Origin of the sequence: Paenibacillus arenosi, from assembly GCF_014841135.1 — a bacterium.
GTDB lineage: Bacteria > Bacillota > Bacilli > Paenibacillales > Paenibacillaceae > Paenibacillus_B > Paenibacillus_B arenosi.
This window is the reverse complement of sequence record NZ_JACYTN010000014.1, coordinates 57,672-115,342: the sequence shown is the minus strand read 5'-3', so window position 1 is coordinate 115,342 and position 57,671 is coordinate 57,672. Positions and strand designations below refer to the sequence as shown.

Annotated in this window: 52 protein-coding genes and 1 pseudogene (2 of these 53 cut by a window edge); 45 read left to right on the top strand and 8 right to left on the bottom strand. The window is 41.6% G+C overall.

Annotated features, from left to right (window positions below):
* Together IFO66_RS15945 and IFO66_RS15940 are read left to right on the top strand one after the other, a co-directional pair.
* On the top strand, positions 1-228 hold the final stretch of the coding sequence (locus tag IFO66_RS15945) for an RNA polymerase sigma factor (protein ID WP_420488675.1). It extends 381 nt beyond the left edge of the window; only the last 228 of its 609 coding nucleotides appear in the window; the start codon falls outside the window, past its left edge; its stop codon occupies positions 226-228.
* Positions 194-1,399 carry a DUF4179 domain-containing protein gene (locus IFO66_RS15940; RefSeq protein ID WP_192026112.1) on the top strand — a complete coding sequence of 402 codons (1,206 nt, stop codon included), beginning with the start codon at positions 194-196 and terminating at the stop codon, positions 1,397-1,399. The genes IFO66_RS15945 and IFO66_RS15940 overlap by 35 nt, the downstream gene beginning before the upstream one ends.
* Positions 1,400-1,528: 129 nt before the next feature.
* Here IFO66_RS15940 and IFO66_RS15935 read toward each other — a convergent pair whose 3' ends face one another.
* Entirely contained in the window at positions 1,529-1,867 is a 339-nt protein-coding gene (locus IFO66_RS15935; RefSeq protein ID WP_192026119.1) for a VOC family protein, read from the bottom strand.
* A 165-nt stretch (positions 1,868-2,032) separates the two neighbouring features.
* The gene (locus tag IFO66_RS15930; protein ID WP_192026111.1) at positions 2,033-2,611 is read right to left on the bottom strand and encodes a DUF3238 domain-containing protein; all 579 of its coding nucleotides are present in this window, start codon (positions 2,609-2,611) and stop codon (positions 2,033-2,035) included.
* Positions 2,612-2,762: 151 nt separating this feature from the next.
* Between IFO66_RS15930 and IFO66_RS15925 the strand changes: the two genes are divergently transcribed.
* Complete coding sequence (locus IFO66_RS15925) at positions 2,763-3,236, top strand: MarR family winged helix-turn-helix transcriptional regulator (RefSeq protein ID WP_192026110.1); 474 nt, start codon at positions 2,763-2,765, stop codon at positions 3,234-3,236.
* A 97-nt stretch (positions 3,237-3,333) separates the two neighbouring features.
* Here IFO66_RS15925 and IFO66_RS15920 read toward each other — a convergent pair whose 3' ends face one another.
* Positions 3,334-3,939: a TetR/AcrR family transcriptional regulator gene (locus IFO66_RS15920; protein WP_192026109.1), complete on the bottom strand. Its 606-nt coding sequence runs from the start codon at positions 3,937-3,939 to the stop codon at positions 3,334-3,336.
* A gap of 207 nt (positions 3,940-4,146) precedes the next feature.
* Between IFO66_RS15920 and IFO66_RS15915 the strand changes: the two genes are divergently transcribed.
* Positions 4,147-6,801: a phosphoenolpyruvate synthase gene (locus IFO66_RS15915; RefSeq protein ID WP_192026108.1), complete on the top strand. Its 2,655-nt coding sequence runs from the start codon at positions 4,147-4,149 to the stop codon at positions 6,799-6,801.
* Positions 6,802-7,015: 214 nt separating this feature from the next.
* A complete protein-coding gene (locus tag IFO66_RS15910) occupies positions 7,016-8,116 on the top strand; it encodes a C45 family autoproteolytic acyltransferase/hydrolase (RefSeq protein ID WP_192026107.1) in 1,101 nt (366 codons plus the stop codon).
* A 126-nt stretch (positions 8,117-8,242) separates the two neighbouring features.
* On the opposite strand, the gene IFO66_RS15905 is transcribed toward IFO66_RS15910, so the two are convergent.
* Positions 8,243-9,493, bottom strand: coding sequence for an MFS transporter (locus IFO66_RS15905; protein ID WP_225445811.1), 1,251 nt, complete (start codon positions 9,491-9,493; stop codon positions 8,243-8,245).
* Between the two features lie 251 nt (positions 9,494-9,744).
* On the opposite strand from IFO66_RS15905, the gene IFO66_RS15900 reads away from it, so the two are divergent.
* The 13 genes from IFO66_RS15900 (at position 9,745) to IFO66_RS15840 (ending at position 24,856) form a co-directional block, all read left to right on the top strand.
* The gene (locus IFO66_RS15900) at positions 9,745-11,226 is read left to right on the top strand and encodes an amidohydrolase family protein (protein WP_192026105.1); all 1,482 of its coding nucleotides are present in this window, start codon (positions 9,745-9,747) and stop codon (positions 11,224-11,226) included.
* A 128-nt stretch (positions 11,227-11,354) separates the two neighbouring features.
* Positions 11,355-12,845, top strand: a complete 1,491-nt coding sequence (locus IFO66_RS15895) for an amidohydrolase family protein (protein ID WP_192026104.1) — start codon at positions 11,355-11,357, stop codon at positions 12,843-12,845.
* Between the two features lie 79 nt (positions 12,846-12,924).
* The gene (locus tag IFO66_RS15890) at positions 12,925-13,593 is read left to right on the top strand and encodes a TetR/AcrR family transcriptional regulator (protein ID WP_192026103.1); all 669 of its coding nucleotides are present in this window, start codon (positions 12,925-12,927) and stop codon (positions 13,591-13,593) included.
* A 92-nt stretch (positions 13,594-13,685) separates the two neighbouring features.
* Positions 13,686-14,123 (top strand): response regulator transcription factor, encoded by a 438-nt coding sequence (locus IFO66_RS24120; protein WP_273015516.1) that lies wholly within the window; start codon positions 13,686-13,688, stop codon positions 14,121-14,123.
* Positions 14,095-14,319, top strand: coding sequence for a hypothetical protein (locus tag IFO66_RS15880; RefSeq protein WP_192026102.1), 225 nt, complete (start codon positions 14,095-14,097; stop codon positions 14,317-14,319). The genes IFO66_RS24120 and IFO66_RS15880 overlap by 29 nt, the downstream gene beginning before the upstream one ends.
* A gap of 110 nt (positions 14,320-14,429) precedes the next feature.
* Positions 14,430-15,974: a serine hydrolase domain-containing protein gene (locus IFO66_RS15875; RefSeq protein WP_225445810.1), complete on the top strand. Its 1,545-nt coding sequence runs from the start codon at positions 14,430-14,432 to the stop codon at positions 15,972-15,974.
* A 131-nt stretch (positions 15,975-16,105) separates the two neighbouring features.
* Complete coding sequence (locus IFO66_RS15870; RefSeq protein ID WP_192026101.1) at positions 16,106-17,128, top strand: amidohydrolase family protein; 1,023 nt, start codon at positions 16,106-16,108, stop codon at positions 17,126-17,128.
* A gap of 433 nt (positions 17,129-17,561) precedes the next feature.
* On the top strand, positions 17,562-19,232 hold the full coding sequence (locus IFO66_RS15865) for a ribonuclease J (RefSeq protein ID WP_192026100.1): 1,671 nt from the start codon (positions 17,562-17,564) through the stop codon (positions 19,230-19,232).
* 205 nt (positions 19,233-19,437) lie between these two features.
* Positions 19,438-20,877, top strand: coding sequence for a SulP family inorganic anion transporter (locus IFO66_RS15860; RefSeq protein ID WP_192026099.1), 1,440 nt, complete (start codon positions 19,438-19,440; stop codon positions 20,875-20,877).
* Between the two features lie 153 nt (positions 20,878-21,030).
* Complete coding sequence (locus tag IFO66_RS15855) at positions 21,031-21,456, top strand: MarR family winged helix-turn-helix transcriptional regulator (RefSeq protein ID WP_192026098.1); 426 nt, start codon at positions 21,031-21,033, stop codon at positions 21,454-21,456.
* A gap of 91 nt (positions 21,457-21,547) precedes the next feature.
* Positions 21,548-22,972 carry an MFS transporter gene (locus IFO66_RS15850; protein ID WP_192026097.1) on the top strand — a complete coding sequence of 475 codons (1,425 nt, stop codon included), beginning with the start codon at positions 21,548-21,550 and terminating at the stop codon, positions 22,970-22,972.
* Between the two features lie 105 nt (positions 22,973-23,077).
* A complete protein-coding gene (locus tag IFO66_RS15845) occupies positions 23,078-24,289 on the top strand; it encodes a macrolide family glycosyltransferase (RefSeq protein WP_192026096.1) in 1,212 nt (403 codons plus the stop codon).
* Between the two features lie 258 nt (positions 24,290-24,547).
* Entirely contained in the window at positions 24,548-24,856 is a 309-nt protein-coding gene (locus IFO66_RS15840) for a hypothetical protein (protein WP_192026117.1), read from the top strand.
* Between the two features lie 136 nt (positions 24,857-24,992).
* Here IFO66_RS15840 and IFO66_RS15835 read toward each other — a convergent pair whose 3' ends face one another.
* Entirely contained in the window at positions 24,993-25,421 is a 429-nt protein-coding gene (locus IFO66_RS15835; RefSeq protein ID WP_192026095.1) for a VOC family protein, read from the bottom strand.
* A gap of 280 nt (positions 25,422-25,701) precedes the next feature.
* Here IFO66_RS15835 and IFO66_RS15830 point away from each other — a divergent pair, with 280 nt between their 5' ends.
* From IFO66_RS15830 to IFO66_RS15815, 4 genes are all read left to right on the top strand, one after another.
* Positions 25,702-26,313, top strand: a complete 612-nt coding sequence (locus tag IFO66_RS15830; protein ID WP_225445809.1) for an ArsR/SmtB family transcription factor — start codon at positions 25,702-25,704, stop codon at positions 26,311-26,313.
* Between the two features lie 25 nt (positions 26,314-26,338).
* Positions 26,339-27,148, top strand: coding sequence for an MBL fold metallo-hydrolase (locus IFO66_RS15825; protein ID WP_192026094.1), 810 nt, complete (start codon positions 26,339-26,341; stop codon positions 27,146-27,148).
* Positions 27,149-27,451: 303 nt separating this feature from the next.
* Entirely contained in the window at positions 27,452-28,681 is a 1,230-nt protein-coding gene (locus tag IFO66_RS15820) for a serine hydrolase domain-containing protein (RefSeq protein ID WP_192026093.1), read from the top strand.
* An 81-nt stretch (positions 28,682-28,762) separates the two neighbouring features.
* Positions 28,763-29,992, top strand: coding sequence for a serine hydrolase domain-containing protein (locus IFO66_RS15815; protein WP_225445808.1), 1,230 nt, complete (start codon positions 28,763-28,765; stop codon positions 29,990-29,992).
* A gap of 308 nt (positions 29,993-30,300) precedes the next feature.
* Here the strand turns inward: IFO66_RS15815 and IFO66_RS15810 are convergent, their stop codons facing one another.
* The gene (locus IFO66_RS15810; RefSeq protein ID WP_192026092.1) at positions 30,301-30,891 is read right to left on the bottom strand and encodes a TetR/AcrR family transcriptional regulator; all 591 of its coding nucleotides are present in this window, start codon (positions 30,889-30,891) and stop codon (positions 30,301-30,303) included.
* Positions 30,892-31,123: 232 nt separating this feature from the next.
* Between IFO66_RS15810 and IFO66_RS15805 the strand changes: the two genes are divergently transcribed.
* The 13 genes from IFO66_RS15805 to IFO66_RS15745 all read left to right on the top strand — a co-directional run bounded on the left by IFO66_RS15805 (position 31,124) and on the right by IFO66_RS15745 (position 45,795).
* Positions 31,124-32,308 (top strand): DUF418 domain-containing protein, encoded by a 1,185-nt coding sequence (locus IFO66_RS15805; protein WP_192026091.1) that lies wholly within the window; start codon positions 31,124-31,126, stop codon positions 32,306-32,308.
* 134 nt (positions 32,309-32,442) lie between these two features.
* Positions 32,443-32,697 carry a glycine zipper domain-containing protein gene (locus IFO66_RS15800; protein ID WP_192026090.1) on the top strand — a complete coding sequence of 85 codons (255 nt, stop codon included), beginning with the start codon at positions 32,443-32,445 and terminating at the stop codon, positions 32,695-32,697.
* 153 nt (positions 32,698-32,850) lie between these two features.
* Positions 32,851-33,849, top strand: coding sequence for an alpha/beta fold hydrolase (locus IFO66_RS15795; RefSeq protein WP_192026089.1), 999 nt, complete (start codon positions 32,851-32,853; stop codon positions 33,847-33,849).
* Positions 33,850-34,041: 192 nt separating this feature from the next.
* On the top strand, positions 34,042-35,241 hold the full coding sequence (locus tag IFO66_RS15790) for an MFS transporter (RefSeq protein WP_225445816.1): 1,200 nt from the start codon (positions 34,042-34,044) through the stop codon (positions 35,239-35,241).
* Positions 35,242-35,819: 578 nt separating this feature from the next.
* On the top strand, positions 35,820-36,965 hold the full coding sequence (locus IFO66_RS15785; protein WP_192026087.1) for a sensor histidine kinase: 1,146 nt from the start codon (positions 35,820-35,822) through the stop codon (positions 36,963-36,965).
* The gene (locus IFO66_RS15780; protein WP_192026086.1) at positions 36,962-37,597 is read left to right on the top strand and encodes a response regulator; all 636 of its coding nucleotides are present in this window, start codon (positions 36,962-36,964) and stop codon (positions 37,595-37,597) included. The genes IFO66_RS15785 and IFO66_RS15780 overlap by 4 nt, the downstream gene beginning before the upstream one ends.
* Before the next feature lie 136 nt (positions 37,598-37,733).
* Complete coding sequence (locus tag IFO66_RS15775; protein WP_192026085.1) at positions 37,734-38,666, top strand: ATP-binding cassette domain-containing protein; 933 nt, start codon at positions 37,734-37,736, stop codon at positions 38,664-38,666.
* A 12-nt stretch (positions 38,667-38,678) separates the two neighbouring features.
* Positions 38,679-39,956 (top strand): ABC transporter permease, encoded by a 1,278-nt coding sequence (locus IFO66_RS15770; protein ID WP_192026084.1) that lies wholly within the window; start codon positions 38,679-38,681, stop codon positions 39,954-39,956.
* Complete coding sequence (locus IFO66_RS15765) at positions 39,957-41,060, top strand: ABC transporter permease (RefSeq protein ID WP_192026083.1); 1,104 nt, start codon at positions 39,957-39,959, stop codon at positions 41,058-41,060.
* Positions 41,061-41,327: 267 nt separating this feature from the next.
* Entirely contained in the window at positions 41,328-42,737 is a 1,410-nt protein-coding gene (locus IFO66_RS15760) for a serine hydrolase domain-containing protein (RefSeq protein ID WP_225445807.1), read from the top strand.
* A 244-nt stretch (positions 42,738-42,981) separates the two neighbouring features.
* Complete coding sequence (locus IFO66_RS15755; RefSeq protein ID WP_192026081.1) at positions 42,982-43,611, top strand: TetR/AcrR family transcriptional regulator; 630 nt, start codon at positions 42,982-42,984, stop codon at positions 43,609-43,611.
* Positions 43,612-43,964: 353 nt separating this feature from the next.
* On the top strand, positions 43,965-44,561 hold the full coding sequence (locus IFO66_RS15750) for a TetR/AcrR family transcriptional regulator (RefSeq protein WP_192026080.1): 597 nt from the start codon (positions 43,965-43,967) through the stop codon (positions 44,559-44,561).
* A gap of 64 nt (positions 44,562-44,625) precedes the next feature.
* On the top strand, positions 44,626-45,795 hold the full coding sequence (locus IFO66_RS15745; RefSeq protein ID WP_192026114.1) for an MFS transporter: 1,170 nt from the start codon (positions 44,626-44,628) through the stop codon (positions 45,793-45,795).
* Between the two features lie 193 nt (positions 45,796-45,988).
* On the opposite strand, the gene IFO66_RS15740 is transcribed toward IFO66_RS15745, so the two are convergent.
* A protein-coding gene (locus tag IFO66_RS15740; protein WP_192026079.1) for an IS3 family transposase occupies positions 45,989-47,106 on the bottom strand; the annotation gives its coding sequence in 2 pieces (ribosomal slippage) (positions 45,989-46,860 and positions 46,860-47,106; 1,119 coding nt in all).
* A 79-nt stretch (positions 47,107-47,185) separates the two neighbouring features.
* Between IFO66_RS15740 and IFO66_RS15735 the strand changes: the two are divergent.
* The 10 genes and pseudogenes from IFO66_RS15735 to IFO66_RS15690 form a co-directional block, all read left to right on the top strand.
* A pseudogene (locus tag IFO66_RS15735) lies at positions 47,186-48,399 on the top strand (tyrosine-type recombinase/integrase); the annotation flags it as partial.
* Positions 48,392-48,772 (top strand): DUF6262 family protein, encoded by a 381-nt coding sequence (locus tag IFO66_RS15730; RefSeq protein ID WP_192026078.1) that lies wholly within the window; start codon positions 48,392-48,394, stop codon positions 48,770-48,772. The pseudogene IFO66_RS15735 and the gene IFO66_RS15730, both read left to right, overlap by 8 nt.
* A 281-nt stretch (positions 48,773-49,053) precedes the next feature.
* On the top strand, positions 49,054-49,818 hold the full coding sequence (locus IFO66_RS15725; protein WP_192026077.1) for an MBL fold metallo-hydrolase: 765 nt from the start codon (positions 49,054-49,056) through the stop codon (positions 49,816-49,818).
* Between the two features lie 233 nt (positions 49,819-50,051).
* Entirely contained in the window at positions 50,052-50,600 is a 549-nt protein-coding gene (locus IFO66_RS15720; protein ID WP_192026076.1) for a pentapeptide repeat-containing protein, read from the top strand.
* Between the two features lie 490 nt (positions 50,601-51,090).
* Positions 51,091-51,498 carry a helix-turn-helix domain-containing protein gene (locus tag IFO66_RS15715; protein WP_192026075.1) on the top strand — a complete coding sequence of 136 codons (408 nt, stop codon included), beginning with the start codon at positions 51,091-51,093 and terminating at the stop codon, positions 51,496-51,498.
* On the top strand, positions 51,470-51,937 hold the full coding sequence (locus IFO66_RS15710) for an IS3 family transposase (protein WP_192026074.1): 468 nt from the start codon (positions 51,470-51,472) through the stop codon (positions 51,935-51,937). The genes IFO66_RS15715 and IFO66_RS15710 overlap by 29 nt, the downstream gene beginning before the upstream one ends.
* 42 nt (positions 51,938-51,979) lie before the next feature.
* Positions 51,980-53,299 (top strand): hypothetical protein, encoded by a 1,320-nt coding sequence (locus IFO66_RS15705; protein WP_192026073.1) that lies wholly within the window; start codon positions 51,980-51,982, stop codon positions 53,297-53,299.
* A gap of 109 nt (positions 53,300-53,408) precedes the next feature.
* On the top strand, positions 53,409-54,860 hold the full coding sequence (cls, locus tag IFO66_RS15700) for a cardiolipin synthase (RefSeq protein WP_192026072.1): 1,452 nt from the start codon (positions 53,409-53,411) through the stop codon (positions 54,858-54,860).
* Between the two features lie 174 nt (positions 54,861-55,034).
* Positions 55,035-55,811, top strand: coding sequence for a hypothetical protein (locus IFO66_RS15695; RefSeq protein ID WP_192026071.1), 777 nt, complete (start codon positions 55,035-55,037; stop codon positions 55,809-55,811).
* Between the two features lie 195 nt (positions 55,812-56,006).
* Complete coding sequence (locus IFO66_RS15690) at positions 56,007-57,251, top strand: MFS transporter (protein ID WP_192026070.1); 1,245 nt, start codon at positions 56,007-56,009, stop codon at positions 57,249-57,251.
* A gap of 144 nt (positions 57,252-57,395) precedes the next feature.
* Here IFO66_RS15690 and IFO66_RS15685 read toward each other — a convergent pair whose 3' ends face one another.
* On the bottom strand, positions 57,396-57,671 hold the 3' portion of the coding sequence (locus IFO66_RS15685) for a LacI family DNA-binding transcriptional regulator (RefSeq protein WP_192026069.1). 675 nt of this gene lie beyond the right edge of the window; the window shows 276 of its 951 coding nt (coding positions 676-951); the start codon falls outside the window, past its right edge; it ends in the stop codon at positions 57,396-57,398.

Genomic DNA, 57,671 nt, shown 5'->3' with positions numbered 1-57,671 from the left:
CCCGTAATCCATGAGCTGCTTACACATCTAACTTCTGAAGAGCGTCACATTTTACTATTGAAAAGTGTCGAAAAGTATACCTTTGAGGAAATAAGTGAAATTTTGGGACTTAAGCCCGCTACCGTACGAAAAAAATATGAGCGGCTCCGTCACAAGCTGATCGAGCGTAGCAGTAAGAAAGGAGAGGTGATACATGGTACATTTACGACGACAAACGGAATGCAGTGAGATGGATGCGATTGAAAAAATGATAGACGATTCGCAATTGCCTAACGAACAGCTTCGTGATCAGATTATGAGCAAAATTGAGGAGCGATCAATTCCACAACGCTCAAGAAGTCGCTCCAAATCGAGACCTAGTTTGCTCAAACGAACCGTAATAGCGCTATCAGCTGCCAGTATACTTGGTATTGGCGTCATTTTCTCAGGCTATGTATCTCCGGTTATGGCTGATACCTTGAAAAATATTCCCGTTATCGGGGTACTTTTCCACGGTACTAGCGAAAAAGCGGTGCAAGCTGCTATTGATCAAGGCATTGTATCTCAGCCAAACTTACCTGTAACCCATGATGGCATTACACTAAAATTGACGAATTTGCTCTATGATGGAACACGCTTATCCTTCTTCGTAGAACGTGAGGGAGAGAATTTGCCTTCTAGTACTGTCTCTCCATATGATGATGAAGATACGAAGATTGTTTATGCTGCTAGCAAGGAGTATGAAAATGCCAACATTGTACCGGAAAACGAGAAGCTTAAGGGCTATATTGAGAAGCCGATTTTACTTGTTAACGGTCAAGAATTGCAATTCAGTACAGGGGGGTATGGGGATTATCCTTTAAATGGGAAATCTGCATTTTCCGTTGAGTACACTCGTCTCACACATTTGCCTGACGAATTTGAACTCACCATTCAACTGAAAGTTACGCGTGTGAAAGAAATCTTTGAATTTAAAATCCCTGTAAAGGTAGAAAACAAGTCACTTGTTTTCAAGCCTAACGTCTCTCAATCGAACGGAACGTTCAGTTATACAGTGAAGGAGCTTACTCTGTCACCTGTGTCTACACGTCTTGTATTGGACAGCCATGGTCCAGTTCCACAATCACCAGAACAAACAGGGAAGTATCATGCAAGTAAGGTGTATTACGAGCTTGTGGACGACAAAGGCAAAGTTGTGGAACAAAGTATGTTTGGATACTTCCACCGCTTACCTGAATTACAATATCAAAATGATGATTTGTATAGTCCATTTGAAGGCACACCGAAATCAATTACGATCAGACCATTTACATTAACGGTGAAGACAGTAGACTGGAGTGTCATGGATCTGGATAAGAATGGCGAACAAGATAGAACTTATCTGAAAGATTTGGAGCTAACCATTCCAATTGCGAAATAACGAAGAAGTGCTAGTAAAAATCCACGTTACTGCGACGTGGATTTTTATTTTCTATCACATCAACATTGCTTGAATAACTATGTGGAGAAATAGTATCGAAAGGCTGAGATAATTGTTAATGGAGGTTCCTCAGCATAAAACTTCAATCGTAAATCCACCAGGCGCTTCGACATAAAAGGTCCAGCCATGCGATCTTTGCGGAGGCATTACATCAAACCCATCATTTTTCATACGCTCATTAATCTCGTTTACCTTGTCTTCGCTGTCTTGAATAAATCCGATATGAAAAGTACTAGGATAATTCACTTTTGTACCTTTCATCAAGGTGAGTACGAAGCCATCGTTGTCCAAAAGAACAGCAAAACCATTGCCACGTGTATGCTCTGTTTGGAGGTTAAAATATTTCTCTAAAAATTCCCTCGCTGCCTTTACATCAGTAACTGTGAGATTAAGGTGATTGACTTTCACAGACGACACTTCCTTTCCCGTATCTTCATCGTTCGCATTACTCGTCTTGATCATATCAAGTTCATGCAAGTGCTAAAGTTTCGGTCCTAAAGGTTCAGTAATATGTCGCCAAACATTGGACATTAAGTTGAAGCTTTTATGGTAACATAAGTGTAACGATGTCTATTAGCTATAGTACCTAAACTTATACTCCATGTCACCAGCTAGAGAAGCTGGTGTATCTCCCGTTTTTCTATAGTCATGCGTATAGATTGTCTCGAATAGACCGAAATTGATCTGTTGATAAAATTCAAAACATGGGAAACCATCATGTGCGCCTGCAATCGTTACCGTGCCATAATTAGTTACTTTTACGGCTAGTAAGTAGTCGACTGGGGGGGCCTTATCGTTCAAAGGATTGCTAGCACTTGCGCTCATTTTAAAGCTAACATCTTCAGAGCTCCATACAATATCGGTACATTGGATACCGTCTGTGCTAGCCTTGCCTTGTCGTAACTGAATCGAACCATTTGGGCTCGTAATACGTTCTGTTGTAATGCCCGTATTTTTGTAACAAAATACTTCGTTCTTATCAAAATCTACAGTAACTTCTTGTTCGACTCTAGAGCGCATTGTGTTTACAGCGTAGGGAGTGAATTCACGTGAATCCCCTTCGAACTGTTTGATGTTTCCAGTCTCCATATCCTGTTCGGGATAAGTCCAAGATAGCGGAATAAACACACTTGCTCTAATTTTGATAATCATATAGAACCTCCAGAGTTGTTTTGATCTGGTTGAATAACGTGAATAGTAATTAAAATTTGAAATGTCAACTTGATTGACTATGTATCAGACTGTACAATAACAATTAGATAAAGTCAACTTGATTGACTACATTGGAGGGAGATATTGTAATATGTATGAGCAAATAGATTCAGACTCCGATCTTACTGTGTTACTGGCTGCGAGTATTAACTTAATGATCCAGGAACTTCATGAACACTTACATGAATTAGGATATGAACATATAAGACCCGCACATGGCTTTTTGTTTAAACGTATTACGCCTAACGGTGCAACGGGGATGGAGATAGCTGAATACTTAGGCATTACGAAGCAGGCTGTCAGCAAAATGATTGATCATCTCGAAGAAAATGGATATGTGAAGCGTGACAATCATCCCACGGATATGAGAGGGAAATTGGTCGTACTTACTGAACGCGGCAAGTTAGCCATACAAGCAAAGGAAAAAATAGTTGCACAAATCGAGGAGCGCTGGGCAGATCGCATTGGTGCAGAAAGAATGAATTTGCTTAAGATGGATTTGACAACGTTAGTTAGTGAATCTACTGGAGGACAAGTCCCTTTTAGAGTAAAGCCTGTGTGGTAAATGAAGCTCGACCCTCTAACTCATCAGCAATCGATGGGCTAGAGGGTTTTTGATGTTATTTATAGAGTAAACCGTGCGCAGGGCTATGTTTCAATCCTCAGTATTTTCTTTTTTCTTCGATACTTCGTGCTGCCTCAAACTCATAAATCGATATTAACTGCTTCGCCATATCTTCAGGAGAAAGTGGTGGATCTTGATCAAGCCAGTATTTTAAAATACCCATAAAAGAAAATAGTCCATAATGAATAATGAGGTCTTTGTTAATAGGGATAGTCGCATTAGAGCTCCGCTTCATGTCTTCAATGCTTTGTTCGAAATGATTCTTTAACAGCTCTATAAATCGAGTATGAAAATAGGTGTTCGTGCCATCCTCAAACATCAATTTATAGAAATCACGATATTTTTGAAAATGAGCGAAGGATTGGACGATGCGTGGTTCCATGCATGCATTTGCGGTTTGACTCATCGCATAATCAAGGGGAACGGAAGCAATTAGCTCCGCAAGTATATCATCGACTCTTCGTTCGAATAGATCGTATTTATCTAAAAAGTGCAAATAAAAGGTTCCACGATTAATATCAGCTCGATCCGCAATATCTTGTACCGTAATGGCTTCGAATCCTTTCTCCTTCAACAATTCGCTAAATGCCCGCTTTATATTTTTCTTCGTTCTTACAACTCGCCGATCGGTTGTGTTGACCATTATCCTTCACCTTCTTATCAACGAATAATAACACGCTAATCAACAATGTATATGATTCTGTCTGATAACGAACGAAACATAACAAGCTGCATATTGAACAGGTTCCAGCAGTTGGTAAAATAATAAGCATCCAATTGGAGATTTATCGATTATTCAACAATGAATTGGTAATAACAGATGTTTAACGATGATAAGGAGTTGAAGTCCATGTTGCCTTACGTTTTGCATTTGGAAAAAGTAAGCCAAGCTAATAGGGATCAAGTAGGGGGAAAAGGCTCTAATTTGGGAGAGCTGCTGCAAGCTGGCTTTCCTGTTCCTCCGGGATACTGCGTTACCACTTCTGCTTATGAGAAGCTCGTAGGACAATCTACCTTGTTGACTTCTTTTTACAAACGACTTGACCATTTGAATGTATCTGATAGTGAAGAGATTCGTCGTGTAAGTAAGGAAATAAGAACACATATTTCCGAGTTGCCTGTTCCAGATGATATACATGAAGCCATCTTAAGCAAATGGCGTGAATTCGGTCCAGAATATCGATATGCCGTTCGTTCCAGCGCAACAGCAGAGGATTTACCGACAGCCTCTTTTGCTGGGCAACAAGATTCTTTCTTAAATGTAAAAGGGGAGCAGCAGCTTTTAGTTGCGATCCGTCAGTGTTGGGCATCTCTGTTCACTGAACGTGCTATCGTATACCGGATTAAGCATGGGTACGCCCATCAAGCTGTACAATTGGCGGTTGTTATTCAGCGTATGCTTGAACCAGATGTATCTGGAGTGATGTTTACAGCTGATCCTGTTACAGGCAATCGAACGATTACTTCGATAGATGCGAGCTTTGGATTGGGCGAAGCACTCGTGTCGGGCATCGTCAATCCTGATTTGTATCAAGTCAAAAAGAGTGAGATTGTCAAGAAACAAATATCAACGAAGCTAAAGGCTGTGCGTCCGCTTGTTGAGGGCGGTACCGTTATTGAAGCCATTGCGTCTGAAAAGCAAAATGAACAAGTTTTATCAGATGAAGAAGTGATTGCTTTGGCTCAAATGGGAGAGCACATTCAAGCTCATTATGGCACCGAGCAGGACATTGAATGGTGTTTAGTCAACCGACAATTTTATATTCTACAGGCTAGACCGATTACTTCATTATACCCCGTACCAGAAGCGCCTGATGACGAGCTGCATGTGTACATTTCTAACGGCCATATGCAGATGATGACAGATGCGATGACACCTGCTGGTATTTCAATATGGAAGCATCTTACACCAGCTGATCAGGGTGCAAATATAGACTCGCAAATTGAAGTTGGCGGTAGAATGTACGCCGATATAACACACGTACTGCAGTCTAATATGGCGAGAAAAGTATTTCTGTTTCTGATCGATAAATTTGAGCCATTAATAAGTAGTGCGGCCCGACAAGTTCTGCCCCGTTTTCCTACAAAAGAAGGTCCTTTACCAGGCATGGAGCAGTTCAATCAGCTGATTCCCTTCCTTGCAACAAAGGTGATGAAAGACATTCTGGAAGGTGATGGTGAGACAGCTTATGAAGAAGTGAAAGCATATGCGAGTCAAAGCTTACAAATATGCCGACAGGCTCTGAATAGCTGCAGCGGTGCCGATAGAATCTCTTATATCCAGAAAAATTGCGGCTCTCTCATGCAGGGTTTAATGGCTATAGATATGCATTATATGGCAGCAGCTTCTGTTGCGAAGGAATCGCTTACCTTGCTCTCAAAGTGGTGGACCTTCGATGAAGGTGATCTGCTAACTTTAAATAAATCATTACCTTATAATGTCACGGGCGAAATGGGATTGCAACTAGGCGACTTGGCAGATCTTGTTCGTAAGCATCCAGAGTTAGTTGTTTATTTTAGAAATGCAGCTGAGGATGGGTTTATGGAAGGTCTGAATTCCATACGTGGAGGTAGCGAATTTAAAGCTGCATTCGAACGCTGGTTGGATCAGTATGGTGCTCGCTGTCCAGGCGAGATTGATGTGGCCAGAACTCGCTGGTCGGAACGTCCGTATATGCTTATATCATCTATTGTGGGACACTTGGACAGTGTTAAGCAGGGAGAGCATCGTGAACGGTTCCGCCAAGGAGAGCTTGAGGCGGGAACAGCAGCTGAGCGCATATTATCACAAGTTCGTACAGCAGATGATGGGGAATTTAAGGAGAAGGTAGTGTCACGCCTAATAACCGTTTATCGCAGCTTTATGGGTCTGCGTGAGCATCACAAATTTGTGCTAGTGCGTCATTTCGCGCTTTATAAGCAAGCGATGTTGGAAGAAGCTGATGACTTGGTTGCTAAAGGCATCCTCTGCGAACGTAACGATGTTTACTTCTTGAACTTGCCTGAGCTGCTTGATGTCGTAAATGGGTCATTTGAACAGGATGTGCAACAGTTAATTGCTTTTAGGAAAGTGGACTTTGAGTACTTCAAGCGTTTAACGCCACCAAGGGTAATGACGAGCGAAGGGGAAATTATTGAAGGAACTTTATATGGAGGCGATGCGCCAGATGGTACGTTAGTTGGTACGCCAGTTTCTCCTGGAGTTATTGAGGGGATAGCTAAAATTGTAATTGATCCAACGACAGCTTCTTTAAAAGAAGGCGAAATTCTCGTTGCACCATATACCGATCCAGGTTGGACCCCATTATTTCAGCAAGCAAAGGGACTTATAACGGAAATGGGCGGGTTAATGACACATGGCGCGGTCGTCGCGCGTGAGTACGGGCTCCCTGCTGTTGTTGGGATTGAGCATGCAACGAAAATGATTAGAGACGGCGATCTGATTCGACTTGACGGTAGCAAAGGATATGTAGTGATACTGAAGGAAGCAAGCTTTGTAGAGTAACCTTTTTCTTAATGATGACCATTATGTTATTAGGTGCTTGCAATTTGTAAGTTTCAGCGACCAGTTGTCGAAATTCAATCGACGACGGGTTGTTTTTTCGTTTGCCGTGGATGAAACGATTTAGCAGTAAACTCTCCAGTTACTGGAGACTGTATGCTGTGTACAGTAAGACGATATGCGTCTTGCTATACACCTACAGAATGGGGAGCTTGGAATGAACATGTATACAGGAAAATTCGCTTATCTGATTGGAAGTTCATATGAGCTGGGGGAACAACAAGCTTTAGAGTACGCTGAACATGCACATGTTAAGGAGATATTTTTTACAGAACAATCGGTTTCTAACAGCACCTATCTAGAAAAGAGATCGCAATTCGCAAAGTATTGTCCTGGCTTAAATGAAGAGTTAGAGGGCTTTGCGAAAGGGTTTGGTCGTGATCCACAGCAATTAAAGTTTTATAACGATGGGTGGTTAATACCTGGGGGATGTAGTATAGGTGCTATTTTGCCTCGTAAAATGGTAGACGGGAAAACATACGTAATACGAAACTATGACCTGTCTCCTGACATTTCGGATATGCGCCTTTGTACAACAAAGGTAAATGGAAAATACACACATACAGGTTTCTCTGTGTCTACCTTCGGTCGAAGTGAAGGGTTGAATGAGAAAGGTCTTTGTGCAGCCTTTGCTTCGTGCGGTATGCCAATCGGTCATTATCCAGGGATGAGAGCGCCAGCAACTGCTGGATTGCAGTTTATGGTGATAGTAAGAGCCGTACTAGAGAGGTGCAAAAATGTTGAAGAAGCCGTCTATGCAGTTATGAATATGCCTGTGGGGACGAATATGAATTTACTATTAGCGGATTCAAATGGGGATGCAGCTTTAGTTGGAACCTATGATGGGGTGAAAGTAGTTAAAAAGGCAGAACAAGACTATTTACTTGCAACCAATCATGGACTATTTTCTGAAATTGAAGCTCTTGAACTAGGCAAGTTAGAACAATCTCAACTACGATATGATATTTTGGAAAATAAATGTAGTAACAGTGGGAAGAGAGCAGTAGGTGAAATAAAAGAACTTCTATCTACGGAGTATCCGAAGGGGTTGACCGTTCATAATTATAACGAGAAGTTTGGAACGGTTCATTCCATATTGTTTAATGTTACGGATGGCCAACTTGAGTTTTCGTTTGGATCTCCCTTGCAAAATACATCCTATACATTACAAGTCGGTGAACATTTTGCAAAGACGGAAATTCCAGTTGAATTATCTAACAAGAACTATGGAGCGGGCTTTTGGAGAATCATAAGATAATAAATGTAAAATTGTAGTGAGTGATTAAAGTGAGATCCTATATATTCTCATTTCATTAATAGAATGTTCATACACAGCTAGAGAACGGGTCAACAAATCAAAACTAGACTTGTTGACCCTAAAAATTTATCGTTCTTTGATGTAAATAGGATGGAGATTCTCCATATGATCACTATACTTCATATATGTGAGCACATATAGAGCAGGCAGTACCAACACGAACGCTCCGAAGGCTAATGCGACCGTACTGGATGTGTATTGTGAAATCACTCCTGATAAAAACGTAGCTAACATGGCACAAATGCCGCCAATCACATAGGTTGAACTTTTCACCCGTGACATTACTTCATCAGGTGTTATAGCTTGGTGAACAGAGGATTGGACAACGAACGCCATCGACAAAGCCCCGTCGAATAACAGGACACCTAAGCAAGCTATCCAAAATACATCTGTGGACATTATTAATAATACACCCGCCCCAGAAGCGAAAAGCAGCGTACATAAGAACGGCAGCCAGTTTGGGTTTCGAATCCATTTGAACAGCAAAACACCAATGATATTACCAATACCCGCGCAAGACAATAAAATTCCTATTCGATCGGCTCCAAGATGTAAGGTTGTATTTGCGTGAATCAATAGCGTCAACACGATGAAAACGGTAGAGAAGCTTAAGACACAAAGTGTGATCGTACTGACAATTTGTGCGGGAATGGAATACAAGTAAACGAATCCTTGTGATGCTTGTGTGAAAAAGCTAGATTGCTGATGCTCATCCAATCGTTTAGCTGTAGGAATGACCTCGTGTTCACGATTATATTTAACAACATACATAAAAATGGTTGACAATAGTGCGAAAATTCCGCAGATGATCATCGCCGTGAGGGGGCTAGTCTTGGCAAGCAGCCAGCCTCCTAATAGGGGGCCAATTAAGGTAGCGATTGCATCGGCGCCCTCTAAGCTCGAATGAGCTTGAATTAAATTCTTCCTACCAGCAATAATCGGGATGAGTACGTTACATGCAGTGTTGCTTATTAGTCCTAATATTCCCAGAAAAAATAAAATAAGCGGAATGAACAAACTATCAAATTTATCAATAAAAATAAAATAGGCAAGGATAAAAATACAAATGGAGATAAGACTTCGTGTAATTGTTCCAACTATTACTTTATTTTTATCCTCTATCCAAGTGCCAACAGGAATTGAGAACAAGATAGTACCGAATTGCTGAGATAAGGCTACAAGCCCAGCTGCTAACGGTGAATTTGTCATTTCTAACACGAGTAGAGGGATGACGAGCTCTCGCAATCGGTTCCCTAAAATGGACATCACATTGGACAACCACAGGTTTGAGAAATTTCTATTTATGAGGATGCGCATGGATACACCGTATAACCTTTCTATAAATTTGAAGGAAATATATAGAATTAAATTATAACTATTTTCATATTGTTGTAAAGATATTGCAAGTAAAAGTTCAGCTATAAACAGAGGTGAATGATCGGTAGGTAATGTTTGACAAATGGTTGGAACTGGTATATTCTAAATGCGACCAAGTGGTCATATTTTGATTTGGCTGAGTGATTCTTTGTTTAAAGATGTACCATTTCATGAAGAGGAGTTGATTGGTAATGCAGATTACGGCTTGTCGGAAAAACATTACATGGTTGTTAGTAATCGTATTCATGATCGGATGGTTGGGGAATGCAGGTATGTCTCATGCCAGTCTGGAACCGTCAACAAAGAACAAACAAACGCTAGTTGTTCAACATGCAACTGTAGTAGACGTACGAAGCGGGGAACTAATTCAGGATCAGACCATCATTGTCACTGGCAATAAAATTAGCTATATCGGTCATGATAAAGATGTTACATTGCCTAAACATGCGAAAGTCAGGGATGCGACTGGCCAATATGTGATCCCGGGCTTATGGGATATGCATGTGCATATGATGAACGATTATAAGCATGCATTCCCGTTATTTCTCGGTCATGGAGTCACTGGAATAAGGGATCTAGGTACAGATATGACGCATATCCATTCATGGAAGAAGGCTATCCAGAACGGTACGCCAGCGCCAAGGACTGTGTACACAGGGGCTATTTTGAATCAAGGGGCACATGTACCGTTTCATTTTCATTTGAAAACGGAGCAGGAAGCACGTAAAGCAGTGCGCAGCATTGTAGAAAAAGGAGGTGACTTCGTAAAAGTATATTCCGGTCTGCCACGTTCTATCTATAATGCGGTCATAGATGAAGCGCGTAAGTACAGACTTCCAGTTGCGGGACATTTGCCTGTCTACGTTCGAGCCATTGATGGGGTTCGAATGGGACAAAGAAGTATGGAGCATCTAAATGGCTTATTTATAGCTACTTCAAGCATGGAAGCGGAGCTGCTAAAGAAACCGGATCTTCTTAAACGATATTTTGAATATGAAATGATAGCTAATAAGCATTATGACCCACAGGTTGCAACGAAGTTATTTAAGACGTTTGCCCAAAATGAAGTATGGCAAGTTCCTACTTTAATTACTCCCCAAAACATGTCGAAACTAGAGATTGATCCGCGTGCCAAATATGTGCCGCCTGCCATCCAAAAACAATGGATAACGTATATGAAAACAATGAAAAATACAGAAGAATTCAAACAAAGTGCAGAATACGCCAAAATGATGGGTGGACTGGTCGAGAAAATGAACGATGCGGGTGTTCCGATCATGGCAGGTACAGATTCTGCGTCGTTAATTCCCAATTCTATATTTGGTAGCTCCTTGCATGACGAGCTTAAGCTGTTAGTGGAGAGTGGATTAAGCCCGCTGCAAGCGCTGCAGTCGGCAACCATTAATCCGGCACGCTATTTGGAAAGAGTACATGAGCTAGGAACAGTTGAAGAAGGTATGCTCGCAGATCTAGTACTTTTGGAAGCGAATCCGCTTAAGGATATTCAGAACACAACTCGTATCTCCGCTGTTATTTTTAACGGGAAACTAATGGAGAAGAAGGAACTAGCTAAAGCAATCAAGACGTATGATCTCGTTAAAATGGAAGACGTAAAAGTAGACCCAAAATCCGTGCAATCAAAATCGCATCAACATGGATTGCATCAGCATTAGGCGTTATGTGATATAGGTTACAGGTCTTTTTTTGGACTAATTATGACCAATTGGTCGCATTTGAAGTGTAAGTGTAGGTCTGTATGAATATATTTAGATCATCTATTTCATATTAGGGAGGATTTACAGTGACGATTAAAGCTTTTCATAAAAAACTGACATTGATAATCGCTTTTGTACTATGTGCAGGTTTGTTTGGAGCAGTAGGAATGACTCATGCAAGCATTGAGCCGACAGCAACGAACAAAGTGCCGTTAGTGCTTCAAGATGCAACAGTTGTAGATGTACGCACCGGGGAATTAATAGAGGATCAGACGATTATCGTAACAGGAAATAGAATTAGCTATATCGGTGACAACGATGAAGTTACTTTACCTAAACATGCACAAGTACGAAATGCATCTGGTCAATATGTAATCCCAGGATTGTGGGATATGCACGTACATCTGGATCATGATCATGAGCACGCGTTTCCATTACTTTTGGGCAATGGAGTCACAGGGGTAAGGGATATGGGAGCGCCGTTGAACGATATTGATAAGTGGAAGAATGTTATTAAAAAAGGAATGTCAGCACCACGGATTATATATGCAGGTTCGACCATATTCCAATTTAAGGGAAATCTTGAGGCGCCTCATGTAATTAACGTGAAGTCAGAAAAAGAAGCACGTGAAGCTGTACGTACCAACGCAAGTAAAGGAGCGGATTTTCTTAAAGTATACTCGTATAAGACTCCAGCTATTTACGCAGCAATTGTTGATGAGGCGAAGAAATATAGACTTCCCATTGCCGGACATTTGCCAATGCCCGTCCGCGCGATTGATGCTGTCCGAGCTGGACAAAAGAGTATAGAGCATATGTACGGATTATTTATAGCCACCTCAAGTAAGGAAGCTGAGTTTCTTGGGAAGGCTGACTATGAAGATCGTTATTATGAGTATGAAATTTTAGCGGAGAAGCATTACGATCCTAAGCGTGCTGAAAGACTGTTTAATATTTTTGTGCAGAATGAAGTATATCAAGTACCGATGCTAATAACTGAAAAGAACGAGCTAAAGTCAAAAATTGATTCGCGTGCGATATATGTACCGACTGCTTTTCAGAAAGCGTGGATCAAGATGATAAAAGGTGCAGAGCCAGATAAAATGACTGCCGATTATGTAAAAATAAAAGATGGTATGGTTAAAAAAATGAATGATGCAGGTGTTCCTATACTGGCAGGGACGGATTCGGATTTTGAATTAACCAATTTAATATATGGCGTTTCCTTGCACGACGAACTTCAATTACTAGTGGAGAACGGTTTATCTCCGCTGCAAGCGCTGCAGACAGCAACACTCAATCCTGCTAAATATATGGAAAGAGTTTACGAACTAGGAACGGTTGAAGAGGGTAAGCTCGCTGATCTTGTATTGCTAAAGGCAAACCCGCTGGAGGATATTCGTAACACAACTCGTATCTCCGCCGTTATTTACAACGGGAAGCTAATAGAGAAGAAAGAATTAGAGAAATCGATAAAGACGTACGAACTTGTCAAAATGGAAGATGTGAAGGTGGAACCAAGCCCACCTCATAAACCGAAGTCATCTTCACATCATCATGGATTGCATTCGCATTAAGAAAGAGTCGGCGATTGCTCACACGTTCATTTATTTGTATAATGATGGATGAACGTCACAACTTAGCAAGAGGTACAAGATGAATATCGAGATGTTTGAGCGATTGCCGCAAGAAAAGCAGGATAAAATCTTTCACGCTGCATTGTCAGAGTTTGCTGCATATGGATTCGATGCCGCTTCTACGAACCGAATTGTCAAGCAGGCAGGCATACCTAAGGGTTCTTTGTTTCAATATTTTGGAGATAAAGAGTCATTGTTCTTTTATGTATGTGGAAAAATAGAGCGGGATATGGAAGAACAGCAGATCGACACGAGAAGGAACTTGCCTTCTGACTTTGTTGAAGCCATTCTTTATCTATTTGAACGAGAGCTTAATTATATGAAATCTCAACCTAAATACCTTCAATTTATTCATATTACAGTTAGTCAACCACTCCATCCCGTCTATCAAAAACTTGCAGAACAGCACAAAGACGAAGAGCCAACAGTGGAAATTAAGAAATTTATTTCTGGTATCTCCCGTGAGCAGCTTCGTGATGATATCCATTTTGAGGATATTTTACATGCGATTACATTTATTCTCGATTCAGCTACTCAACGAATTGAGAAGCTAATCATTGCAAGTGAAGGGAACCTAGACCGCATAGAGGAAGAACTGAATGTGGTGTTTCAAGAGCTAAGAAAGTGCTTAAACTTGTTCCGCTATGGTATTTACAAAGCAAGTTCCAACGGTGCTGTTGGATCATAAACTTATTATAGCCTCCAATGTCAAATGACGTTGGAGGTTGTTTTGTGCTAGTAAGACAGTGATATTGACATTTACAGATGGGAGGAACATCTATGTATCGCATCTTTATTGTGGAAGACGACTATATTACCAAGCCAATTCCTCTCGATCTATTAATGGCAAAAATAAAAGGAGTGCTGCGGAGAGTATACGGCGAGTATGCAGATACGTCGACACTAGCTCCTCCTGATTCCGAATTAAGTGCAGAAGGGTTGCGACTTAATCTTAGTAGAAATAAAACGACATGGAAGCAGGAAAAGATCGTGCTTACGAAGAATGAGCAATTGTTAGCAGAATGCTTGATGCAGCCGAAACAGACGTACAGGATGAGAAGGAGTCGAAAGAGCAGAGGATTCATCTATGAACAAACAGGGAAGACGAAGCGCAGTAGCTCTATTTATACGGGATCGGTCATCCTTTTTTCTAACAGCGCTCGTCATTATTGTACTCGGCGTCGTACTAATGGAATTAGACAGAGTGCGTCTAAGTAAAGGTATTGATGATACCGGTACCACTACATACTTTATTATCGTATCATTCTTCTTTATTGGTGTGTGGGTGGTAATAGACTTCATCCGGCAGCGTGCTTATTATCGGCAGTTAACCATTGCGATTGAACATCCACGTGTGATGCAAGCCACTTTATATTGCGATGCAGAGGATATATTTCTTAGTAACCTGTCATGACTATATGAATCATGTTCTGCGCAGTAATGATATGAGATAACGAGGAGGAGGGTATGATCATCAAGCCGACTAATCACACAGCTATAAGCGTTGCGAAGAGGAATAGCCATATGATGACCCAACATCGAATCGCATCGGCATGGAAAAAGTCTCTTTTTATATTCATAGCGATAGCGATCATTGGTGGTATACTGCCGCAAGCTGTTATGGCGCAAGACTTTTTATCTAAGAAAGAGAAAACGAAAAAAATAGAGCATTTTGTGCAAAATCAAATGCAAGAAAGCCAGATTCCAGGGGTTTCATTGGTGATTGTAGAGAAGGGGAATATCGCTTATCAAAATGGATTCGGCTATGCGGATGTTGCTTCGAAGAAGCCAGTGACAGGAGATACGTTGTTCGAGCTCGCTTCTACAAGTAAAGCCTTTACGGGCTTAGCCATTTTACAGCTAGAGAAGGAAGGGAAGTTGAAGAGGACGGATCTTATTACAACGTTCGTCCCGTGGTTACAATTGTCCTACAACGGCAAGTCAGCGTCGATTACAGTTCAAGATTTGCTCTATCATACTAGCGGAATCCCATCAACATCGATTCAGTATTATCCAGAGAGCGATGCTGATGATGCACTTGAACAAACGGCAAGAACGTTACTTAACCAGCCTTTGAACCGTGAGCCAGGAAGTTCCTATGAATATGCGACTATTAATTATGATTTATTGGGTCTTATTATAGAGAAAGTGACGGGACAGCCCTATAAAGCGTATATGCAAGAGCATATTTTGCAGCCGCTTGGCATGAACGATTCCAAAGTTGGTGTAGAGCAAATTCCGCCAGCTAATATGGCAATGGGTTATCGACTACAATTTACGGTACCTACTGCACATACGCCAGCCATTTATCGAGGAAATACACCAGCTGGATACATCATTAGCAGCGCGAACGATGTAGCGAAGTGGATGAATGTGCAGCTTGGAAATGTGCAGCTGCAAGGCATTGATCCGCAGCTTGTAGGTGATTCTCATGTGCCTGATCAGTCCGTTGAGCCCTTAGAAGAACATACGTACTATGGAGCGGGTTGGCTTGTACAGCAAGGTGACAACAAAGTCGTCCATCATGCAGGTTCTAATCCAACTTTCTCTTCTTACATCACATTGCTGCCGGAAGAACAGATGGGAGTAGCAGTGTTATCGAATATGAGGAGCAGTACGACCACTACGATTGCCCAGGGCGTCATGGATATATGGAATGGCAAGGAGCTAGAAGGGAATAGTCAACCAGATGGTATGTTAAAGGTAGAGCGAATCTCCACCTATGTAACTGTTCTTCTAGGAGGATTAGGACTTATTGGTCTTATGTTAATAGCTCTTTGTATGAAGAAAGTATTCAATCAACAGAGATATCGTCCTGCATTAAAGGGGAAGAGATCATTAATGCTCATCATTCACATCGTGCTCTTTGCAGCAGCTATATTCCTTATTTTAAATCTCCCCAAAATACTGCTTGACGGTATGTCATGGACCTTTGTAGATAGATGGGCACCGGCAACCATTATGTTAACGATGTACAGTCTGCTTGCGACAGGCAGTGTGTATTTTGTATATGGGCTGATGCTACTATCGACGAAGAAACGATCAGAGACATCGAGAGAGTTGAAGTAGTAATAGATATATGAGTGTAATAGGAGAAAGCAACTGGGTTATTTAAGACGCAGTTGCTTTTTTTATGAAATGGGATAAAGATCTTATATAGACAAGCACGATTAAATTTTATACTGCGAGGTGTAGTCATTATGGAAAACAAAATGTCTATTCGTACGATTGCGCTAGAAGAACACTTTGTGACTCCAGCTTTTATGGAGGGGCCGGGACGAATGATCAAGGCACAAGCACAAGCGGCACATGCTCATCCCCAAGTAGCCGCAGGTATTACAAAGCTTATTGAGATGCTGTCTGATCTAGGTGAAGGCAGGATAGCAGAGATGGATGCAGCGGGTATCGATATGCAGGTATTGTCGCTAACCTCTCCAGGTGTGGAGCAACTTGACAATTCAGAAGCCGTTGCACTTGCCCGTGAAGTCAACGATACACTTGCCGATGTAGTTCAGCGATTTCCTAGTCGCTTCGCTGGCTTTGCTGCGCTCCCAACTTCTTCTCCAGATAAAGCTGCGGATGAACTGGAACGTATGGTTCGAACTCAGGGATTCAAAGGAGCATTAATCAATGGACATACCCAAGGCCGATACTTAGACGATGAATATTTCTGGCCTATTCTCGAACGTGCCGAAGCGCTGCAAGTCCCGTTGTATCTTCATCCAACACCACCTTCACAATCTGTCATAAAGGAAGTCTACACCGGAAACTATAGTTCGGATATAGCAGGCGTATTGGCAACGGCCGCTTGGGGGTGGCATATTGACACCGCCAATCATGTTCTTCGTTTGATCCTTAGCGGAGCATTCGATCGTTATCCGCAATTACAAGTTATCGTTGGTCACTTAGGAGAGACCCTTCCATTTATGCTGCCCAGACTAGAGCGAAGCCTACCTCCGCAGATGACGAAGCTTAAAAACAACGTAGGTGCGTATTTGCGTGAAAATGTTTATTATACCGTGTCAGGATTCAATTGGACGCCCGCATTTCTTGATCTCTTCCTCCAAGTTGGTGTCGAACGAATTATGTTCTCTACGGATTATCCATACTCATCTATGCATGAAGCTCGTGCATTTCTCGAACAGCTCCCAGTAAGCCCCGCAGATAAAGCGCGGATTGCCCATCATAATGCAGAACGACTACTAAAGATTGAATGGATTTAATTAGATTGACTTACATGGGGAGCAGGTGCATTCGAAGAAGTCGGATGTCTTAACATATATAAATAGGTGCTTATGCTGTGATAATCTTTCAAAGAATGACCAATGGTAGGATAATCAAGCGAATTTAATGGAGTCCCAGGTCCAACTTGTACGAAGCCGAACCATTCTCCAGGCAGCTTTGGCACAATATCAGGTTCATTATATACCCGATAATTGGCTGGAACGCTCTAAAGTCTCCGTCCAATTGATGTCTGTCGCTGTTCTAGCAGAAGAAGAACTCATCATTATACCTCCTTATAATTAGCATTAGCAGATCTATTTTCACTCTATTTTCTGCACAATGGTTTATGTCAGGTTTCAAGAAAAGCCGAATGAAAAAATATCGTTAAGGAAAACGTAACAGATAGGTAAATGGTTATTCGGAGGGTTCAAGATGAAGCAAATCGATGAGAAGCGGCTGCTGATTGCGGCATTAGGCGGAGTGAATGAGATAGGAAAAAATATGTACCTTGTACAGTATGGAGATGACATTGTCGTGATCGACTGTGGCTCCAAATTCCCAGATGAAAGTCTGTTGGGAATCGATCTGATTATTCCTGATATTAGCTACTTGCTATCGAATAAAGATAAGGTTCGTGCACTAGTGATCACACACGGACATGAGGACCATATAGGGGGGATTCCTTACTTTTTGAAACAGATGCAGGTGCCTATTTATGGCTCAAGGTTAACGCTTGGACTGATTGAAATCAAGCTGCGAGAGCATGGGATTCTACATGAAACGAGTATGACATGTATTAACGCAGACTCACAAATTGAACTTGGCACGATATCGTGTTCATTTTTCCCTACGAATCATAGTATTCCAGATTGTCTTGGTGTCGTATTTGATACGCCTGAAGGAACGATTGTACATACAGGTGATTTTAAATTTGATATGACACCCGTTAATAAACAATTTCCTGATCTTCATCGTATGGCTGAAATCGGCAAGAAGGGTGTACGTGTACTTTTATCCGAGAGCACCAATGCGGAGCGGCCAGGGTTTACCGCATCGGAAAGCATCGTTGGAGCACATTTGAAAGAAGCGTTCAATAAAGCAGATGGTCGTGTATTTGTTTCAACCTTTGCTTCGAATGTGTATCGACTTCAGCAGGTGATTGACGCTGCGCTTCAAACAAACCGTAAACTAAGCTTGTTAGGACGTACGATGGTCAATGTTGTGTCGGTTGCACAAGAGCTTGGATATTTGTCAGTTCCGTCAGGAATGATTGTCGATGTACAAGAGGCAGCCAAACTTCCGCCTGAGCAATGCACGGTTCTTTGTACAGGCAGTCAAGGCGAGCCCATGGCAGCACTTGCTCGGTTAGCCGGTTCTTCTCATCGCCAAATGAAAGTGGAAGCGGGGGACACGGTCATTATTGCAGCCAACCCTATTCCTGGGAATGAACGCCATGTCGCTCGTATCGTAGATAATTTGTACGCATTAGGGGCAAAGATCATCTACGGTTCTCGCAGTGAATTGCATGTTTCTGGGCACGGTAATCAAGAGGAATTGAAGCTTATGCTTACGTTAATGAAGCCTGAGTATTTTATTCCGATTCATGGTGAATACCGCATGTTGTATTTGCATCGTGAGCTTGCTGAATCTGTTGGAGTGAATCGAGATAACGTATTTATATTAAAAAATGGTGACGTTGTGGAGTCTTCGAAAGGTGTTGTTCGTCAATCCGGCCATATTCCAGCAGGTCAAACGTTGGTGGATGGCTTTGGCATTGGCGATATCGGCAATATTGTGCTGCGGGATCGCCGCCAGCTGTCGGATGACGGTATCTTAATCGTCGTTATTACATTAAGTAAAACAGAAGGTAAGCTGTTAACGGAACCAGATACGATTTCGAGAGGCTTTGTGTATGTTCGTAACTCGGAGGAGCTTATTGAAGATATTAACCAGCTTGTCATTGGAACCGTTGAAAAAATGCAACATGAAAAAATGAACCAATGGAGTGTAATGAAGAAGACATTAAAAGATACACTTGGGCAGTTTCTGTACACTCGTACGCAAAGACGTCCAATCATTTTGCCTATTATTATTGAGGTGTAGGCTTAACGTGTTTGATATATGATTTAACATGTTAACAATTATATAAATAGGCATGCATTGCATTTGCAAGCTGGTCAGCTGTAGGCTGGCCAGCTTATTTAGGTTAGATAAAAATAAACAACTTACATCTTAATTCCATTCTGAAAGGAGAAATGATAAACTAATATTTTGCATTTTTATTTTCATAAAATATGGGGTGGAGAAGTTGTTAGAGAGAATACAGAAAGAATGGTTCTCTAATATAAGAGCAGATATTTTGGCAGGTATCGTTGTTGCATTAGCTCTTATACCCGAGTCTATAGCTTTCTCAATTATTGCAGGAGTCGACCCGATGGTTGGGTTGTATGCATCATTTTGTATGGCTGTCATTATTTCTTTTGTAGGTGGTCGCCCAGGCATGATTTCAGCTGCAACAGGGGCAATGGCACTATTAATGGTGCCACTGGTGAAAGAGCATGGTCTCAATTATTTATTGGCGGCAACCATATTAACCGGTATTATTCAAATTATTTTTGGCGTGTGTAAAGTGGCTCATGTAATGAAGTTTATTCCGCGAGCAGTTATGATTGGGTTTGTAAATGCGTTAGCAATTTTAGTATTTATGGCACAGTTGCAGCATATTGTGGGGATTTCGACTTTAACCTATGCATTTGTAGGAATCACCTTGCTTATTGTGTATATGACTCCGAAATATTTCAAGTCGATACCAGCACCGATTATTGCGATTGTTATTTTAACAGCAGCAGCGGTGATTTGGAAATTGGACCTTAGAACAGTAGGGGATCTGGGCAGTATTCAGCAGACGTTACCGTCATTCTTTGTCCCGAATATTCCGTTTACTTTTGAAACGCTTGCTATTATTTTCCCATACTCTCTTGCTTTGGCTATTGTAGGATTATTGGAATCTTTACTTACTTCCTCCATTGTGGATGATATGACGGACACAAGCAGCAACAAAAATAAGGAAGCACGTGGTCAAGGGATTGCGAACGTCGTAAATGGCTTTTTTGGCGGAATGGCAGGTTGTGCAATGATTGGTCAAACTGTAATAAACGTAAAATCAGGCGGGCGAGGTAGACTTTCTACCTTTGTATCAGGCATGTTTTTGATGTTCCTTATTATTGTACTTGGTGATTTGGTTGTTCAAATTCCAATGCCAGTGCTGGCCGGTATTATGGTTGTAGTATGTATTGGGACGTTTGATTGGACTTCGTTTGCCTACTTGAGAAAAGCACCGAAGTCAGATGCATTTGTCATGCTAGCAACGGTTATTATTGTTGTGGCGACTCATGATTTGTCCAAAGGTGTTATTGCTGGAGTACTGTTAAGCGCGATTTTCTTTGTTGCAAAAATATCGAAAATTAAAGTTGTCAAAAAAGTAGATGGAGTAAAGCAGGTATTCCAAGTGGAAGGCCAGCTATTCTTTGCTTCAACTAATAGCTTCGTTGATGCCTTTGATTGGAATAGCAGCGGACAGGAAATCGTTATTGACTTCTCAAGAGCTCATCTATGGGATGACTCAGGTGTTGGTGCTGTTGATAAAGTGATTTTCAAATACCGAGAGAATGGTAATCAGGTTAGCATTGTAGGTCTTAACTCATCGAGCCAAAAATTAATGAATCATCTTGCCGTTCATGATTCATGAGGGGCACAGATAGCCCATAGATAGTGTTACAAGAAAGGGCTGCATTTATACAAAATGCAGTTCTTTTTGTCTATCTCAGATTGACTTCATAAAAGGAAGTCCATATAATTGTCATAACAACTATATTCAATGTTAAAAAATGGAGGACATTCTTTGGAGTTAGAAAAGTATATCGGTGTCATCGTTCACCGGGCAGACTTAAAGCTTAATCAGTATTATCAGAAAGTATGCGACCCATTTGACATCACTGTGGATCAGTGGGAAATTCTCGTTAGTTTGTGGGAAAAGGAGGGCATTACACAAAAGGAATTGGCGGAAAGATTGTACAAAGATCAAGCCAACATCGCCCGTATGCTTTTCAAGCTTGAGAAAAAGGGGTTTATCCACCGCGTTACTCATGAGACGGACAGGCGCTCATTACGCGTGTTCTTAACGGAAAAGGGGCGTAATATAGAAGCGGACATTATGAAACCGTCGACTGAAGCTTTTAACAAAACCATCGCTGGTTTGACGGAAGAAGAAGTCGAAAATTTCAGAAGAACGTTGGCGATTATGTACAACAATGTAAAGGATCTATAACTACGTGACGTGTTATCGGTCCTCCATTTTTTTGGACATATAGTTGTTATGACAATTACCGTTACGACAAGTATAAGGGGAGCGATCGGTTATGACATCGGCATCTGCATCGGAAGCGATACAACCAAGTATATTTGGTGCTCCATATCGTGCCTTAACGATTGGCATTATATTAGCTATTTCCACCGTGGCTTTTGAAGGATTAGCGATTACAACAGTTGCACCGACGATAGCACAAGAGCTAAACGGTCTCCATTTATATGGATGGATTTTTAGTGCATTTTTGTTGAATCAGATTATCGGGACCATTGTTATGGGTAAACGGATCGATAAGCACGGAGTCTTTAAGAGTATGATCTTGTCATTTGTTATTTTTGTGGTAGGCATCGTAGTAGCGGCGGTATCGTCGCATATGCTCATTCTTATTATCGGAAGGGCGTTTCAAGGTTTTGGAGCGGGCGCTCTTATTACGTGCGTGTATTATAGTGCTGCCGTTCATTATCCAGATTCACTTCGAACGAAAATTTTAGCCTCTTTTTCTATGGCATTTGTGCTACCCGCGTTAATCGGACCTTATATCGCAGGGTATGCAGCTGCTCATGTATCATGGAGGTTTGTATTTTTAATGGTACTCCCCATCATTGTAATCGCTTTAGTATTAACACTTCCTACTTTTCGTACGTTACCCGCACCTAGAGCTTCATCATCCCGTAAACAAAACTATAAGGAATTGCATTCGATCCTACTTGCTGCAGGAACAGGCATCTTATTAACCGGATTGGGCTGGTTACCCAATTGGAAAGGTATATTGCTTGCTATCATTGGATTGCTTATAATGTTAAAGCCTTTGAGCAAGCTACTTCCAGAAGGTACATTTGCAATAGCATCAGGATTGCCAGCAACGATTGCTACACGAGGCATGTATGTGGCATGTTATTTTGCTACCGAAAGCTTTGTTGTGTTGGCACTTGTCGAGGTGAAAGGGTTATCGGAAGAGTTGGCAGGCTTAATAGTAGCTGCAGGTGCATTAAGTTGGTCAGGGGCGGCATGGCTGCTGTCTGTGCTTGATGCAAGGGATCAGGGCAAGGGTAGAAAAATAAGAATTCACATTGGTGTCAGTTTTATTATAGTTGGTGTAGCGCTCGTAATTGCAGCCATCGCTTCTACGGGTGGTGGTATCATAATCGCAGCCATTTCACAAATTATTATCGGCTTCGGCGCAGGCTTGGCGAATCCGACAACGGCAGCAATCGCTTTACAGCACGCAAAAGCAGGGGAAGAAGGGGAGGTTTCCGCAATTCTACAATTCATTGATTCCTTTAGTATAGGATTAAGTATAGGAATTAGCGGGGCTTTAGTAGCGATAAGCAATACATTCGACTGGGGCATAACGACAGGAATTGTCATGGTGTTATCGCTTCAATTGTTGTTTGCGATCATTAGCTTCATCACTTCCTTCCGTGTTACGAAGAAGAAATCAGCTGTTCAAGCCGGAACAACCAACATCATGTCTTAACATCCTACGCTGTGCAAATCGTCTAGCTTGGCATAATGTCTTACACTATCATTCCACGCAGTTCAATCATTTAAACTTAATCCTACTATTGGGGGCGATGTTTACATGGCACGTGTATTAATCGTTAATATTCCTGCCGAAGGGCATGTTAATCCTACACTTGGTCTAGTGAAGCAGCTGATAGATCGTGGTGAAGAGGTTGTATATGTATGTACAGAAGAGTATCGAAATAAAGTGTTACAAACCGGAGCAGAATTTCGAACTTATCCATTTCAAGTAGACCCATTTTCGTATGATCCTGACTTGAAGCCTGCACCATACAAACATCCATCCCAGTTTGCGAACATGGTCGTTCGTGGCATTATTAAGAAGATTGTTCCTGAAATACTAAAAGTTATCGAAGGTGAAACGTATGATTACTTTATCTTTGACTCGTTGATGGGGTGGGGAGGTACGATAATTGCTCAGAGACTGGGTATTCCCGCAGTATGCTCCATTGCATCCTTTGCATTCGTAGATCCACTTGGTTCGGAGCAAGGATTGATTGATGATGATGTTGAAAATGTTTATGAATCAACGTTGGAGTTGGCGCATCAGCTAGCCGAACAGTTTAACGTTCCAACTCCAACGATACAGGAACTTACGAAACATGCCGGTCAGTTTAAGCTTGTATACACAAGTCGCTACTTGCAGCCCAAAGCGGACCAGCTAGATGACAGCTTCTATTTTGCTGGAACTTCTGTTGTACCACGTAAAGATGCACCCATTCTTCCCTATGATCAGCTCCTAGACCCAAACAAACAGACTGTTTACATAGCGATGGGAACCATTTTGAATAGAGATCTGGCGTTTTACAAGCTGTGTTTTGAGGCTTTCCAACACTTGCCAATCCAATTTGTACTAGCCTCAGGCAAAGATACGGATATGGGGCCATTGGCTGATTACATTCCTGCTAACTTTATTGTTCGCCCGTACATTCCACAGCTGGAGGTACTCGAACGTTCCGCCGCATTTGTCACACATGCTGGGATGAACAGTGTGAGTGAGGCGTTATATTATAATGTTCCAATGGTTATGATTCCGTTAACGTCAGACCAACCGCTCGTATCCAATCGAGTACAAGAGCTTGGAGCAGGGATTACGCTTGATCATCATACACTGACACCTGAGGTTCTGAAGGACGCATTGATGAAGGTGCTAACAGACTCAAGCTATAGACAGCAAGCTTATTACGTTGGTGAATCATTACGTCAAGCAGGGGGATACATTCAAGCTGCAGATGTGATCATTTCACATTTTTCCAAAGTAAAGCAATAAATGCTCGTCATTGAATAAAATAGGCTTGGATATATAAGTTCGACGTCAGAAAATATTTCTGGCGTCTTTCTTTGTTTTATAGTTGGTATTTTGGTTGCATACTAACTAAGACAAAGGTGTTTAACTCTTGTAAGAATTAAACTATATAAAATCCGTGAGAAAAATGGTACAATGAAAGTAGCCTTTTCTTAATAACCAGTCCAGCGAGAGAAGCTGCGGGTTTTAAAAATATGGTTGAACAGAAAGGGAGAGTGAATGATGCGAGTTGAATTGACCTTTACGAACAAAGGAAAATTAGCGATTGCTAATTTCAGCAATGAGGAACTGCTCGAAATCTTTTCAAGATATATGAATACGTTAAAGAAAAAGTATGATATTGAGGTGGCGGTTAATCACGAATCTAACCCAAATATCATTAATGACAATGTTCTACTCGTTCATGCGGACAATGTGAATTGTGACGCAGAGACCTTCTTCAAAGAACTAAGCAGAGATGTAAAGGTCCCGTTGAAGAAAAGACTCGAGGGAAACTTGGATAATGTATTTAAAATAAAAATCAGTGAATAAAAAACGATAGAGCATCTTCAATAAGCCTTGTGCTTGTGAAGATGCTCTTTAACTTTATAGTAGGAAGGGGGCGAAACGGGGACAGCTTTCTGTTCTACTGAAACCATCCATTTCCCGCATAAAAACCTATGTTGACTTAACCACAGTCCTCTTCACTACGAAGGTTAAACTGCCACTCAATGCCAAACTTATCCGTTAAGCTGCCATAACATTTACTCCAAAATGTTTCTTGAAGTTCCATGGCTACTTTGCCGCCTTCTTTAAGCTTAAGGAACGCAGATTGAATTTCTTCGATATCGTCCCCAACGAAAGTGAGGCTGACGTTGTTACCAACTACGAACGGCATGCCAGGGAACACATCGGAGAACATCACCGTACTGCCACTGATGTTAATGCGAGTGTGCATAACTAGATCTTTTGCTTCCTCTGGAAGCGTAAAGTCTGGGGATGGCGGAGCGTCACCAAAAGCCATGATTTCAGGTTGCTCTGTTCCAAACACCTCTGCATAAAACGTCACTGCTTCACGACAATTACCATTAAAATTAAGATATACTTCGATTGACATTACATTCACTCCTCAACATTGATATGTAGTGCTTCATTTCGAATTTCGATCATATTGTATCACGTAAAATGAAAAATGCAAATATATGTTCGCATTTTAATAAAATCGAACTCTCTTCTCTATGTCAGCCATAGTTTTAGTTTTATCTGAATGAATCGTAAACATACTGCTCTTTCTACTCATGTGGAATATTTGACCAAATAAGTTGAGCGTGCTAAGATGAATTTCGAACAACAGTAAAATATAATTTACCGGTAAAATATACGGAGGTGTAATTCGTTTGAGTATCACTGGTGTGTACAAAATTAAAACCCACGAGCAGCTTAAAGCTATTGCAGACCCACTTCGTACTAAGATACTAATGAATCTCGTCAAAAACGCTTATACAGGCCAGCAGTTAGCAGAAATACTGAGCATTACAAGAAATAATATTTACTTTCATCTCAAGGAGCTAGAGAAGCACGGCATTATCCATGTCGTTCGCAAAGAAGAGAAAAATGGGATCATTCAAAAATATTATCGTGCGGTCGCAGGACGATTTATCCCAGAGGATCATTTGCTTCCAAGTTTAGATTTGATTGAAACTTCAAGACAGGTGTTTATGGAGACTTTGGAAGTTACACGATCGAAGATTGAACATGCTCCTGCTGCTTCATTTGCACTAGACAGCACCAATGTCAATCGGAGAAAAAATATCGCTTCCACGTATCAATTTCATGCGAGCGAAGAGAACTTCCATGCTTTTCTGGAGGAGTTCAAGCAGTTGATGGATAAGCACTTTACTATGCATCCAGCTGAATCCAATAGCGATATACAGTCAGAGGAAGAGAAGAGCTACTACATGTCTTTAGTCTCATTTCAGGATGACAATGGAAACATCAACATTCAATAATTACATAGCCATGGAGGGAATATATATGCAGAGTGCTCAATACCCTATCGTGATTGATGATGCGTGGTTTACCGTTTCAAAGCTGGATGAGAAGACATTCGCAATTAGTGAATACGGACATTGGGAAAAAGTCCATTCGTTTTTGCTTATTGGCACGAATCGTGCAGCTCTTATTGATACTGGGCTTGGGATCGATAACATCAAGCGGATGACTGATCAGTTAACGGATCTGCCTATAATCGTACTGACGACACATGTTCACGCCGATCATATCGGTAGTCATGCGCAATATGAAGAGATTTATGTGCATGAGGCAGAAGAAGATTGGTTAGTTAGTGGCATTAAAAAATTGTCGATTGAGCAAATCCGCAAAGATATATCACGTGATATTACAAGACCAGTGCCAACTTCGTTTGATCCAGAGACGTACACACCCTTTCAAGGAAAGCCAACAGGGCTGCTGCGTGACGGGGATGTTATCGAACTAGGGGAGCGATCGTTGGTGATATATCATACACCTGGCCATTCTCCAGGTCATATTTCTATTTTCGATACGAGCAGAGGATATTTATTTACTGGAGATTTACTGTACGATGAGACACCTGTCTATGCCTTTTTTCCAACAACAAGCCCACAAGATTTAGTGAACTCACTAGAGAAAATTGCAACGAAGATTAATGGCATTAATAAAATATTTGGTGCGCACAACCGGATTGGTTTGGAACCTGAATTGCTCGAATCGGTGCAAGCAGCGGTGGGCGAGTTGCGAGAAAAAGATCTGGTTCGCTTCGGTACCGGCGTTCAACAGTTCGATGGATTCTCGGTGAGGTTTTAAGTTGCAAGTTTAAATGAAACCCAAATATACTTGTTGTAATCCCTGTGCACTCGTGCATGGGGATTTTCTATTTTCATCTCTTTAATATCTTTACACTTCGCTCCTCCTCATGTCATATGACGTTTCGTCATAATGACACCTGACAGCTTGTGTCCCTAGACATTTGGGTAGTCACTTTAACAAATGACATCTCCTCACTATGAACAATGACACGACTCCATTTACGCTTACTCATGTTCCCGTACAGAGGAACACGACTTCAGCAGAAGCATAACCCAAACTTATAATGAGGAGAGATTCGAAATGAACGTAAAAGGAAAAGTGATGTTGAGCTTGGCTATAATGATGGCAGGGACAATGGGATTGGATGCATACGGTGGATCTATGATAGCGAGTGCTCAGGCAGGAAGCAGCATCAAACAAGATGTTGTAAATACTGCACATCCTGAAGCACAGAAACAGGAAGTAAAGAAGCTTCTCAATGAAATGATTACTGCAGGTGTGCCAGGTGTGATGATGCAATCGCTAAAAGATGGCGTCAAATGGGATTACGCAGCAGGGAAGGCGAGTATTCATTCTGGCCGCCCGATGAAATCCAACTTCCACTTTAGAATTGCCAGCACGACGAAGACCTTTACAGCAACCGTTGTACTGCAGTTAGTGGGAGAAGGAAAGCTGAGCTTAGATGATACTGTAGAAAAATGGCTGCCTGGTCTTGTAAAAGACAATGGATATGATGGCAGTAAAATAACAATTAAACAGCTACTTAATATGACAAGTGGCATCGCGAACTATACGGTTAACGAAAAAGTTAGAACGGATATTTACGAAAACCCCTTCAAGCGATATACGTCCGAGGAGCTAGTCAGCATTGCCTTGAAAGAAAAGCCGTTATTTGAACCAGGAACGAAGTGGTCCTATTCCAATACCAACACAGTACTAGCAGGATTAATTATCGAAAAAGCTACTGGACTTTCCTACGGGGAACAAATAAAGCGCCGCATAATTGAGCCATTGAAATTGACAAACACGTATGTTCCTGGGACATCTACAACTCTGCCTGAACCACATGCGAGAGGCTATTATCAACATAAAGCAGATGGAGTTTTACAAGATTTCACGGAGATGAGTGTTACGATGGGGAATGCAGCAGGTGAAATGATTTCAACATCTACTGACTTGAATCATTTCTTTAGTGAACTGTTGGCTGGGAAATTACTTAAGCCAGAACAAATGGAGCAGATGTTTGGCTCTCCAGTAGATAGTGAGATAGGCCGTTACGGTCTTGGCATTTTTGAAACAAAGCTACCTGACGGGAGCAAGATTTGGGGGCATGGTGGAACGATACACGGATATCTTACTTTTGTAGGAGGGACAATGGGCGGCAAGCATGTAATCAATTTCAGCCTAAATTTACTTTCTAATGATATGAAAAAAATGAATACTGTCTATGAGTTGAGCGATAAAATTTTTGCTTCGGAGTTCACAAAATCATCCAAAGCCAAATCACCCAAAGAAAAATCATCTAAATAGATGAAGGTCTGTTCCTATGCGCCTGCGTCCTATTATCGATCTTACATTTCCAACCATTTAACATCAGGAGGTAAGCAAGATATGCCTAATCGGACAAGTATGATGCTGACTGTGACAGTCTTAGTGACGAGCGCATTGTTGATTTCAACAACGGATGGAATCGTACAGGCGACAGCAGGAACAGGTGAAAGTTTACTTAAACATTCCAGTGAAATAACTACGAGTAACACAGCAAGTAAGAAGGTGGGTCAGAGCAGTCATCAAGCTAGTATCGGGAATCACGTCATTGTTAAAGCAATGGAAGAGGGTGTTGATAAAGGGATCCCCGGAATTCTGTTACAGACTCGGAAAGATGGGGTCGTGCAGCACTATACAGCTGGAAAAGCGAGCATCTATGCAGATCGGAGTATGCAATCAAATTTTCATTTCCGAATTGGAAGTGTAACGAAAACGTTTGTCTCTGTCACGATGCTGCAGCTCGTAGGTGAAGGCAAGGTGAGCCTGAATGATACTGTTGATAAATGGTTGCCTGGACTTGTCCAAGGAAACGGATATGATGGGAAGCAAATTACGATAAGACAATTGCTCAATCATACGAGCGGAATTGCTAGTTATACGGACGAAACCTTCATGAAAAAAGTGTACGAAAACCGCTTTAAAAGCTACACGTCCGAGGAACTTGTACAAGAAGGATTACGGCAAAAGCCCTTATTTACACCAGGCAATCAAGCTTCTTATTCCAACACGAATTATATACTTGCTGCCATGATTATCGAGAAAGTAACGGGGGATACTTACGGGAAGCAGATCGAGGAACGTATTATCAAGCCGTTGAAGTTGAACAACACAATTATACCAGGGAATACTATGAATTTGCCTGAGCCACATGCAAGAGGCTACTATCAGTTTAAGTCAGGTGGATCGCTCCAAGACTTCACAGAGCTAAATGCTACTTCGGCTCATGCATCAGGTGGAATGATTTCCACTGCAGATGACTTGAACCGATTTATTTCGGCACTACTCTCCGGCAAGTTGTTGAAGCCTGAACAAATGAAGCAGCTGATAGATACGGTAGAATTTCAAGATCAGTCAAAATACGGTTTGGGTCTATTGCAAGTAACTTTGCCAAATGGCGTTCAACTGTGGGGACATACGGGCGGTGTTCATGGTTTCAAAACATTTACTTTTGCAACAAGCGACGGGAAGCACGCAGCAACAATGAGCATGAACTATCACGGAAAAGATCTGGAGAATGTCATTACAGAGCTGATTGTGAACGTGTATGCTGCCGAGTTTCAACCAAGTGTTTAAATCCGTCAACGTCTAACCATTGCATTTTCCTATGATTACGATAGGGAACTTGTAATTGATGTGATGGCGGTGTGTATCACATTAACTTCGGTGCAAGTATGGAAGATGTAAAACAAGGATAAGTTCTACTAGGAGGGGGCGCCTACTATTGGCTCCTCCTTTTCCCTTTAAGTGTTATTGGAAAGTATCCGGAAAAGTAATAAAGGGCACACCTAATACGTATAACAACGTATAGGCATGCCTAAATAACGTTTATGTATGGATTGACCGCGATTATCGCGGTTTTTTTATTAGGAAAGAAGTAGTACTTATTTTAATAAAACGCGCATAAGAAATGTAGCATCAGGGAGACCGTGGCCATCTCGTTCCTGAATTTGCAGCATTAGACCACTAATGATGGCGAAGTACCAGAACAATAGCTGCTGCGGATCTCCAGCGATAAATTCTCCTTTTTCTTGACCTTTAATAAAAATAGGAAGTAATTGATCGATAATGGCTTGATTCGAATACTGTTCAAAAACCTGTTTTACACTTTCAGGCATGTATTCGGACGTACGTGCTTGCTGCACCAGCATAAAATAATATTTATTATTTTCTTCGAGCATTCCCTCTGTAATCATAGCAAGTAACTCTGCAGGTGTTCCTGGTTGCTCGCTAACATATTTGACTGCATCCATCGCTTCTCTCATAGCTTCTTCAATCAATTCTGCGAATAACTCATCCTTTGACTTGAAATAGCGGTAGGATAGCCCTTGGCTGACGCCAGCTTCACAAGCAATCATGCTCATTTTTGTACCACAAAGGCCATAGCAGGCAAACACCTTAAGTGCTGCATATTTAATTTGGTCTCTACGTTCATCGCGGAGCTGGTCTAGTTGTTCTTCATTTAACGGTGGCATTCATCTTCACACTCCGGTTCACAGGTCATGTTGAGGTAATTTAAACATATTTGGATCATCAAATCAATCTGTGCTTAAGGTTAAAAAAGGATTGACGAATAGAAAATAATGCCTATACTTAAAAATGAATGAACTATTCATTCATAAATTATAAAGGTCTGAGCATTAGTCAGTCATGCTTGCAATAACTTCAATTTACATGTTCAGCTTGTCGAAATGGAGTGGACCTACTATGAGTCAAGAAGCGTTAAAGAAAGCTGCACGAGGGGCGGTCGCACAGCATGAACGTTCGGTCGCGCCTGATTTAGCGAGAGGGTTGATGCTGTTACTTATTTGCATTGCCCATGTACCGTTGTACATTTCAAACAGTGCGCAATTCCGAACCTTGAATCATCCATCAGGAGGAGACCTGTTGGATAATATCATCCAATTTGCAACGATTATGATTGTCGATCTTCGATCGTATCCGATGTTTGCTGTGCTATTCGGATATGGCCTCGCCATGATTGTGACTCGTCAGCTAGCTGCTGGTACTTCGCAGCAAACAACTCGCAAACTTATACGCCGTCGATGCTTATACTTGATCCTATTTGGCGCCGTACATGCTTTAATCGTATTTTCTTTTGATATTCTTACCGTATATGGGCTAGTTGGATTATTATTCGGATCATTACTTTTTTCCCCGAGAAGAAAGCTGCTTCGTGTTATTGGGTGGTTAAGCCTCATTATGGTCAGTCTTTTACTTACACAAGCTTGGTTGTTATCAGGAGGAGCTGGAGTTCCGATGCTGGATTACTCTACAATAGCAACTTCGTACGGTGGAGCAATCGAGAAGCGCTTATTTGAATATCCGTTCTGGGTAGTGTATTCGCTGATTGCTATGCCGCTTATTATTCCCGTTTTGCTAGGATTCTGGGCAGGTAGTCAACGATTGCTGGAAGATCCTCATCAGCACCGCAATCTGCTAAAGAAAATAAGCACTATAGGCATAACCGTTTCCTTGTTAGGCGCACTTCCGTTAGCACTTACTCTGTTTGGCTTTTGGCCAAAATCTTCGTATCTCATAACATTACACGCCATTAGTGGCCTATTCGGCGGAATCGGATATATCGCATTATTCGGCTTGATCAGCGCCAAAATTAGTGCTGCTGGCAATCGTGGAAAGATCGTTCAAGCATTAGTCGCAACGGGTAAACGATCACTTACGAGTTATTTGCTCCACTCGCTCATCCTTGCTCTGCTATTGTCCAGTTGGGGACTTGGGCTGGGTAAACAGCTACACAGCTTCGAAATCTTTTTCATGGCTATTCTAACTTGGCTAATACTCGTGTTTATTTCTGTCTTCCTAGAAAGAAAAGGACAACAAGGACCTGCTGAGGTACTTCTTCGCAAACTTATATATCGCAAATCGTATTAAAGGTAGTATGACTAGCGTATTTGATACATTATGATGAATCCATTGAGGCCGGAGCGGGCAACCTATGCAGTGGGAACGCGCTGCCGTAAAATAGCATCGTATTTCTAAAATGATCTCAATGGAGGACGAATGGAATGTCTAAGAAAGACGAGCATAATCACAACCAAAATCACCACAATCATAATCATGTTTCTGAACGTGAATCAGCCGACACAACAGATATGAATGCAGGAGAAGTGGCAGGAACTGTGGGTGGCGGAGCGGTAGGTGCAGCAGTAGGTTCGGTGTTAGGTCCTATAGGTACGGTTGTAGGCGGTATTGCAGGTGCAGCTATTGGTAATATGGCTGGCGAAAGTATGGAAGAAGCAGTAGTAGATGATGAAGGGTAATTACGGCTAGCATTCACATCTAACGAAAGTAAGGCGTATTTGAGAGGTGACGAGAGTCGCTTTCAAATACGTCTTTTTTTAAACGGAATTTAAATTGGTGCCACTCTTTCTTTTAACCTTTGATGATTATGATAAGTGAAGAGGTGAGAGAACATGGAACATATCGTACAAACAACAAAGAAGAAACGTAAAGTCTGGACTATCACAAGAAATACGTTGATCGTAATCGCTGTATTACTGTTAACCTGGGTCGGTTTTCATCATGCAATAACAGCCTATGAGAAGAATAAATATCCAGCCCCTGGGCACCTCGTTGAGGTGGACAGCAAGAACATGCACGTATACACACAAGGGGATGGTGAACATACGATACTATTGCTGCCGGGTCTAGGCACATCAGCACCTGTATTGGACTTCGAGCCTTTAATCAATGAGCTGGCAAAGAGCCAGCGAGTTGTTGTAGTGGAGCCTTTCGGTTATGGTTGGAGTGATCAAACGAATAAGGAACGAAGTGTGGAAAATATCGTTGAGGAAGTAAGAACGGCATTGAAGCAAGCTAATGTCACAGGGCCATTTATATTAATGCCTCATTCCGTATCTGGCATTTACAGCATGTATTATGCGAATCAGTATCCTGATGAAGTGGAAGCTATTATCGGCAATGATATCACTTTACCACAAGCGCTAGCGTATTTTAACGAGCCTGCTCCATCTATACCTACTTTTATGAGCATGCTTGCACCAACTGGGGTAACAAGATTGCTTTCTTATTCTTCGCCTGATCAGTTCCTACCTGAAGCAGATAAAGGAACCTATTCGGATGACAATCTTAAGATGACGGCTCTCTTATCTGCATGGAAAGGCCTTAATAAAAATGTTGTCCATGAAGCAATTGAAATGGACAATAACATTCAAAAGACAAAAAAGATGTCATTTTCTCCTGATCTACCTGTCATGCTCTTCGCGAGAGAGAGAAAAGACAAGGTAAGCGTGGACGGGAAAACAAATCTGACCTTTTTTGAATCACAAATAAGTCATGTAGCTAATAGTAAGCTCATCCCGCTTGAAGGTCATCATTATTTGCACTGGACACAATATAAAGAAATGTCCGAGCATATTAATCGCTTCATAGAATCAATCGAGCGTAATTAAATCATGTAGACCTCCTTTCCGCTGACTGGAATAGGAGGTTTTTTCTCTAGGAGGATAGGAATTTATATTGAAATTATTACATATAGAGGTTACTATTTTTAGGCATGCCTATATAACTAAATAGAGATCATGAGAATTTGGGGGATTTTTGGAGTGGAGCAGCATTTGAAGAAGCATAAGAAGATCTATGCTATGCAGTTGGCTACGATCTTTCTAGGCTTCATTATTTTTGGTATTTCAGAAAATATTAAAGGACCAGCAATACCACGTATTCAATTCGACTTCATGCTTAATGAAGCACAGTTAGGTACGTTATTGTCACTCAATGCGCTAGGTTACTTGCTGGCTTGCTCATTTACAGCATTTTTAACCCGAATATGGGGTATTAAAATCGTAAGCATTGCTGCCTTTGGCGCCATGCTGTTGTCAGGTGTGTTTATTTATTTCTCGCACAGTTATCCGTTGTTTGCGTCATCTTATTTTTTGATGTATATCGGAAATGGGATGCTGGAAATTGCGTTGGCGATTCTCGGCGCACGTATTTTCGTCAAAAATACTGGCATGATGATGAATTTATCACATGGTTTCTATGGACTCAGTTCTACGGTGGCACCGTTGATTGCGACTGGACTTATGTCAGTGACGGTGTTCGGTCATACGCTGGATTGGCGTGGGATGTACTTGGTCATGCTGTCGTTATCTATTCTGCCGATTATACTAGCATGGCGAAGTTCATTTCCGGGAGATGATCTTTCACAGGAGGAGCGCGTACCGTTTAAACAGTTAATGCGAGATCCCGTGCTATGGTTTATGGTACTCATCCTTTCCTTTGGCGTTGTATCCGAGCTTGCGGTAGGAGGTTGGCTGGTTAATTTCCTAGAGAAAGCGTACAAGTGGGATACCGTAACAGCTTCAGGCATGCTCTCTGCTTTCTTCTTATGTTTCGCATTGGCGAGAATTGTGTTGGGCCCCGTGACAGATAAAATAGGGTTCAATTTATCCTTGATTATCTTTTCTGCTTTCTCAGCTATCTGCACGTTTTTGGCAATTTGGGGAGGAGAAGCATTCGCCTTCTTGTTTGCTGTGGCTGGAATAGGGATTGCGATGATTTATCCGACCGTTATGGCATTTATCGCCAAACGATATCCGACTAGCAGTGATACGGCGATTACCTTTACGGTCACGTTAATGGGGATTGGTTGTGTTGTTGGTAACTATATGATCGGCATTATTATTGAACTTGTGAAACAATTATATGAGGCTGATACGCAAATTGGCCTACTTCGTGGTTTGCAAGCTGGTTATGGCTTTATTGGATTGTGTGCTGCGATTTGTGCAGTGTTTAGTTTCATATTGTACATGCGCTTGAAAAAGCGTAAAGAACTTATATAAAATCAGTTGTTTAGAAGGATGCAGTTGGTGAGCCTACTTTATGAAGAAAATTTGGGGCACAGTGAGAAAGTAGATCCACGATACAGCAAAAAGCTGCTGTCATTTCCAGTTTATTCGATTAAGGCTCTGTATTTAAAAATAACACAGAAAGTTTGCTGTACGGCTCGCCAGCAAGAGGACTTGATGTAGAAGGTGTTTCATTCATTGGGAAAATGGACGATTAAGATGGAAAATACGCGGAGCGTTATTTTGCAATTCCGCAAACATTAGGATGTAACTCCAGGCATACCTGATTGCCGGGCAAAAATACTATGTTAAGGTGAAGGGTTATGTTAACGATACAAGCTATAGATTATTAATTGTTAAACGTTCATAGTGACAAAGAAAGAGCCAATCTTTGCGATAATCAAAGATTGGCTCTTTGGCTTTTAAAAGTAACCTTTTTACTGCCCGCAAGAAGATAGTCTCTATGAGTGGACAAAGGAAGGATAACCTATCAAATATGATTGCCGTTTTGATCATCCATGACCTATAATTACCTAATTGAGGGAAAGTAAGGGCGACGAAGGAGGCAGCTTATGCGCTCATATTGGATATGGCTCTTATTTCTAATGGCGACTTGGATGTGTGCTTGGTTAAGTATGCCAATCGAAGAGGCGATGATGCCTTGGAGGCTGGCTGTAATTGCTGCATTTTTTGCTTGCTACTTCTTGGCTGCGCTGCTGCGCAAGCATCCATATGGATTAACTGCAATGTTAATTGCGGCCTCTCTTTTATCTACAGTGGGGTTATGGAAGGAGCAGTCAGGAGAGCAAGCACTCTACTTACTATTAATTTATTCTTTGCTTGCAGGGAAGGCCATCGATCAATTGCCATCTCTCTATGCGAGCATCGTTGGGGCGGTGCTCGCAGGCAATTTACTAGTTCTCGGATGGAAAGGCTATCCTGCTTATCCTACGATGTTTGCTGTACTGTATGTGGGTATGCTTGCAGCTGGACTTGCTGTATATCATATAGTGAAAACCAAAATGAAAGAGCTGGAACAGCGCAATGATGTGCTGCTAAGTGAATATCGTAGAATGAAACGGCGCATAGCTACGGATGAGGAAGTGGCACGGCAAGAAGAACGTACACAGATCGCGCGAGATATCCATGACTCCGTAGGGCATAAGCTAACCGCATTACTGATGCAGCTGGAAGTATTTCGATTGCAGAATACGGATAGTCAACTCACCCCACGCGTTAACGAACTCAAGGAGCTTGCCAAAGAGAGTTTGAAGGAGACGAGAAGCGCGGTCAAATCGTTGAAGCAGCAGGAGACTGGGGGACTCACTGCGATTCTCAATATGATTCGGCGCTTGGAAGCGGAGCAATTTATGCGGGTCAATTTTACTGTAAAGCATGGTGCTTTATCCGCTCCGTTACATGCTGCGCAGTCGTTTGCTGTGTACAGGGCAGTGCAGGAGGCCTTGACGAATTTGATGAAGCACAGCGAGGCAAGAGAGGCAACGATAACTTTCGAAGCTCCTGGCGGTGGCATTTTCCGGTTCGAAGTGACGAATCGCCTAAAAAGTAAAGTGGTCGTTCGTGAAGGTTTTGGCCTAAGGACGATGCGGGAGCGAATGGAAGAAGTGGGTGGTTCATTAGAGGTTATTGCTTATCCAGATTCTTTCATTATACGTGGTGTCATTCCTATCCTAAAAGAGAGAGGTGGAATTGAATGATCCGAATTTTATTGGCAGAAGATCAAGCAATGGTACGGCATGGCTTGAAAATGATGATTGAAACGGATAAGGAGCTGCGTGTTACCGGTGAAGCAGCGAATGGAAGAGAAGCAATTGCATTATGTGAAACGCATTCGTTCGAAGTCATCGTTATGGATATTCGCATGCCGGAAATGAACGGGCTGGAAGCCACACGAATTATTCATTCGCGCTGGCCTAACTGCAAAGTACTCATCCTAACCACATTTAATGATGATGAATATGCGCTCGAAGCGCTCAAAAGCGGTGCGAGCGGTTATATGCTCAAAGACGCGGACCCTTCGGAATTAATACGTTCCATTCGCAGCTGTCTATCAGGAGGAATGGCATTGCAAGATGATGTTGCCGCTAAAGTAATTCCAAGATTACTGCAATCTGAGCTCGAGCAGCGTAAGGTAGATACGTCGATTACACCGCGGGAACTGACAATCCTTCGTCTTATTGGCGAGGGCCGCAGTAACAAAGAGATTGCAGAACAGCTGGCATTATCAATCGGCACGGTGAAAAATCATGTCAGTCAGATTATGGAGAAGCTGGAGCTGCGAGATCGGACGCAGCTAGCGATTTACGCTATTAGGCATAACGTTGTCTAAATGACCATGACTGAGGTCATGGTTCTACATAAATGTAATGACGGGAGACAGTGGGAGCACTGTCTTTTTATTTATAAACTTGATACATAAGCAGCAAATGATCATTTTCAGTTAGAAAAGATAAGGAGGATGTCTTGTGTTAGAAACGGTTGAGCTAAGTAAAAGCTTTAAAGGTAAAACGGTAGTAGACAATGTAAATCTCTATTTGGAACGGGGAGAGTCGATTGGATTATTAGGCCCTAACGGAGCGGGGAAGTCGACGACCATTTCTATGATTTCGTCCCTGCTTGTTCCCACAAATGGGGATGTACGGCTTCATGGCAAGAGCATTGTTAAAAATCCTCAGGAAATTCGAAAAGTGCTTGGTGTAGTTCCGCAAGATATTGCACTCTATGAGGAATTAAGTGCATATGAGAACTTGGTCTTTTTCGGCCGAATATACAGCCTGCCCAAATCCATGCTGGAACACAAAATTCAAGAGGTACTAGAAATTGTAGGGCTTCGGGACCGGCAGAAAGAGCTTATCAAGACGTATTCTGGGGGCATGAAGCGACGGATTAACATCGCTGCGGCGCTGCTGCATGATCCGCAAATTGTCATAATGGATGAGCCAACGGTAGGCATTGATCCTCAATCTCGTAATCATATTTTAGAAACGGTCAAGTTGTTGAATCGGGAAAAAGGTACGACAGTACTGTACACGAGCCATTACATGGAGGAAGTCGAACAACTGTGTAATCGCATGTACATCATGGATCATGGCAAAGTAATCGCGTCTGGTACAAAAGAAGAACTGGGCCGCATCTTGTCCAGCGAGGATACCATTTTGCTTCAGTTGGACGGATATAATGAAGTTGTTATTGCTGGGATACGATCCATTGATTCCGTGCGTCACGTCGAAGAAACCGTGCAGGGTCTAAAGCTGATCGTCACGAAACAAAGCCGAGTGCTTAGTGCGATTGTACAGTGTACAGAACGTCATGGTGTACAGATTAACAATATGCATGTGCAGACGCCGAGCTTGGAAGATGTGTTCCTTCATTTGACCGGCCGAACCCTGCGCGACTAGAGGGGGATACAGATGAACGCATTTTTCAAGAAAGATATTCTGGTCTTCTGTCGGGATCGTAAGCAAATACTGATTCCACTTATCCTGCCTATTATTATGATTGTTGTTATGGGATTTCTATTGCCTAACTGGATGGGGAATGCACCATCATCGATAAAGATGAAGGTTGGATATGTGGTAAAGGATGACGTGGAAAATGGATTGAGGAAATTTCAAGATTCACTAGCAGCTAGAGGGATATCGGAAGAGGAAGCCGTTCAGTTAGTTGGCGCTGCGAAAGAGATTCATCCTGCTAATCTCCTGAAGTATGTGTTTGCAAATGAACAGGTTGCAGAAATGATCGAGCTGACGCAACTAAATGAAGAGGAAGCGCTGTTGAAACTAAAGGCCGAAGAAATTCATGCCATTGTTACTTTGCCGGAAGGCTTCACAAGAGGTGTATTGGATAAAATGCTTCTTGGAGAAGGAGAAGGTGCGGCGATCAGCCTCGTAGCTGAAGATCCTACTCAAGAGGTAAGTGTTTTACAAGGTATGATTGAAGGCTTTATGCGTCAGTTGAATGCCGATGCAGCGATTGCTAATGCTGGAGCTGAGGCTGTGAAGCAAGGTCAGATGGCTTGGAAACCCGTTGTTTCAGAAGTAGGAGGCGTGGAACAAATTGAGGGAATAAATACCGTAACGACCTCGCAATATTTCACCCTTTCTATTACCCTCATCTTTACGTTGTTCGGTGCTGCAGCGATTGCAGGTAAAGCAGTAACCGAAAAAAGAGAGCAAGTGTTTCAGCGAATCTTGCTGTCAGGTAGTCGTCCGCTATCCTATTTAACAGGTAAAATAAGTGCAACTTTTATTTTGGCCGTTGTGCAACTGCTGCTTGTTTTCACGGTATCTCATTTCGCTCTGAATGTATTTTCAGATTTTTCACTGCGATTTTGGATCGGATTCATCTTGCTAACGGTCATGTTGTGCGTATTTATTGCAGCGATGTCGGGATTATTTACAGCCCTCATGCTGCGCATGAATGCCGATATAGCAAATGGAATTATTAATATATTTATCATTGCCCTTGGGATGGTGGGTGGAAATTTCGTTCCCGTATATATTTTGCCAGACAGCATGCAGCAATTGTGGGGATGGACGCCGAATGGACTTTGGCTGTCGACAATGGTCCAGTGGATTCAAGAACAGTCGTGGACCGTAGCGGTAGAAGGCATAATGGGTCTAGCCGTATTCACGGCAGTAACGGTTGCACTTAGCGTATGGATATTTCCAAAAAGGGGGCGAATCTAGATGGTACCCGTATTTTTGGCGCAATGGATGAAGGAAAAACGGTCCCCTTATATCGTACTAATCTTCTGCGTACTTTCGATTGTGTTGTCATTACTATTTGGCTCCAGTACAGGTATGCAAATAAAGATCGATGCGTTTCCTGGGGAAGGATTGACAGAAGTTGAAGCAAAACAGTGGGTGGATCGCTTAAATGAAAAAGGATCATTTGACTTCACACTGCGAAGCGAAGAAAAGGCGCTGGCCGATGTCAAACAAGGTCGCTCGGATATGGCAGTTAAATTGTTAAAAGACGACTATCGCGTCATTTCGATTATGGAGGGCGGAAATGCAAATTTGGTGCAGCAGCATTTGCAAGTCATCTATACAGAGGAGCTAAAGATTCGTGCAGTTGCGCAGCATTCGAATGATGCCGTACAGTTTCGTGAATCGTTGAAGGTATATCTGGAACAACCGCCATTAACACTGCAATCCAGCAAACCAACTGGCGAAGAGTTACAGAGCTATAATATGCGTTTGCAGCTGCTATTTGGCTTCACGTTATTCCTTGTCATGTTCACAATAGGATTTAAGGTGAATGCGGTAACGGCCGAAAAAGTATCTGGTATTTGGAATCGGGTTATTTTGTCGCCAGTAACAAAGACAGAAATGTATCTTGGTCATTTGACCTATAGTACCCTTATAGGGATTATTCAAATTGCGATTATATTCGCCATATATAAATACGTGCTCGGATACGATCTTGGAGTGAACTTCTTATTCCTATCGACGATAAGTGTACTGTATATTCTAAGCATTGTAGCTATGAGTATGCTGTTTACGGGCATGTTTAGGACACCAGAGCAGTTTAGAGCCTTCTTCTCATCCGTCGTCCCGATCATGCCTCCGCTGAGCGGCGTATACATGCCGCCAGGCACGATTACGAGCGAGATTATGCTCTTCATTAGTGAACTATTCCCAATCAAACATGCGATGGATGCCTTAATAGGCGTTTCTATGTATCAGCTGGGCTGGGAGGACATCTACTTGCCGCTGGCGAAACTACTGCTGATGACCGTGATTTTCTTCGGAGTAGGGATTAACTTAGTGGAACGCAGGAATGCGTAATTTTAATAATAGGATGAAGTTGATTCTTATCTTTAATATTGGAACGATCAAAATTAATTAACAATTGTACTGATAAAGCAATCTTATTCCTTTTCAGAACAGGGATGAGGTTGCTTTTGTTTGCTTTGCAGCAGTTTTAAGTTATATCCATGAAAAGGAAAAAATATGTTGACCGACTGGTTAGCATAGAATACAATCTTGTTGACCGATCGGTTAGTAAAATGATTTCTCAGTACTAAGTTCCCATTTGAGGAAGGAGAAATGATAATGACTTACAACGGAAAAATAGGTGACGGTGCTTCAACGTTTGATCTTACTCATTGGCAGCAGCGGCTGGACGAACTGCGCATTGCGTATCGCGTTCCTGGAGCGACATTGGCTGTGCTTACAGGTGGGAACATCTATGAACTGGCAAGCGGTGTGCTGCATCGCGGTACCAGGGTCGAAGCAACAACGGATTCGGTATTTCAGCTCGGTTCGATTGCTAAGATCTATACGGCTACACTCGTGATGAAGTTAGTTGATTCAGGTCTCTTGGACTTAGATACGCCTGTGAAAAGCGTGCTGCCTGAATTTGAGGTTGCGGATGAAGAGGCAACAAAGACGATCACGGTTCGTCAGTTGCTGAGTCATACTAGCGGGTTGACTTGCGACTTCAACTATAACAGCGGACGTGGAGATGATTGCTTAGCACGCTATGTTGAAGCGTGTAAAGGCGTGGCTTTAGATTGCCCTCCAGGAACGGCTACCTCGTACAGCGGAATAGGATATACCGTATTGGGGCGCATAGCGGAAGTGTTAACGGATCTAACTTGGGACGAAGCGCTGAAGAAGTTGGTGCTCACCCCGCTTGGGCTTAGTAAGACAATGACTTTGCCTGAGGAAGTATTACGTTTTCGAGCAGCAATGGGTCATTTAGGCAAAGCGGGAGAAGAGCCAGAGCCTGCATTCTCATGGGACCCTATGCCGCGTTCTCAAGGTCCAGGCGGTAGGGTGTGCGCGACGGCTTCTGATGTGGTAAAGCTAGCACAAATGCATATGAACAGCGGTACGGCGCCAGACGGTACACGCGTGCTACGAGCTGAAACAGTTGCGGCGATGCAGCAATGTGAAGTTATAGTGCCTGATAAATGGACAGTTAGTTCCGATGGGTGGGGACTAGGCTGGACTTTATATAATTGGGATGGTGTCAAAGGATTCGGTCATGATGGAGCTTCAATAGGGCAGTACGGATATTTACGAGCGATACCAGAAGCAGGTGTGGCTATCGCCTTGTTGACGAATGGTGGGGGCGCGCGCATGCTTTATGCGGCATTGTTCCGCGAATTGCTTGACGAGCTGGCTGACGTGAAAATGCCGGAAGCTTTTGCCCCAGCAGAGCACCCACCAGTAGTAGACTATATGCCGTATATCGGTACTTATAAGCGCGAAGGTGTGATTATCACTGTTACGGAACAAGAGGGTAAACCGCATCTTGTATACGAATTTGTTGATGGGATGAAAGATCTTTCACCACCGCTAGAGATGGAGCTAGTACCCGTATCAGATACGGTGTTTGCGGGTGCAGGTGCAGGTCCTTCCTTCAATGAAGCATGGATGCCTGTCATCTTCTCGAAGCTGCCAGATGGCACGTTATATTGCTACATCGGTTTGCGAGTAGCTCCAAAGGTTTCGTAAGCCAGTCACTGGCAGCATTTCTATGATTGATAATGATTGCTCTCCTAAGCATACACCCCAAGTATCACACACCACGTGACAATCCATTTAATGAGACTAAAGCTTTTTTTAATATTTAAATTTAAGTATCAGATATATGCGCTCCTCTCCTCAATCAGTTATCGTATACTGGTATATAGATTGACCAATTGTTCATCCTAGATTACAATGCTATCGAACGATCGGTCAGTACATGAAGTAGGAGATGAAGCACTTGCCAGTACAGCTCTATGAACGGGACAAAATCTTAGAAGCGTGTCTGTCTGTATTTGCTCGTCATGGGTATAAACATACATCGACTGGAATGTTGGCAGAGGCAGCTGGTATTTCTAAAGCGTTAATATTTCATCACTTTCAAAATAAAAAAAAGCTCTATTTAAGCCTGCTGGAGCATTGCTATGAAAAGGTCGGCACTTCGCTCGATACGGGTTCGATTTCCGAACAAGAAGATTTTTTTGAAGCTCTTCATCTGTATATGAGCAGAAAGTTCGAGTATTATCGCAAGCATCCGGATGAATCCATGCTCGTATATGAAGCGTTTTATACGATACCTGATGAGTTAAAGGCAGATATGGAAGAAAAGTTTGGTGATGTACTCGCTAATAAATATCAAGTCTGGGATCAGTTGTTTGAAAAAGTCCCTCTACAAGAAGCGATACCGAGAAAGTATGCGCTCGATCTCATCCGAATCACATTTGAACATTTAGATACTGCCTTTTTTGCGGATCTAACGAATGGGATTATTCTAGATGATCGGTACATGGACAATTTGTTCGAGAAGATAAAACATTTCTGCAGCATCATTCGAGATGGAATGGAAAAGGAGCCCTCGTGAATTCTATCATGAGGGTTTTTGCTATGCTTCGTTAATAACGTAAGGAATATGTTTACAACTTTAATTGGTGAGTGTAATCTTGGGGAAAATAAACTATTACACTTGTAATAAAAGATGGGGAGGCACCTAAGTGAAGGAAACCGATGTTTGTCAATTTCTTAAACCAGGAAAAGTTAACGGAGGATGAAGTTGAAGAGCTGAAAAAGCTGCAGGATGAGAGGAAGAAGAAAGAATGAATGTTCTTCTATCCGTTGTTCCGCCCTTTATGTTGTATGTTACCATTTTATTTATTGACTGATCAGTACAAAAAATGTATGATCGCTGTACTACCTTGAAATGGAAGGAGAATACCATTGAGTAAACGCGGCAGACCTCGAGATTTTGAACACACCTCTATTGTAGATATTGCTATGAAGACATTTTGGACAAAAGGTTATGAAGGTTGTTCAACGCAAGATTTATGCAGTGATACTGGGCTTGGCAAAGGCAGTTTGTACAACACGTTTGGCAGCAAGCAGGAGCTGTATAAGCAAGCAGTTGAGCGTTATCATGAAACTGGGATTAAAGAGCAAACGGCGATCTTGGAGAGTACAGGTTCTGTTAAAGAAAGACTACGCATTTTTTTGAATTGGGCAATGGTAGAGGATTTTGAATCAACAAGTACTAAGGGCTGTTTGTTGATTAATGCCGGTTTGGAACGTGCGAACGAGGATCCGGTAGTTGAGAGCATTGTTTCTAGGCATATTGAATTACTTAAAGAAGCGATGGAAAAAATCATGGAAGAAGGATTGCGCACGGGTGAAATTCCAAGGCAACGATCTGCAGTTGATCTGGCAAGCTTATTTTTAAGCAGCTACTACGGATTCCGTGTACTGAACACATCTACACAAAATCGGGCATTGGCGGAGCAAATTATGAATGGAACTATGGAATCGATATTTGGCGCGTAAAGCGCTCTTTTTTCGCACTATTTTTGTACCGATCATTACAATATTGAGTGGGGAGTGTATAGAAATGCCATCGATTATTTATTTGTTAGCTTTAGTGATTTTTGCGATGACAACTTCTGAATTTATGGTTGCAGGGATGATGAATGAGCTCGCTAATGAATTTAAAGCGTCGATTTCATCCATTGGGTATTTAATTACAGGCTATGCGGGTGCCATGGTGGTGGGTGGTCCTATTTTGACGGCAACGCTGCTGCAAATACGAAGAAAGCAAGCACTATTGGCTTTAATTGTCGTCTTTTTCCTGGGTCAATCGTTAGGGGCATTAGCTTGGAATTATGATTCAATGATGATCGCTCGAATAATTACGGGAGTTGCTTCATCCGCAGCATTTGGAGTCTCGGTAAGCATTTCGGCAACGTTAGTTCAACCTAACGCGAGGGGAAAAGCAGCTTCGATCGTGCTTGCAGGCTTAATGATCGCTACCGTGCTAGGATTGCCGATCACAACGATGATCTCTCAACATTTAGGTTGGCGGAGCAGTTTTTGGGCCGTCGCATTTCTTGTCCTTCTTTCTGGAATTATGATTCAATGGTTGCTTCCTTCCTCCTCTAGAACCGATCAAATGAATTTGAAACAAGAATTAGCTGGTTTTAAAAATCCTCACCTATGGTCCGCCTATGCGACGAGCATGCTGATTATTGGCGGTACATTTGCAGCATTTAGCTATTTTACTCCTATTCTGACTGATGTGACGGGGTTTATAGATGCAAGTATTCCATATTTGCTTGCTCTTTATGGATTAGCTACGGTAATTGGCAATATCGTAATCGGCAAATTTGCTGATCGATATACGATGCCAATCCTATTATTAGGATTAGTCTTATTATTGGCTTCATTAGTGCTATTTGCTGCAGGTGCCGAAAATCGATTGGTGGTTGTTATTTCAATTCTAATCATTGGTGTGACTGGGGTGGCTATGAATCCAGCAATGATCGCACGCGTTATGAAAACGGCGGGCAGTGGAACGATGGTAAATACGGTGCATACTTCGTTTATTACTTTTGGTGTTGCGGTCGGTTCTTCATTGGGCGGCATTGGGATCAGTGCTGGCTATGGGCTGACATCGCCTTTATGGGTAGGTGCTAGTTTGTCCGCACTAGGTATTGTTTCTTTAATACCGTATTTACGAACAGGACAGAGAAGCATGACGACGGATGAAGAAGTTAGTTTATAGTAGTACTATTAAACTGAACGTGTTTAACATGTTTTTCAGTCTTGAAACAAATAAACGGTGGGCTATATCATAAAACCCATAAGTATATCTATGCAAAGTGCAGTGCACTCCTTATAGTGGACATTGTATAAACACCCCTGGTGTTACAACCGATGAAAAAACTATAGGGGGTGCTTGGACTGTCAACACTAAACTAGACAACTTTTTTAAGGGCTAAATTCCTGTACTCTATCGGGCTAACATAGCCTAGAGTCCCGTGTATGCGATGTCTGTTATACCAGTTAATGTAATCATTTAGTTCTACCTTCAAATGTGGCAGACTGCGAAAGCTCATTTGATGAATGAATTCAGTCTTCATAATTTTAAACGTTGCTTCAGCAACAGCATTGTCGTATGGGCAACCTTTCATGCTCAAAGAACGGCCAATGTTGAACGCATGTAGCGTCTCTTCAATCTCTTTATTCTTGAATTCACTGCCTCGATCCGTGTGAAAGAGTTGTATCTGACGTAAATCTCCTTGTACAGAAGCAAACGCACGAGCTACAAGGGCTGCGTCTTTGCTGGCCCCGACACTAGAGCCAATGATCTCTCGATTAAAGAGGTCGACAAATATACAGATGTAGTGCCATCTGCTTTTCACTTTGACATAAGTTAAATCACTGACAATGACTCGTTTAGCTTCTCGCTGGTTGAACTCACGGCCTAACTCATTGGCTTGCTTGGATTCGTTGTATGACATCTTGTGCGGCTTGTACTGAGCAACCGTATAAGTAGAAACCAAACCTTGCTCGTTCATAATACGACCAATTCGACGTCTAGAAACCGTTAACCCTCGTTCGTGGAGTTTAACTTTGATATTTCTTGTACCGTAAGATTTACGGTTTTTCTCGAAGATGTCTACGATGTCATTCGTAACGTCATCTTCTGATTTTCGTTCTTTCGCCTCATAATAGTAAGTGCTTTTAGCAATTTGTAGGACGGCACACATTGCTGATACCGAGTAGTTGTCACGATTTCGCTTGATGACATTTACTTTCGTCCCATGATCAGCGCCGCTTGCTTTAGAATGTCGTTCTCCATTTTGAGGCGTTGAATTTCTTTTCGTAGAGCAAGTAATTCATTCTCTTCTGGCGTACGATTGGCCTTCTCTGAAAACGATCCTGATTGATGTGCTTGCTTGATCCAACGATCCAGTGCAGATGCGCTCAGTTCATATTCATCTACTATATCTGTTCTTGATTTTCCATTGTCATATAACTGAACCATTTGTTTCTTGAATTCGCTTGTAAATGTGCGTCTTTGTCTTGGCATAGTAGATCCGCTCCTAGTTATGATGTGTTTATTCTACTAGCCCTTATTTTTTCTGTCCAACTTAGTGGATCCGATCCAGCTTACAAGACGTAATTCAAACCCTGAATCATACATTAAATACAATCTATCAGCTGTAAGTAAGTTTTTGGATGTCATTCAGCGTTATGAATATGACATCGCTCCTAAAACAAATACAAGACAGCTGCTTTTTCCCGAAGACAGACCAAAACGTAAAAAGAAACCTTACGATCAAATTGATTACATACCGGAGTATGTATTAGAACAACTTTTTGCTAACTTAAATTATTTGCATCCAGAAGTCCAACCTTTGGTATGGATAGCATTCAAGACTGGTTTGCGTATTTCAGATGTATTGGGATTAACACAAGATTGTTTAGTAAGAATCAATGGAAAATACTACATTGAAACTGATATTGAAAAGACATATGTGAAGGGTCATCGCATCCCAATCGATGACGAATTAGCTAATATGGTAGCTGCTTTAATATAAAAAAATCAACTGAGAACAGCAATGAGGACAACAATCCAGAAAAATACGTCTTTATTCGATTTCGTGGTTCGAGAAAAGGCAGACCATATTCCCAATTCTGGGTCGGAGAGAAATTGAACAGCCTGGCAAGAAAAGTGAATATTACTGATGAATCCGGAAACATATTCTACTTTAAAACGCATCAATTTCGTCATACCTATGCTATGAAGATGCTCAACGGCGCAGCAGATATATTAATCGTTCAAGAGTTATTGGCGCATGCATCTCCTGAGATGACTATGCGCTATGCCAAACTTCTGGACAATACTAAGCGCAAGGCGTTTGAAACAGTTGTCAAACAAGGCGTATTTAGCTTTGATATGAATGGGAAAATACATGAGATCGATAAGGATGAAGAAATCCCATACGATATCCTGGAAACGCTCTGGCGTGATCAAAAGCTAAATGCGATTGATAATCCCTACGGCTCCTGTCGGGCCCGTGTAAACGGAAATTGCCCATACGCGGAGGAACCTCCCTGTTTAACTTGTAACGGCGGAAGCCCTTGTAAAGACTTAGCTGTAGGTCTCTCTGACATGGACGTACCTAAGTACGAAATTCATATTCAATCTACCTCGAATATGATAGAAGTTGCCAAACAATACGGCCGCGACGAAATTGCGGAGAAAAACCAAAAGAACCTTGATCGTCTGACCAGCATCTATGAGACGATTAGGAAAGGCAACATCGTCTTTGGGCGAATGGAGCGTATCAAAGGAAAGCAAGGTGTAAAACATGTCTGATTACGATCGCAGAGCACATTTAAAGCAGGTTCATGAGTCTCGCAAAGCAAAGACCATACAAAGAGTGGATGAGTCGATTAGGCGGCTTGTAAAAGCTAAAGAAGGCATCAATTTTAATAGTGTGGCAACGGATGCTGGCGTAAGCAAATCAACACTCTATAACAATCCTGAGATACGTGCGCGCATTGAATCGCTTCGTCAAAAGCAAGCTCAAGTATCGACACCAAAACAAGTCAAGCGAGAAATGGATGAAAACAATAAGGATGCTATCATTGCTTCTCTAAAACGTAAAATGAAGAAGCCCGAGGAAGAAAATAAACAATTGCGAGAAAAACTTAAGTTTTCCTATGCGGAGGTCTATCAAAGGATTTGAGAGAATGTATGTGATTGTTCGTAGTTTTCATATATAATAAGAACTGACGTTCTATTTATTAGGGGTAGTGTATTACCCTATTTTCAGATATGATCATTGTTGTTTTACCTTGATCGGACGGAAAAACAAACATGAGGTTATCCACGTGCTTTCGATAAATGGCGTTTCCCTAAAGATAATTCCCCAAGAGATATTTTGTGGTTGAAATTTGCGGAAGTAACTAGTTGAATCATGACTTTCGAACTTAAGGTATGTGGACAACCTAATAAGGAGGAAAATGAATGAGTGAATGGTTTACAGTTGAACAAATTGATGAAGACACATATGTGATAAGTGAGTATAAGCATTGGGAGGAGACACACTGTTATCTGCTAAATGGAACAGAAAGAAGTTTGTTAATTGATACGGGAATGGGAATTGATAACATAAAGGAAATTGTTAATCAATTAACAGACAAACCTGTTATAGCACTTCCCACCCATACTCACTGGGATCATATCGGAGGTTTGCAATATTTCGATGAGTTTTATGTTCATGAAGATGAAGAAGAGTGGATAAACGGCAATTTCCCATTAACTCTTGAATATATTAAAAGTCTTGTAATTGAAGAACCTTGCGATTTTCCATCTGATTTTGATCTAGATAAGTATGAGATTTTTCAAGGCCAGCCCTCGAAAGTATTAAAAGATGGAGATATTATCGATTTAGGCAATAGAAAATTAAAAGTAATTCATACACCTGGGCATGCGCCAGGGCACATATGTCTTTATGAGGAGGCTAGGGAGTATCTATACTCAGGCGATTTAATTTATATTGGTAAGCTTACTGCATTTTTCCCTACAAGTGATCCTGTTATTTATAATAATTCAATAAAGAAAATTCTTCCCTTACCTGTAAAGAAAATCTTATCAGCGCACCATGATTTAAATGTCCCTTTATCTATTATTTCTGAGATAAGTGAAGCTTTTGATGATTTGAAAATAAAAGGAAAGCTAAAGCAAGGTAGTGGAACTTTCTCGTATCCTAACTTCGAAATAGAGATATAACATTACAACTCTTAAAGGTTGACTATAGACAAGTTAAAAGGGCTGCGGAAAAATAAATCTGCATCCCTTATTTTTTATGAAAAGACCAAACTTGTAACGTCTAGCCAAGAGCAAAGGGGGAATTTCGTACATGAAAAATAAAAAAAAACATAAAAATAGAAAAGCCAAAAATATTTCTAAGTGAACTAACTGTATTTACACAACTAGAAATACAATCCAATGATTTTTTTGAAATGGGAATGATTGTCGATTGTGTGATTGAAGATCAAGAGGCTAATAAAGTTACTTTTGATAAAATCATCTTTAAAAATGTAACATTTACAGAATCAACTTTAACAGGAGTTGAACTTACAGATGTTATATTTGAACAATGCGATCTGTCTAATGTAGATTTTAGCGATGCCATCATCCATAGAACAGAATTCAAAGAATGCAAAATGATTGGCACTAATTTATCAAGTGGAACACTTAGAAATGTTTTATTTGATAGTTGTATAGCCGACTATGCAACATTCAGATATGCAAACACAAAGCAAGTTTTTATTCAAGATAGTTCTCTATGCAAAACGGATTTTAGTTTTTCTAAATTACAAAAAATTGAATTGTTTCGTTCCAATATAGATCAGGCTCAATTTTCAGGTACAGAGTTAGACGGTATTGATTTAAGCGATTGTGAATTTAATGGACTAGGCGTGGACGTGACTAATTTGCAAGGTTGCACTATTTCTCGTGAACAAGCTTATATATTCGCAAATTTATTTGGACTCATTGTTAAAGAATAATCTATTAAATAATCAGAAATCTTATTATGTCGATATTGTTTGCGAGGATGAATCGGGTGCGGATGTGCCGAAATGGTAATTTCCAATCTTGTTTGAAGGAGGACTTCTGTTACCGCTTTCCGATTACTGAAGAATGTCATATTCAACGGGGAACGATAGTTAAACATAAAGAGTTCCACATATTAGTCATGTACAATATGTAGAACTCTTTATTTTATCTGACTTTCTTAAAGTTAGCTGTTGATAAACTAGGAGAAATAGGTTTTAGACTGACTCATGATTATGTTTCGTTAAAGTTGAAAACAGAAAATATACTATTAAACTGAACGTGTTTAACATGTTTTTCAGTCTTGAAACAAATAAACGGTGGGCTATATCATAAAACCCATAAGTATATCTATGCAAAGTGGAGTGCACCCCTTATAGTGGACATTGGATAAACACCCCCGGTGTTACAACCGATGAAAAAACTATAGGGTGTGCTTTTGTTATGGTGAAGAAGGGGCAAACATTCGTTTCATACAGCTTCGAGACGAAGAAGAGAGCAATTGAAATGCGGCTTAGAGGGATGACCAAAAAGAAAGTGGCAGAGGAACTAGAGATAGCCGACATTGGACGGTTAAAGGTTTGGATGCGTAAGTACAATCAGATGGGCGATTTTGGACTTATGGATCATCGTGGAAAAAGAGAGCAGTACATGGATGAAAGTCGCTACATCAAACGTTTAGAGATGGAGAATGCTGTCCTAAAAAAGTGGTTGGCCATTACGAAGGCGGAGGTGTACCAGAGAAGCATAGGCTCATCCATGAGCTCCGTGAAAGCTTTAGCGTTACAGAGCTCTGTAACGAGGTTGGAGTCTCTCGAAGCGGATGAAAAAAGAGAAGAACCAAACAGATAAGCAGCTCGTACGAAATACCTTTGAGCGATACAATGGTATCTACGGTTATCGACAAATTCAACTATTTTTATATCAAGATTGCGTTTGGATGAACCACAAAAAAATTCTGCGATTAATGCAAGATATGGGACTCCGTTCTAAAACTCGCAGGAAGTATCGTAACTGCAACCGTACTTGGAACTTCGGTGAACGGGCCGTTGGAGCCCAAATCAGCATGTCACGACGAGGCAATTGTTATGACAATGTCTCAATGGAAAGTTTCTTCTCACACTTAAAAGTGGAAGGTCTCTATCCTTATAATTTTCGAACCGTCGAAGAAGCACAAATGAGAATTGAGAGCTACATTTATTTTTATAACAACAGCCGTCCACAAAGAAAATTAAACAAGCTAACTCCCGTACAATACCGAAATCAGCTTGTTGGTAGGGGTTATTTCTAACCTACATGAGAAAGTCCGTCATTTTATAAGGAGGAGATTTTATTGGACTGGTTACATAGAGAGATTGCTGAAAACTGGCGTCGTGAGGGAAAAAGATATGCGGCAGCTGTTAATGAATTTGTTCGAATCGGAATGGAAAGTGAGTGGAAGCAGGAGCAAGAAGAGCCGGAACAAGACAAGCGATACAGCTTTGCACAGTCTATTATTGAAATGATTCGTGCGGCTAATGAAGTAGGAGAAGTAGAGCGCTTGCGAGAAGAGCTTCCTCCTGCATCATGGCCTATTACGCCTGCATATGAGAATAAGACTCAGGCTGTAAAGCCTGTCGCCTTTTTGCAGGATGGCAGTTTGGTTATACATACAGGCGGCCATAGCAATGATAGAAAGCTGTATCTCGTCTATGAGCAAACGATATCTGAAATTCAAGATTTGCAGCAGATCGGCTGCTCGCCAGACGGAAACTATTTTGCTCTCGTAAATAAGCAGGGTATCCGTATCGTTCATGGCCTTACTCGTAATAAAATAGAGGGAGAAGTAGAAATAACAGCTACTTCGTGGGAATATATCCAGAACAGTATTAAAAAGGCCGTCCCTGAATTAGAATCTCTTGCAAATCTAGAACATCCGGAAGCTGGTTTGGATGAAGTTATTCCCTTTCATGATGGAAAAAGCGTGCTGCTTGTAAGCCATTACGGTATCTATGTGATAGAAAATGATGAAGCACAATTACTTCACCCAGATCTATCACAGCTTATAAAGGATGAAATTGAAGATACAACCATTGATATGGCTCATGGATCCGTGTCACCGGATGGGCGTTGGATTGCCTACGGAAGTCAATGCAGCGAACATTTACTCAAAGATACATCGCATGGAACGGTATATGAATTTGCTCCAGAGTCCAGTTATCCACACTATGCTTTGTTCTCCCGGGATAGCTATGATGTTTGGTATAACGCATGCCATTTTTATAATGGAATGACCATGCGAGTGTCTATTAGCGAAGCGGAGAAGCAAGCGACAACTGCTGAAACAGTAGAGTGGCCGCTAATGAATGATGAAATGCGTGTATACGCGGGAGCAGCATTGAAAGACAGTTACATCTTTGGTGATGCTTATGGATATTTACGCTGTATTGATCGGGATGGACAAGAAGTATGGCGTTATTTTGTTGGCAGCACGATTTCTGGAATAACGGTATCTCGCGATGAGGAACGATTAGCAGTAGGGACGTATGCAGGCATGCTTCATCTCATTGATCTGAAAAGTGGATGTAAAAGTGAATACAGCATAGGTACGGCTGCTATTTTAGAAACGGAGCGTTGGATATTGTGGCAGAATGAGGAGCCGCTACGATGGTAACGAGTCAAAGGAACATGTTATTTGTATAATGAGCAAATAAGTTATTCGTAATTTGGTGAAAATATGATGGTACAGGTTATACGATCAGGTATTTCAGAGGAAGGTGACTATGAACATTACATCCTGGATGCTTGGGTTCATCATTTTATTAAATATTATATTTGCTTTTATCGTTATTTTTCAGGGGAGAAGAAAAGATATAGGATCAACGTGGGCGTGGCTCATGGTGCTGTTGTTGATTCCTATCGTAGGTTTTGTACTGTATATATTTTTCGCCCAGAACTTTAAACGAACAAAATTATTTTATTGGGACGATATAAAAAAAAGAGGCTTGGATCAGGGATTGAAATCCCAAGTTTCACAGTTTCGTGCACAGCAGTTTCAATTCCGGAACTCCACATCAGCCGAGTACGGAGATTTAATTACGATGAATTTGCTTAACAATCAAGCGGTTCTTACGGAAGACAATCAAGTAGAAGTGTACACGGACGGCAAGGAGAAGTTTGCTGCTTTGTTTAGAGATATGGAGCAGGCCACAGAGTCTATTCATGTTCAGTATTATATTATCCAAAAAGATAATTTGGGCAGAGACCTGTTGGACTTGTTGACGAAAAAGGCCAGAGAAGGGGTTATGGTTCGAGTACTGTACGATGATCTAGGTTCAAGAAGCCTCACGAAGAAGTTTCTAAGTAATCTACGTGCTGCTGGCGGACAAGTTGAAGCCTTTTTCCCATCCAAGTTCCGACTGATTAATCTTCGCTTGAATTATCGGAATCATCGCAAACTGGTTATTATCGATGGCAGAATCGGTTATGTGGGAGGATTTAATGTAGGAGATGAATATCTGGGGTTAAGTTCCAAATTCGGTTATTGGCGGGATACGCATCTTCGAATTGAAGGAGCAGCTGTGTATTCGATCCAGACTAGATTTATACTGGATTGGAACCAAGCTTCCGAACATCATGATATTACGTACGTCCCAAGTCTGTTTCCTCCGATCCCCTCCAAAGGAGAAAAGGGGATACAGATTGTTTCAAGTGGACCTGAATCGGAGTATGAGCATATTAAAAATACGTATTTAAAAATGATTACATCGGCTAGATCGTCTATTTATATTCAAACACCGTATTTCATTCCAGATTCAAGCGTGCTTGATGCCCTAAGAATTGCTGCGTTATCTGGAGTAGAAGTGAATATAATGATTCCAGATAAGCCGGATCATATGTTTGTGTATTGGGCAACCTTGTCGTATATAGGTGAGATGCTAAAGACAGGTGCAAATGTATACTTGTACAGTAATGGGTTTGTACATGCCAAGACGTTAGTTGTCGATGAGCGGATTGCATCGGTTGGCACAGCTAATTTTGACTTCAGGAGCTTCAAGCTCAATTTTGAAGTTAACGCGTTTGTTTATGATGAAGAAACTGCACAGCAGTTAAGTCATGCATTTCAAGAAGATATCCATGTCTCTGAGCTTCTAACGTTGGAAAAATACCAGCAGCGCTCTCGTTGGGTGCGGATGAAAGAGTCCATATCGCGTCTGCTGTCACCAATCTTATAACTTGTTGTCGGTTCGTTATGGAGATAGTTGACATTTTATCTACTCAACTATATACTAAGGACATTTCAAACGGACATGCGAAGAAGCACCTCGCAGGACAGGCCAATAGGTCTTTCTTGTGAGGTGCTTTTTTTGTTTCGTTTGAAGAAAATAATCGAATGGGAGATGGTATTGTTGTTTGAACGAAGAGGTTACGCAAAGGGTCTAGTCGCAGTATGCTTGTTACTCCTGATGTTGGTGTTCAGTCCTGGACACGTAACAGCATCTAGTGTCGGTTGGGAAGCTGCATTAAGTACCGTTGAGCAGTTGCATGACAGTCTGAGTGCTTTGGAGTTAGCTAATCAACTAGACAAACAAAAGATCCAACTGCTGCGCAAGCAAAATAATGAGAAGCGTAAAGAAGTGGATAGGAGAATTAAGCTTATCGACAAGATCAAGCTCGATCAATTACAGTCAGAGGCAGAACGGAGCCAGAAACAACACGCTCCTCTTCTTGCGAAATACACGGAGCTTGGCAAGAAGGCATCTGAGGCTAGGAAGCGCAAGGATAAAAAGTCTGTTTTGAGATATGAACTAGAGCGTAACCGCATAAAGGCTTCGGTAAGTGCAGCCCGCCATGAGATTAAGCAGAAAAAAGATACGTTGACGAGTGTGAAGAAGCAGGCTTACACAAAGGCGAAGCAAGTTAGGGGATCTTTAGAGCCGATACAAACGATAAAGAAACAGATTACAGCTGAGAACAAGCAGATCACAGATATACATAGTAAAAATAAGAGTGAAGCGAATAAACGCTATCGTTCCGCGATTAAGCATGGTAACGCAGTAACGGCAGCTATAGAATTAAACCTTATTGTCGCAGAGCTTGGCCGAATTCATGCCTCGCAGAACAAGATTTATAAGTGGGAAGGGAACATCCGTAATCTTATTCAGGCCGCAGAAGCTAAGCTGTAATACAATCTAACCATTGAATACCAATTAGCTGACTGCTGTTATACCCTAATCAGGAGCGTTAAAGTAATAAATAACGAAAAATGGATCATTTATAAAATTTATATCTTGACCTGAAACGGATTTCATACTTTAGCCTACGCTTAGGCCTTCAATATTGAAGTTGTCACAATTGAATAAGTAAGGAGTCGATTAAAGGTGGCAACCTTATTTTTAGTAATGATTTATTTATCGTTTATTACGTTAGGGCTTCCTGATTCACTGCTGGGAGCAGCATGGCCAACTATGCACAAAGACTTTGATACATCACTTAGTTTCGCGGGCGTGCTGTCGATTACAATTGCGTATGGTACAATCATGTCCAGCTTGGCAAGCGGTACGATATTAAAACGGCTGGCAACAGGGCAAATAACCTTGCTCAGCTGCCTACTGACTGCTTTTGCGTTGCTCGGGTTTTACTATGCCCCATCTATGATATGGTTGATCGTGTTGGCATTGCTGCTTGGACTAGGTGCAGGTTCTGTCGATTCAGCGCTTAATCATTATGTTGCCAAGCACTATAAAGCTCATCATATGAGCTGGTTGCACTGCTTTTGGGGTGTCGGGGCAACTCTCGGTCCCATCATTATGGCTGCGTTTATGAGCGGACAACAGGGATGGCGTGAAGGATATGTAACGATAGCGTTCATTCAATTTGCGATGGTGGTGCTACTGTTTATAACCTTGCCACTGTGGAAGCGAATGACCAGCCATCAAACTACTGTTATACATGAAGATAAAGAGCTTCAAAATAATCTAGATCATATTTCCTTAATTGAAAAACCGATGCAACTGAAGGGCGTTAAGATTACTTTAATAACATTTCTGTTCTATAGTGGAGCTGAATCGTCGGTCATATTATGGGGAAGTACATATTTGGTAACCATTAAGGAGTTAGAAGCAGTAGTAGCTGCACAATGGATATCTATGTACTACGGTGGTATGACGATAGGACGATTTATAACGGGATTCGTTACTTATAAAGTGAGCAATCATATGCTTATCCGAAGCGGGTTGATAATTGCTCTAGTTGGTGCCTTGCTATTTATGCTTCCTTTACCTATAATTTGCTCCTTTATTGGGCTTATGTTGATAGGGTTAGGATTTGGCCCTATCTATCCTTGTATGCTGCATGATACGCCTAAGCGTTTCGGTAATGATCAATCTCAGAAGTTAATGGGTTATCAGATGGCGGCTGCCTATACAGGGAATACGCTGCTGCCTCCTGTGCTTGGTTGGATTGCTGCCCAAACAAGTATTATTATTTTGCCGTTCGTTGTAGCTAGTTATATTATCATCATGTTACTAGGTTCAGAAAGAATGAATCGCATATTAAAGATGAGAATAACAGATGTTAGTACATGTAAGCATTATTCGCTTAAGTCTGAGAAATGCACACAATAGTGTTACAAGTTTCAGGTTTGGCACTTACCGTTCAGATGTAAGATTGTCACAATGTTCGATGAAGTGGTCATACTATCGTACGGGTCAGGAACAACAAAAGCTGGTCTCACAATGAGCCAGCTTAATCGTTATATTCTCTATTTTTCAAACAGATGTTCTTTGAATAATTTGATAAGGAACTTTTACTTTCTGGTTCGACTTATGAATGATCAGCTCACATGCTTGTTCGCCAACTTTCGTTAGTTGATGATCAACAGTAGTAATGCCTAAACCAACCCCAATTGGTTGATTTTCCTGCCCAATAATGGCTAGATCGCGAGGAGTTTCAAGATTGATAGACTTAGCATATAAATGTATGCCACCAGCTACTTCGTCTCCATTGGCAAAAATGGCAGTAGGTCTATTAGGTAAATGCAGGAG

Coding starts and splice junctions, on each gene's coding strand:
- IFO66_RS15915 (WP_192026108.1), top strand. CDS start 4,147: ATGTTGCCTTACGTTTTGCATTTGGAAAAAGTAAGCCAAGCTAATAGG.
- IFO66_RS15795 (WP_192026089.1), top strand. CDS start 32,851: ATGGAACATATCGTACAAACAACAAAGAAGAAACGTAAAGTCTGGACT.
- IFO66_RS15785 (WP_192026087.1), top strand. CDS start 35,820: ATGCGCTCATATTGGATATGGCTCTTATTTCTAATGGCGACTTGGATG.
- IFO66_RS15930 (WP_192026111.1), bottom strand. CDS start 2,611: ATGATTATCAAAATTAGAGCAAGTGTGTTTATTCCGCTATCTTGGACT.
- IFO66_RS15805 (WP_192026091.1), top strand. CDS start 31,124: ATGAGTCAAGAAGCGTTAAAGAAAGCTGCACGAGGGGCGGTCGCACAG.
- IFO66_RS15900 (WP_192026105.1), top strand. CDS start 9,745: ATGCAGATTACGGCTTGTCGGAAAAACATTACATGGTTGTTAGTAATC.
- IFO66_RS15880 (WP_192026102.1), top strand. CDS start 14,095: ATGGAATTAGACAGAGTGCGTCTAAGTAAAGGTATTGATGATACCGGT.
- IFO66_RS15925 (WP_192026110.1), top strand. CDS start 2,763: ATGTATGAGCAAATAGATTCAGACTCCGATCTTACTGTGTTACTGGCT.
- IFO66_RS15890 (WP_192026103.1), top strand. CDS start 12,925: ATGAATATCGAGATGTTTGAGCGATTGCCGCAAGAAAAGCAGGATAAA.
- IFO66_RS15810 (WP_192026092.1), bottom strand. CDS start 30,891: ATGCCACCGTTAAATGAAGAACAACTAGACCAGCTCCGCGATGAACGT.
- IFO66_RS15725 (WP_192026077.1), top strand. CDS start 49,054: ATGAGTGAATGGTTTACAGTTGAACAAATTGATGAAGACACATATGTG.
- IFO66_RS15835 (WP_192026095.1), bottom strand. CDS start 25,421: ATGTCAATCGAAGTATATCTTAATTTTAATGGTAATTGTCGTGAAGCA.
- IFO66_RS15845 (WP_192026096.1), top strand. CDS start 23,078: ATGGCACGTGTATTAATCGTTAATATTCCTGCCGAAGGGCATGTTAAT.
- IFO66_RS15920 (WP_192026109.1), bottom strand. CDS start 3,939: ATGGTCAACACAACCGATCGGCGAGTTGTAAGAACGAAGAAAAATATA.
- IFO66_RS15820 (WP_192026093.1), top strand. CDS start 27,452: ATGAACGTAAAAGGAAAAGTGATGTTGAGCTTGGCTATAATGATGGCA.
- IFO66_RS15760 (WP_225445807.1), top strand. CDS start 41,328: ATGACTTACAACGGAAAAATAGGTGACGGTGCTTCAACGTTTGATCTT.
- IFO66_RS15745 (WP_192026114.1), top strand. CDS start 44,626: ATGCCATCGATTATTTATTTGTTAGCTTTAGTGATTTTTGCGATGACA.
- IFO66_RS15730 (WP_192026078.1), top strand. CDS start 48,392: ATGTCTGATTACGATCGCAGAGCACATTTAAAGCAGGTTCATGAGTCT.
- IFO66_RS15870 (WP_192026101.1), top strand. CDS start 16,106: ATGGAAAACAAAATGTCTATTCGTACGATTGCGCTAGAAGAACACTTT.
- IFO66_RS15800 (WP_192026090.1), top strand. CDS start 32,443: ATGTCTAAGAAAGACGAGCATAATCACAACCAAAATCACCACAATCAT.
- IFO66_RS15755 (WP_192026081.1), top strand. CDS start 42,982: ATGAAGCACTTGCCAGTACAGCTCTATGAACGGGACAAAATCTTAGAA.
- IFO66_RS15875 (WP_225445810.1), top strand. CDS start 14,430: ATGATGACCCAACATCGAATCGCATCGGCATGGAAAAAGTCTCTTTTT.
- IFO66_RS15815 (WP_225445808.1), top strand. CDS start 28,763: ATGCCTAATCGGACAAGTATGATGCTGACTGTGACAGTCTTAGTGACG.
- IFO66_RS15780 (WP_192026086.1), top strand. CDS start 36,962: ATGATCCGAATTTTATTGGCAGAAGATCAAGCAATGGTACGGCATGGC.
- IFO66_RS15770 (WP_192026084.1), top strand. CDS start 38,679: ATGAACGCATTTTTCAAGAAAGATATTCTGGTCTTCTGTCGGGATCGT.
- IFO66_RS15940 (WP_192026112.1), top strand. CDS start 194: ATGGTACATTTACGACGACAAACGGAATGCAGTGAGATGGATGCGATT.
- IFO66_RS15905 (WP_225445811.1), bottom strand. CDS start 9,493: ATGCGCATCCTCATAAATAGAAATTTCTCAAACCTGTGGTTGTCCAAT.
- IFO66_RS15840 (WP_192026117.1), top strand. CDS start 24,548: ATGCGAGTTGAATTGACCTTTACGAACAAAGGAAAATTAGCGATTGCT.
- IFO66_RS15865 (WP_192026100.1), top strand. CDS start 17,562: ATGAAGCAAATCGATGAGAAGCGGCTGCTGATTGCGGCATTAGGCGGA.
- IFO66_RS15720 (WP_192026076.1), top strand. CDS start 50,052: ATGGGAATGATTGTCGATTGTGTGATTGAAGATCAAGAGGCTAATAAA.
- cls (WP_192026072.1), top strand. CDS start 53,409: ATGAACATTACATCCTGGATGCTTGGGTTCATCATTTTATTAAATATT.
- IFO66_RS15765 (WP_192026083.1), top strand. CDS start 39,957: ATGGTACCCGTATTTTTGGCGCAATGGATGAAGGAAAAACGGTCCCCT.
- IFO66_RS15710 (WP_192026074.1), top strand. CDS start 51,470: ATGAAAAAAGAGAAGAACCAAACAGATAAGCAGCTCGTACGAAATACC.
- IFO66_RS15850 (WP_192026097.1), top strand. CDS start 21,548: ATGACATCGGCATCTGCATCGGAAGCGATACAACCAAGTATATTTGGT.
- IFO66_RS15825 (WP_192026094.1), top strand. CDS start 26,339: ATGCAGAGTGCTCAATACCCTATCGTGATTGATGATGCGTGGTTTACC.
- IFO66_RS15715 (WP_192026075.1), top strand. CDS start 51,091: ATGGTGAAGAAGGGGCAAACATTCGTTTCATACAGCTTCGAGACGAAG.
- IFO66_RS15910 (WP_192026107.1), top strand. CDS start 7,016: ATGAACATGTATACAGGAAAATTCGCTTATCTGATTGGAAGTTCATAT.
- IFO66_RS24120 (WP_273015516.1), top strand. CDS start 13,686: ATGTATCGCATCTTTATTGTGGAAGACGACTATATTACCAAGCCAATT.
- IFO66_RS15790 (WP_225445816.1), top strand. CDS start 34,042: ATGCAGTTGGCTACGATCTTTCTAGGCTTCATTATTTTTGGTATTTCA.